We start from the raw sequence: 57,671 nt of genomic DNA, 5'->3' as shown, positions 1-57,671 counted from the left end.
GGTGATCTCATTAGCGCCTAACTTGTTTTTTGGGACTTCTATAGCGGTAAATATCTTGGTGCTTTCTAAAAGTAAAACTGATACTAAAACACAATTTATTGATGTAAGCGGAGAAGGTTTCTTTAAAAAAGAAACGAACAATAATGTACTATTAGATTCGCATATCGATGAGATTATCAAAATGTTTGATACCAAAGAAGAAGTAGCGCACGTAGCCACAACTATAGATAATACCAAAATAGCCCAAAACGATTATAACCTTTCGGTAAGCTCGTATGTAGAACCTAAAGATACGCGAGAGAAAATAGATATAAAGGTACTGAATAAAGAAGTTGAGCAAACCGTAAAAAAAATAGATAAGCTTCGTTCTGAGATTGATATTATTGTAAAAGAGATTGAAGGATGAGCAAAAACAACAGTAACGTTATAATATACAAAAATGATGATGGACTTGCTCAATTATCAGTTCATTTAGAAAATGAAGATGTTTGGTTAACCCAAAAACAACTTGTTGAGCTCTATCAAGCTGCAAAATCTACAGTGAGTGAGCATATTAAGAATATTTATGCCGATGAAGAATTAAGACCCGAAGCAACTGTTCGGAAAATCCGAACAGTTCAAATGGAAGGTGGCAGAGAAGTAGCTCGAAATTTAGAATACTATAATCTGGATATGATTATTGCTTTGGGGTATAGAATAAATTCCAAAATTGCAACACACTTTCGTATTTGGGCAACCCAACGCTTAAAGGAATATATTGTAAAAGGTTTTACAATGGACGATGAGCGTCTTAAGAATCTTGGCGGTGGAAACTATTGGAAAGAGTTATTAGACCGCATACGCGATATACGCTCAAGCGAAAAAGTAATGTACCGCCAGGTATTAGACTTGTATGCTACTGCAACAGACTACGACCCAAAAAGTGAAGAGAGCATTACTTTTTTTAAAATCGTACAAAATAAACTGCATTACGCCGCTCACGGCAATACCGCCAGCGAAGTTATTTTTTTAAGAGTAGATAGCAATAAACCCTTTGCCGGTTTAACCAATTTTAAAGGAGAACAACCTACACAGGCCGAAGCTATGGTCGCTAAAAACTTCTTAGAAGAAAAAGAGCTAAAAGTACTCAACAACTTAGTAGCCGCGTATTTTGATTTAGCGGAATTAAACGCTATTGAAGAAAAAGAAATGCGTATGGCAGATTATGTAAAAGAATTAGATAATATTTTAGCAACCACAGGGCGTAAAGTATTAAAAAATGCAGGTAAAATCTCTAATGCCAAAGCCAAAGAGAAAGCATCTCAAGAATACAAAAAGTACAAAGCCAAAAACCTAAGTACGGTAGAAAAAGATTATTTAAAAACCCTTGCTGCACTAGAAAAGAAAGCAAAAAAAGAAAGCCGTAAAAAATGAGTGAGTTAGATAAACTATTGGAAGGGGTTGAAGTTGAGTGGAAATCATTAGGTGAAGTTTGTGATTTCAAGAATGGCTTTGCTTTTAAAAGTCGTCTCTTTAAGGAAGATGGGTTACCAATTATTCGGATTACTAATATCGATGGAAGGAATATTGATTTGTCTGATGTTAAGTTTTTTAATGCGGAAGATTATAATACTAGTAATCTATCTAATTATATTATAGAAAAAGGCGATGTTTTAATAGCTATGTCAGGTGCGACTACAGGTAAAATAGGATATTATAATTTTATAGATCCTGCTTATCTTAATCAACGTGTAGGCAAATTTGAACCAAAAGAAATACTTAATACTCGTTACTTATATCATTACCTTCTTACTAAAGCGGAATTTATTTATATTTTGGCTGGTGGCGGTGCTCAACCTAATTTAAGTTCAAATAAACTTAAAGAAAAACTTGAAATCCCCATCCCTTGCCCCGATAACCCTAAAAAATCTTTAGAAATTCAACAAAAAATAGTTGATATTCTCGATACGTTTACTGAGCTTACAGCAGAGCTTACAGCAGAGCTTACCGCGCGTAAGCAGCAATTTAGCTATTATCGAGAACAGTTGTTGACTTTTGAGACAGGTAAAGAAACCAAGCAAATACCATTAGGTGAAATTTATGATTTTAAATATGGTACAGGAAATACAATTCCTAAATCTGGAGGAGATTATCCTGTATATGGTAGTAATGGTATTGTGGGGCGACACCAAGAGTTTAATAGTGAAGATGCTCCTGTAATTGGTCACATAGGAGCTTATGCTGGTATAGTTAACTGGGGAAAAGGCAAACATTTTGTTACTTATAATGGAGTGATATGCAAGCCCAAATCGAAGGATGTTTTGCCTAAATATGCTTACCATCTTTTATTACTTCAAAATTTTGGATCAAAAGCTAATAGTGGTTCACAACCATTCGTATCTTATAACATTTTAAAGGCCCCAGTAGTTTGTGTTCCCTCAAAAGAAGAACAAGAACGTATTGTTTCAATTTTAGATAAATTTGACACCCTTACCACTTCTATAAGTGAAGGTTTACCTAAAGAAATAGAATTGAGACAAAAACAATATGAGTATTACCGTGAAATGCTACTAAGCTTCCCAAAACCATAAGAACAATGAGTACTTATAAAACCATAGCAGAGTCAAAAAACTTTATTGTTTTAGATAAATATAAAAAGTTTTCAGAGCTTAACGAAGCACCAGTTAGCTATCAAACAGAAGCAGATTTAGAAAAAGAGCTTATACAAGACCTAAAAAATCAAGGTTACGAGCTACTTCCGCAGCTTAATCAGGAACGTATGCTGGCAAATGTTCGGGTGCAATTGCAAAACCTGAACGATATGCAATTTACGAACAGTGAATGGCAGCGTTTTTTAGTAGAATATTTAGATAAACCCAGCGATAATAGTACTGATAAAACAAGAAAGGTACACGACGATTATATCTATGATTTTGTATTTGACGATGGGCATATACAAAACATTTATTTAGTCGATAAACAGAATATGACGCGTAATAAGGTGCAAGTCATTTCACAATTTGAGCAAAAAGGCACACACGCCAATCGTTATGATGTCACGATTTTAGTCAATGGTTTACCCTTCGTACAAATTGAACTTAAAAAAAGAGGTATTGCCATTCGGGAAGCCTTTAACCAGGTACACCGTTATACTAAAGAAAGTTTTAATACTACAAATTCACTGTTTAAATACTTACAGCTATTTGTAATTTCTAACGGTACAGATACCCGGTATTTTGCAAATACCGTAGAGCGAAACAAAAATAGTTTCGACTTTACAATGAATTGGGCAAAATCTGATAATTCGCTTATCAAAGATTTAAAAGATTTTACGGCTACTTTTTTTGAGAAAAATACTTTACTCAATATTTTGCTTAATTATTCGGTGTTCGATATAAGTAATACCTTGCTCATAATGCGTCCTTATCAAATTGCTGCAACCGAAAGAATTTTATGGAAAATTAAAAGTAGCTATGAAGCTAAAAAATGGGCAACTACAGAAAGTGGCGGTTATGTTTGGCATACCACAGGCTCAGGTAAAACCTTAACCAGTTTTAAAGCGGCACGCCTTGCAACAGAATTAGATTTTATAGATAAAGTATTGTTTGTCGTAGATCGTAAAGATTTAGACTTTCAAACAATGAAGGAGTATCAACGCTTTTCTCCAGATAGTGTAAACGGTTCAGAAAATACTGCCGGATTAAAGAGAAATATAGAGAAAGACGATAATAAGATTATTGTCACCACCATTCAAAAATTGAATAATCTTATTAAAAGTGAAAATAATTTAGCCCTATACCAAAAGCAAGTCGTTTTTATATTTGATGAAGCGCATAGATCACAATTTGGGGAAGCTCAAAAAAACTTACAGAAGAAGTTTAAAAAGTACTATCAATTTGGATTTACAGGTACGCCAATATTCCCTGAAAACGCTTTAGGTGCAGATACAACGGCAGGCGTATTTGGTCGTGAATTACACTCCTACGTAATTACCGATGCGATTCGGGACGAAAAAGTATTAAAATTCAAGGTAGATTATAATGATGTTCGCCCTCAATTTAAAGGAATAGAAACAGAACAGGATTTAGATAAATTAAGTGCCAAAGAGAACAAAAAGGCATTATTACATCCTACAAGAATCAAAGAAATATCACAGTATATTTTAAACAATTTCAGGCAAAAAACCCATAGAACTAAAGGAGGCAATAGCGGTTTTAATGCAATGTTTGCGGTAAGTAGTATAGATGCAGCAAAGTCCTATTACGAAATGATAAATGAGTTGCAAAAAGATAGCGATAAGCCTTTAAAAATAGCAACCATTTTTTCTTTTGCAGCCAATGAAGAACAAAATGCAATAGGTGAGATTCAGGATGAGACCTTCGAGCCTGCTGCAATGGATATGAGTGCCAAAGAATTCTTAACCAAGGCTATTGGTGATTATAACCAAATGTTTAAAACAAGTTTTGGGGTAGATAGCAAAGAATTTCAAAATTATTATCGTGATTTAGCCAAAAGAGTAAAAAATCAGGATATCGACTTTTTAATTGTCGTAGGGATGTTCTTAACCGGTTTTGATGCTCCTACTTTAAACACCTTGTTTGTAGATAAAAACCTGCGTTATCACGGTTTAATGCAAGCCTTCTCACGTACCAATCGTATTTACGATGCAACAAAAACTTTTGGAAATATTGTAACCTTTAGAGATTTAGAAAAAGCTACGGTAGATGCGATTACGCTATTCGGTGATAGTAAGACAAAGAATGTTGTTTTAGAAAAAAGCTATAAAGAATATTTAGAAGGATTTGAAGATATTGCCACAGGAAAAGCACGTCGGGGTTATATAGAAATTGTAAATGAGCTAAACGAAAAGTTCCCGAATCCAGATCAAATAGAAAAAGAAAAAGATAAAAAAGAATTTTCTAAACTTTTTGGGGAATATTTAAGGGTTGAAAACATCTTACAGAATTACGATGAATTTACACACCTTAAAGAACTTCAAAAAATAGATAAGAATGATATACAAGCTATTGAAGAGTTTAAGGAGGATAATTTCTTAAGTGATGCAGATATTGAAAAAATGCAGGACCTTGAAGTGCTGGAAGAACGAACTGTACAAGACTATCGCTCTACCTATAACGATATTCGCGATTGGATAAGAAGAGAAAAACAAGGTAATGAAGCAGAAGAATCTACTATAGATTGGGACGATGTAGTATTTGAAATAGACTTGTTAAAATCACAAGAGATAAACTTAGATTATATTCTTGAATTAATATTTGAAAATAATAAGAAAACAAAAAGTAAGGCAGACTTAGTAGAAGAAATAAGACGCGTAATTCGTGCCAGTATTGGGAATAGAGCAAAAGAAAGCTTAGTGGTAGATTTTATTAATACTACAGACTTAGATGCTATAGAAGACAAATCCAGCATTATAGATGCCTTCTTTGAATTTGCTCAAAAGAAACAAAAGAAAGAAGCAGAAGCATTAATTGAAGAAGAAAGATTAAATGAAGAAGCCGCCAAGCGCTATATACTATCTTCTCTAAAACGCGAATATGCTAGTGAAAACGGTACAGAATTAAACTCTATATTACCTAAAATGAGCCCTTTAAACCCGCAATATTTAACCTTAAAACAAAAGATTTTTGATAAGATTTCATCCTTTGTAGAAAAGTTTAAAGGGGTAGGGGGTAAATTATGAGATAGTCCCAAACAGGAAACAGTTATACCGCTACAGAGCATCTCTGGACAGCTTGATATTTACACCCTCGATTATCTCGATTTCCAGCTATAAAGCAACGGAGAGTTTTTAACGAAAATCACTATCGGAGACTTGGATGGACATCCAAAGTTTCAACTATACTGAAAACAAGCTTCCTATCTGTAGAACAACCGCATATTTCGACCGCCGTTACGCTCTTTCAGTTCGAGCATCAATTTCTCCGAATCCCCCAGCGTAAACTTTGGCAGCACCACGACAAATGAAACATTCTGTCTATCCTTGACCATTTTCGGGAAATTCTTTGTGTACAGCATGTTCAGCGGTATTTTCTGATAGGAGGATTTTCGCCGTTTATTGCCGTGTACCTTAAAATTTTTCAAATAGTCCACTTCGAAATCGACACCGGAACGATTGCGAATTTCAATTAGCGCGTACACCTCGTTGCGGTCATATATTAAATCCCTCAACCGTAAAACAACACCCTTTTTCCGCTTCCGTTTAAGTGAGCCATTGTTTTGCTCGAGCTGGAAGAAGCTGAAGTTTTCAAAATATTTCATCCGGTACCGGAGCGAGTCGCCACCACTATCATACGATTCGCTACCAACGGTCTTTGAAACGCTATCAACTCTTGCATGTACCCGAGGCGGAAACTCATTGCCGATGCGATCCACATCCTTCACAAAGTAACTCAGGGTATCCAAAACCTTCCGGTAAGCGAGCCGATAGCTGTAGATGTCACCGGTCTCGGTAATAACGAGCAAATTGCTGTTCTTCCCTCTTACTCCCTGAACAATCCCTACGTGCTGTGGACTGTCCCTGTTGTAGCTGAAGGTGTAGTTCTCGGAGCCTGTCAGGGCCTGGCTTATTGTACCGGGAAAAAACAAGGCCACCGCATCCCTTTCATTGGTGAAGATGGTTTTCAGACTCTGAGCGTATATGCCGACATGGGCCATAGAGATTATGAGAGACCAAAATAGTTTCATAACGAAGGTTTTAATATGAGTTGGTACTGGTTGTAGATCGTAGCCCTTACATTACGGTTGTTCCGGCGGAAGACCTGTTTGATCCCACCTATCTGGGGAACGCCCGGAATATTGATATCCTGTATAATATCGTCCAGCACCTCCCCGGTCGCCTCGGCGCGGACGCTGTTCTTGATATAGATTCCCTCATTGCCGTCCATCAGATCGAATGCCTTGAGATCGACGGCATTGTTGTCGATATTGGTAATACGGATGAAGACCCGGTTCGCCTTGAAACTGACAAAACCATAGACCAGGGAGTTGCGGGATATCGAGTCTCCCTTGATGATGGCGTCCACTGCCAGTCGGAGCTCCAGACGTTCCCCGTTTCTGACCGTCTGCTCTCCGTTGACCTCGACCATAATTAGTGCATCCGTTTTATTCGTCTTGCTGTTCACGGCCTTACTTTTAGGCCGTTCCGGAGTATCGAAGAAGGCGTTATGTGATTTTGAGAAATCGGGCTTGGAAGACTTGTTCTTTTCCTGACCTTCACGGTTAGTGGGCGGACCGGACCCGGAATTGGTTTCCGCCCCATAGTCGATGCGACCGTTCCTGTAGATGCTATCGACGATCCGCTGCCTTTCCGTTTCCTGGAGCGACGTTCCGGAAGAGTCCAGAAGGGACTCGTCATAGATGCTCGGGGCATTGGACTCCCTGACTTCCTTGAGGTCGTTGACGGCATCCAATTTCGAATCGTATTCTTTTGTTTCCTCTTTTAGCTCCGGGACGTCCGGCTGCTTCAGGTCGGCTTCGACCTCATCCTCGTTTCCCATAAGAAAAACGGCATAGGCGATGATAAAGGTCGCAACGATACCGATAATGCCGATAAATATGATCTTGTTCCTGTCCATTTCCATACTTATTTGCCGTTGTTGATTTTCTTTAGGGATTTCTCGAAGAACCCAGTTATTAATAGTCCATGGGTATTGTTGGGGAAATTTCGGTCCACGGTCATCAGGTTACCGATGGTGATAAGTAGATAGCGGTCGACTGCCGAGCCCCTGTTGATCTCGAAAACGGTTTCCGTCCTGAAGGACATTCCGCCTTTTGCCAACGTCAGTCCGGTGTCCACGGAAATCACCTTTTGAACCAGGGAATATTGCAGCAGCCGGTTATAGACTCCGTCCGCTTTCTTCTGTCGGTATACGTTGTCGACGGTACTATCGCCGAGCCAAAGGGCCTTTTCAAGATTTCGTTGATAATTGCTCTCGTCTATCCCATAGAAATAGTTGTGGAACAGATCGAGATGCGCAAGTGCCTCGACCTCGATATTCTCTTTTTGGGACACCAGTTTTAAGGGGATTATAGATCCGTCGCCGTTCACAACGAACGCGCTGTTCAACATACGGTCGTTGAACCGCAGTACGGTCAGTATGGCAAACACGCTGGTCAATAGGCAAGTAACAGTTACCGTGAGTACGATAAAGCGGTTGGTCCGGAGAACGCTATAGATGTTTTTATACGGTGTCTTCATATTTGAGTGTTTAATACCGGTCATGGCGTGAACAGCCTAAAAGTGAAACTTGTCGCCCGTTTGTAGAGCTTGAACTTGAGCAAAAGGATGAACCCGATGCCCGCCAGTTCGATCACCGGGGCGAACAGCTCGCTCCCGAAGTCGGTCCCGAAAAGGCTCGGCCAAAAGTTGTCGTTGATCTCGTTATGCAGCTCATTGACGAAAACGTTGACCAGAAAAAAGGCCGGAACGATCATATACACCGCGGCGTAGAGCTTAAAGAAGCGATAGCCCAACTCCCTGAACTTTTCGAACACCGACATACTGATCACCAGGGGGAAGAATGCCTGCATGATGCCCAAGAGAAAATATCGTTCGGCCAGAAATAGGGGGTAAATGAACAGGTCGAGCACCCAAAGCACAAGGCTCAAGGCCCAGGCGAAGGCACGGATGCCCAAAAAGGGCGTGGCCAGCCACTCGTACAGCAGGCCCATTGCCTTGGCCGTGGCATCCAACAGCCCGAGATCTTCCTCTACCTCTATTTCCTGGATACCTAGGGGCAGAAGGATGGGGGCCGTGCCCCGGTACTGGGCTTCGATGGCCACCAGAATGGAATCGAAGGCGTCCAGCACCTCGGTGGAGAAAATGACCACTAGAACAACCGCGAAGTTCTTGATCAGCTCGGCAGGGGTCAGTCCCCAGGTGAGCCCTTGGCTCGAGGCCCCTCCCTCGTAGTACTTCTTGATGATGTTCACCAGAAAAAATAGAACGGCCAATGTCTTCATCCCAACTATGGTGTAGGATGCGAAATCACTCTCTTTGATGGTCCTGAAGACGGCATCCACATATTCCAATCCGATGGACAAAAACATAGTTGTGGGCTTTAGTAGTTGGTTTCCCTGTTGTTGATCTTGTCCTGCATTTCCCGAAAGGAAATGACCATGAGGTACCGCTTGTTCTTCAGGGTGATATCGGCTACCATTTTCTTGGAATCGTCCCGCTGGGCCTCGAGGATAGCCAAACGTTCGGCATCGTTCAATTTTAAAAAGTCGTTGGAAAGCACCTGTTCCATGAATTCGAGATTGCTCAGCGAGCCGTCGATGATGGTATTAAAGGCATCGGACACCGCTTCGACCTCGTCGGGACGGATATAGGGGGAATTCAGGATGCCCTTCAAGTCCCTTCGGACCATGTTGACCAGGGCCTTGTTGTTTTCGGTAATCTCCTTTACGGCCTCGTATTGTTTCACGGCGTTGTTGACCTTTTCTATGGTTTCCTTGGCCTGCTTTAGAAACTTGACCGTCTTTATCATTTCCGAGGTCTGTTTGGCGGACTCGAAAATCTGCTTGACCAATGAGATGAAGTTGGTATTGTCGTAGACCGGGATTCCCTGGGCCTGTGTTTGTCCGGTCGTCGCCATGAACATCAAGACGGGCACAACGATTGTTTTGATTACTGTTTTCATAGTGTTTCGTTTTAATTCGATGGATGTGGGTTTTAGTGCTTTTGGCCGATAAACTCCGTAATGGCCTTTTGCATATCGTGATGTTCGCGGTAAAGCCTCATAATGGTCTCGTTCTCCTCGCCATCGGTGAGGTAGGCCGCATAGACCTCGGATGGCACTTCCAGCCGGAAGATGTTGCTCTCCTTACCTATCTTGATAAAGATCTCGGTGTATTTCCGCTCGCCCCTCAGGTCGTTCTTAATGGATTTCAACTGGTTCAGGTCATGGCCGGAGAGGTTCAGGCGTTCAGCCAGCTCGGCGTAGCCCTTTTCGTTCCGAAGGCTATAGATGACTTGGGTGTTCTCGAGCACGCTGGCGGAGACCGAATTGTCGGGCAATTGGTTGATGGACTGCAGTATGATGCCGATCGCACCGTTCTGCTTGCGGATGGCCTGGTAATAGAACTCCACGCTTTCGAGGACGTTGTCGAACTTGAGCTGTTTGGCGAATTCGTCGAAGAGGATGATGCCCTTTTCGGCACGGTTGCGCCAGATGGTCCTTTGGATGGCCGATTTAATAAGTTTGAGCATCACCGAGAGCACTTCCTTGTTATCCTTTACCTCGTCCAGTTCGAACACGATCAAACGTTTGTCTTCTATCTTATAGGACTGGTCTTCCTTTACCTCGAACAGGAAGCTATAGAGTCCGTCCCCGACATATTCGGACATGATATGCAGAAAATTGGATATGTTGAAGTAGGCCGCATCGATACTGAGCCGGTCGAGCAGGTCCTGTTTGCTGTCCCTTACAAAATTGTAGAACCCTTCCAGGGAGTGGGTGCCATCCGGGAAACTCGTGTAGTAATGCCGCAGGATTTTTTTCAAAGCCACCTCCTGTGCCTTGGCGACCTTAAGACCCGAAGCGAAGAGCTCCAGAAGAAAGATTGTCAGGTCTTCCAACCGCTCCGGGCTTAGGTCATGTAGGTCGTTGATGTAGAACGGGTTGATGCCAAGGCTCTTTCCCTGCTCGTAACGCAGGGTGATATATTGATCGGGATATAGTTTTGCGAATTTCGTGTAGCTTCCTCCGAGATCGATGATGACCAGACGGACCCCGCTTTCGAAATATTGGCGTAGGATATTGTTGGCCAGAAAGGATTTGCCTTCCCCTGTCGGCGCGAAAATAGCAAAGTTCCTGGCCTTGATCCGTTTTTTCCGTTCGTCCCACACGTCCTTAAGGACAGGCGTATTGTGCCGTCGATCGTTAAAAATGATACCGCTGGCATCCGATTTGTAGTTCGTGTTATTGATCAGAAGGCATAGCGCATGTTTCAGATCGGTCACGTACAGATCGTCGTCGGAAAAATTCGGCGAGAAGCAGCAATAGCTGTTCAGCAGATAGTTCTTTCGTTCCTCACCCTTGGGATAGTAGGGTACGATATCCAGCTCCTTGAATTCGGTCTTGATACGGGAGGCAATGCGGCTTAGTCCGTCCTTGCGTTCGCTCCAAAAAACAACGTTGAGATGACCTCGGATAATCCTGGCATTATCGTCCCGATTGATCTGGTCGAGGATGGCGCTAATTTTTTCATGAACCACCTTGTTCTGGGTGCCGAAATTGGAGCTTTTGCTGAGTTCCTCCAATCTTTTTTCCAATAACCTGCGCCATTTGTGCTTGTCGTCAAGGAATATGATCTGGTTGACGATATGGTTCTCGTCGAGCTTGAGCCCCAGACCGTCGATAAACCCCTGATGGAAAACAAAGTCGTCGGAGGTGAATACATCGTCGGTCTTGCTGCTATGCACCTTTTCCCCGAAACACATTTCGTTGTTGACGGCGAGCACGTCAAAAAAATGGGATCCGATCTGGGCATGGTCCTTATTGAGTACGATATCCGTGTCGAAACCCTCATTGAACCCATTAAAAAAAGTGTCGGTGTGATTTAGGATTTCCAGTTGGTTCAGGGGAACAAAATCCATTTTCTGGCTGTTGTTCAGAAATCCTATGGAATCCTTGACCGCTCCGACAAAGCTCCTTAAAGTCTCGTTCAATTCTTCCGGCACCTTTGTAGAAATCCGTTTGAACGGATTGACATATTTCGCCCTGTTCATCCCCTTGCTCTTGGGCCAGATAAAAAATAAATGGGACCCATGGGATATGAACCGGCGACCTTTGAAATGGGAATGCGTCGCTTTTTCCAAGAAGGTAGAATTAGGGAGCTGTTCCGCGGTATAGGGAAGCTTCTGATAGATATCCTGTTTATGGACGACCGTTCCGGCAGGGAGTGACTTCAAGGCTTGGAACCAACTGCCGTGCAGGTCCTCAAAATCCTTTTCCGAAAGGGAATGGATTTCTGGTAGGTCTGCCCTGTAACATAATATCAGGTTGCCATTATTGGCAAAGATTATATTCTCTTGAATGTCCGCTATCGGATAATGTTGTGTCAGGTCAATCCTCATAGTGTAGGGTACTTGTTTTTTTGTTGGAAATGGCCGAAGGGAAAATTTTGGTAAAATGCAAAAGATGCGGACGGTGCGTCAGTTTTAGAAGGACGAAGTACATCATAAGATTGACCGTCACCGCCCCGATGAGCAACATGAGGCTGAAGGAAAATATGATGACCAGCAGCGACCCGATCACACCCATCATCTGCAGGGCGAACAATGAAACGGGAAGCCCGAAAATCAATGCCCGTCTGCGAATATTTCGATATACTTTATATCCTTTCATTAGACGACCAAGGTTATCAGGTAGGTGAAAATACCGACGACGGCCCCGGCGATGAGCACGAATACTAGTACGCGGGTAATCCCTTTTTTGAGGTCCGCGTTCTCGCCGAAGAAATGTCCCGCATTGAAAAGGAACCCGACCAGAAAGATGACGCCAAGGATAATCGGAAAGATTACCCGTATCGTATCGGAAATCTCGTTGACGGAATCCTCTATCCCGCCGATCTGGGCGTAGGTGGGTGCGGTTACCAGTAGTAACAACAAAAGCATCCTGATCTGTTTTTTCATGACTGTTAGTTTTTGATGCCCAAATCGGGCGGTGGATGAATTATTCGTTGTGGAATTTCTAAAGGAAGGGACGGAACTACGAGAATCGACTAAAAATTAACACCCTCGGGCGTTAAAATTTCGAGTATTCTAAGCTTTGGACGGAATTCGATGAAAATTGTGCAACACGCACTTAAAAGTTCAATCGATGAAAAGGTCCTATCTATATTTTTTCTTATGCGTTTTTGCATTTGGAGCTTACTGTGTATCCGGGCAGGACGACGGCGCCGGGCCAATTATCGTTATCGACCCGGGCCATGGAGGTATGGATTCGGGTACCGTCGGAATAAACGGTCGCAAGGAAAAGGAAGTGGTCCTGAAAATCGCTGCGGAAATACTTCGTCTGAACAGGGAGTTGTACCGAGATCGTTTGAAAATCTACAGCACCCGCTATATCGATACGCTGGTATCCTTGAAGGATAGGGCGAAACTTGCCAACGCCCTAAAAGCCTCGGTCTTAGTATCCATACATTTTAACTACGCCGACAGCAAGGATGTGCAGGGTTTTGAGGTCTACATTAAAAATAGTAATGAACCGTCCGCAAAGCTGGGCGGCCTGTTCGTAGAAGGTTTAAGCAAGAAATTAGGTCTTAAAAATCGGGGATCAATGGTCGGAAACTTTCATGTGCTTCGGGAAAGCGGATGCGAGGCTAGCGTCTTGCTGGAATTGGGATTTTTGTCAAACGAAGCTGAAGCCGGGCATATCGGTAAGGAGTCCAGCATCTCGGCATACGCGCTTTCGATTTTAGAGACTATGTTTAAATATTTGGGATATGATTGAGATTGCGAAGACTTTGGCGATACTTCTTAAGACACTGGTTACGGATTTATTCCAATTTTTATTGGATGTTTGGAGTAGAGTTAAATGAAGTTATGTTATTTTTCAAACTGATTCGGACAGACAGTGAAACAACACGGATATACCTTTGTACTTTGATTTTTGCTGTTGGATTTTATTGTGCCTCTACATCTCGAAAGGTCGTTCAATGCCTCAAAAAACGACTTTCAAAATACACCTATCATTGACTTTGTACCCTTAATATTGCACTGGAAATATACCGCAGGATGGCAATTAGAAATTAAGAATCTTTAACTTCAGTTTTGTTTTTATTTTATTATTCCATAATATTAGTTAATAATTGCTTAAAACTATAGCGAATACCTATGTAGTTTTTCGAAATTAGAGAGATTCATTATTAAAGAACATTTATGGATTCCAATTGTGCCAAGGTGTCGAAATTATGGACCAAAATCCAAAAGGGAAATAAAAAAGCTCTGAGCGACCTTTATGGAATGTACGCCGATGTTCTCTACCAGTTCGGAAAGTCATGCTCTTCTGACAGCGGCCTTGTTGAAGACGCCATTCACGATCTGTTCCTCGAACTTTATATCCGTAGAAAAAAACTTCCCGTTGCCCGGAACGTTAAAAATTATCTGTTTACAATACTGAAGAGGAAAATAGCAGCACTATCTAAAAATAGACCATTAGTTATCTCCTCCGAGGAAGACCCGAACGGTAAAATATTTCGAAACCAAGAGCTTTCGAAAGAAACCGAAATAATGGCTAATGAGGAAAAAGAAGAATTAGGCTTTCTTCTATCGAATGCTATCGACAAGCTGACCCCGAAACAAAAAAGAGGGGTTCTCATGCGGTTCTACCAAAATAGCACCTATGAAAAAATGGCCTTGGACCTTGGTGTATCAATAGGCACTGCACGCACCCTGATATACAGGTCTATGCAAAACATGAGGAGGAACCTGTCCTGATTGCGCCCATCTTCAACCTCATATTGCTTCACAAAAGTAAAATAATCGATTTTTTTTGTCTATAAAAAGCCATTCTACCATACTATATAGTAGAATGGTCCGGCAACAGATGTTTTTCGATTGCAATTTTTCCTCAATCGATTCTTATCTAGAAGCTGAATAAAACCCTTATTTTGAGCGATACTTTTGACGAGGATAGAAAAAATCGGTTGAACGATAGGATCCTTGCATCCGTTGATCGTTACGATAGCCGGAAGCGGGTGATAAGGATATCCTACATTTCATCGATTGCCGCTATTTTGATCATAGGTATATTTACCTACTCTTATTTTGACCAGGCGACTTCCCCATCGAATTTGCTTCAAAAGGCGGCGGCATCGAGCAACCTTGATACTTCCGGTAGCGAGGTCCGGTTAATACTTAATGATCAAGAGGAGATAGGTATTTCCGATAAAGAACCGGAGCTGGTATATTCCAGTAACGGTACCGCGATAAAGATCAATAACGAAAGAAGTCTAAATCAATCCACCGACCGTCCTGGCAGAACCAGCTACAACACGCTTGTTGTTCCCTTAGGTACAAAATCCCAACTTACCCTTTCGGACGGGAGCAAGGTCTGGATCAATTCCGGTTCGAAACTGACCTATCCGAGCCGTTTTGCAAAAGGGAAACGGGAGGTCGCTCTGGAAGGGGAGGCCATTTTCGAGGTCGCTCATAATACCGAGAGCCCTTTTCACGTATTGGCAGGCGGAAACGATATTAAGGTTTTGGGAACCGTTTTCAATGTGACCAGCTATAGGGACGATGATTACGTCAGCACGGCACTACAGAGCGGTAGCGTTGAGATTGGATACACCGATGAGAGCCGATTTTTCGACAGCGATAAATCCATTACCATAGTTCCCGGCACCTTGGCGTCCTACAATAAAAAGAAGCAGAAAATAAATGCAAAAAAAACGGATATCGCTCCCTATTTCTCTTGGAGGGACGGGGAGTTCATTTTTCAGAACGACGACCTACGCTATATCATGAAAAAGATATCCAGACATTACGGAGTTTCCATCACCATTACGGATGACACCTTGGCACGGCAGACGTTTTCCGGTAACTTGGATATCGATAACGACTTGGATACTGTCATGGAAATTATGAAAAGGACTTCCAATTTTGAAATTGAGAAAAAAGATAATAGAATAAATATCAACAAACCCAATAGAGAACGCCCATGACGAATAAATGAGGTATAAAAAAACCGGAAGATGCTCCAACATCCTCCGGCGGTTCCAACATTACGCTCACGTAATATTAAAAAACAAAATTATGAATAAAAAGGTAAACTACCTTCTATCTCCATTTCTAGGTCGAACGAACAATATTTTTCTGATTGGCATGCGAGTATCCATCTTACTTCTGTGCATTGGTTTGACCAGCGTTTTCGCCCATACTACAAATGCCCAAAATATCGATATCGACCTTAAGGATGTTCCCATAACAACTTTTTTCAAGGAAGTACAGGAGAAAAGCGATTATGTCATCATCTATAAAGATGAGGTTATAGCGAACACTAAAAATGTTAGCGTAAAGGCCAGCAATGCTACGCCAGAAGCGATATTGACCGATGTCCTGGGACCCCTCGGCCTAGGGTACGAAATTATGGAAAGACAGATCATCATCAACAAAAAAGGGCCAAGTATCGATGATAACGGGTCGAATACCATAAAGACCCCTTTACAAATGACAGTGAACGGCACCGTTACGGATTCAGAGGACGTGCCTTTACCGGGCGCCAATATAGTCGAGAAGGGAACCACAAACGGTGTTACTGCTGACTTTGACGGGAACTTTTCATTGAACGTTGCTGATGAAAACGCGACCTTAGTTGTATCGTATATAGGGTTTTCGACCAAGGAAGTGGATGTTAGTAACCAGAGTACAATCAATGTTTCCTTGGAGGAAAGCGCCGAAGGTTTGGACGAAGTGGTGGTGGTGGGATATGGAACACAAAAAAAGTTAAACCTTACAGGAGCAGTCAGCGCAGTTCAAAGTGAGGACCTACAAAATAGGCCAATAACTAGCGCCAGTCAGGCGCTTCAAGGAGTCCAGGGAGTGTACATAAACCAAGTTGGTGGACAGCCTGGGAATGACGCTGCAACAATCAGAGTAAGAGGTGTAGGGACATTGAACAACAATAATCCCTTGGTCTTGGTAAATGGAATAGAATTCCCCATAAACGATTTGAATCCGAAAGATATCGAGAGTATAACCGTACTTAAGGATGCAGCCTCTGCTGCAATTTATGGATCTCGTGCGGCAAATGGGGTGGTATTGGTAACAACTAAGCAAGGTTCCGAAAACTCGCAAATAACCTATAGCAATTCGATCGGAGTGCAAGAAGTGATTTCGTTGCCAAAGGTCGTAAAGGATCCTATACGTTGGTTTGAATTATACTCGCAAGCACAATTGAATTTCGGTACAAGCGAGGATGCATTGGTATTTCCCCAGTCATTGATCGATGAGTATAGGGCAGGCATGAAATCAGACCCTTTCACCTATCCAAATAATGATTGGTACGATATCATGTTCAATCTAGCCATTATTCAGGAACACAACCTGAGATTTACCGGAGGCAGCGAAAAGACCAGCTTTGCGCTTTCTTTGGGAGTACTTGACCAAAACGGGGTCTTGAGGGGAACCAATTCAAATCGATACAATGCCAATTTTACGATTAATTCAGAAATGAACGAGAGTATTTCGGTCGGAGGGACTTTCAATTTCTCTTATAAAAACCGTAATGAGCCGGTTGTCGGCATAGCCGAAACCATGGAAATGACCTTTAAGGCACAATCCTATCATCCTACCAAACTTGAGGACGGAAACTATGGGATGAACTTTTTCGATATTCCTGGGCACCGTAGGTTTCGTAATCCTTTGGCGCTTGCGGAGGAGGGCGATACCGACATTAAAAACCTAAAATTGTTTTTGAATACATTTGCCGAGGTAAAACTTCCTTTCGATATTGAATATAAGCTTAATGTTGCCTTGACCAGTGAGAACGAGCGACAAAAAATATTTACTCCTCAAATTACCTTGTACGATGCCAAAACCAAGGAACCGACAGAAATTCAAGCAGGAGGAAACCCTTACGTAACATTTGCAGGTCAACAGAGGGGTGTCGACCAAAGAGATGACGAATCCTTGAACTGGACCGTGTTTAATACCTTGAAATGGAACAAGTCGTTTGCAGATGATACCGACCTTTCCATTTTATTGGGAACCAGCTACGAAAATTTTGGCAATAGTTATTTTATGGCGGCCAATGAAGGCTACCTTGGCAACGATCTTTATGAATTAAACGCCGGAAGTACAAACCCCACCGTATCGGGTACCTCTACGGTATCAAGCTTGATTTCCTATTTTGGTCGTGCAAACTACGTCTGGAACGAAAAGTATCTTTTTGAGGCCAATTTCCGTTACGATGGCTCGTCTCGTTTCGCGGAGGGCAACAAATGGGGGTTCTTTCCTTCGGTTTCGGCAGGATGGCGAGTGAACGAAGAGGAATTCCTTAAGGATATCGATTGGTTAGGCCAACTGAAAATCAGGGGTTCATGGGGTCAGTTAGGCAATGAACGTATCGGTCTGTTCCGATATTTGGACCTAGTATCACCTGGACAGGATTATATTTTTGGAAATACCATAAACCCTGGTACTGCAGTTCTTGTGGATAACGATGATGAGATTACCTGGGAGACCACTACAATTTCGAATGTCGGTATCGACGCTACTTTTTTGGGTAGCAAGCTTACCACGAGTTTAGAATATTTTCAAAAAACTACCAAAGATGTTCTAAGGCCGGTAGGTATCCCCTCACAGGTCGGTGCACTTGGCGGGCCGATCAGGAATATAGGAACGATAGAGAATAATGGTATTGAGGTAGCCTTAGGGTATCGAAATTCTATTGGAGATTTTAGTTATGATGTATCCGGAAGTATGACCAAAATTACTAACAAGGTTGTAGACCTAGATGGGGAAATTATTTTGGAGGACTTTTCTTCTGATGGAAGAGGGCCTTTCAATATCACCCAAGAAGGTAAGCCGATCAACCAATTTTTGCTGTATCAATCGGATGGCTTCTTTCAATCACAAGAAGAAATCGATACCCATGCCTTTCAAGGGTCCGACACGCGGCCCGGCTATATACGGTTCAAGGATTTGGACAACAATGGTATAATTGACCTTAACGATAGGAAGGCCGAGGGCAATACGATACCTAAGTACACCTATTCCTTTAATATGAATTTTTCCTATAAAAATTGGTCCCTGAGCACCTTTTGGCAGGGGGTGGAAGAGGTCCAGACTTACAACAAGCACGTTTCAGGAGTTCCTTTTTGGTTCGGTACGTCTTTACCGACAGGATGGGCAAACGATTCATGGACACCGGAAAATCGAGATGCAAGCTTTCCCATTTTGACCAGATACCAAGATACTCAGGCCACCTTGTTCAGGCCCAGCGATTTTTGGCTGCTTGATGCCTCATATCTCCGCTTAAAAAACATTCAACTGACCTACGAATTTAAACCCGAAATACTCGAAAAATTGGGTATGGCCAAACTATCCATATTCTGCAATGCTCAGAACTTAATAACGTTTACACCATTGGAAAATTTCGATCCAGAAACGGATTTGATTGGTAATAATTTTTTCGACTATCCGTCTACCAAGATATACACCTTTGGTCTTAATGTATCATTTTAAATTAAATACCATGAAAAGAATTATATATACCTTCATAGCAACCTCCGGTATTATTTTTTCCGTAGGCTGCTCCAAGGACCTATTGCACAAAGAGCCAGCGGACCAAAGTAGCGTTGAGACTTTCTGGACCTCTGAAGACAAAGCCACAGCGGCTCTCACAGGATGCTATGAGACATTGGTCGGGCCATATATGGGTGAGGGTTCCTGGCTACTGAAACTTGAGGATATTACACCCAATTCATTTGAAATCGATGATGGAAGTGGGGCGTCGTCGATTGCACGCGGAGATAACAACCCCACTCTTCCCCTAATCAATTCTCGTTATAGAACTGCATATGAGGGTGTAGGAAGAACAAATACGTTTTTGGCAAATATAGATCAAGTTCCGATGGACAACGAGCTAAAAATACGGTACAAGGCAGAGGCAAAATTTTTAAGGGCACTATACTACCATAACTTAATCGAATATTACGGGGGCGTGCCGTTAATATTGGAGTCTCCCGACAATAATACACAGGGCGAGCTGCCGCGTAACACGAAGGCCGAAGTACTTGAAGTCATCAACGCCGATCTGGACGATGCCGTTGTAGATTTACCGGTTTTCTATTCCAATACCGATTCTGGCAGAGCGACCAAAGGTGCCGCTTTAGCGCTACGGGCAAGATCGGCCCTTTACAATGAAAAATGGGCCGAAGCCCTTGCCGCCGCACAAGCGGTCGTCGATTTGAACGAATACAGTCTTTTTCCTGATTACCGTGGACTGTTCCTTTTGGAGAACGAAAGAAACAACGAGGTAATTTTCGATGTCGAATTTCAATTTCCCGAAATAACGAACCGTTATAATGAGCTGTTTCAGCAAGGTAATGTATTTAAGGATTTGGTAGATGCCTATCTAGTTGCCGATGGGCAAACTATATTCGACTCCAACCTCTATGACCCGGAAAACCCTTTCGCTAATAGAGACCCGAGATTGTCCCAAACTTTGATAACTATTGGTTCAATGCTAAATGGAGAGTTAGTAACGGGTGATGAGCTTTTTGCCGACCTCACCGGATATGCGTTTAAAAAATACACGTATTTGTTGGATGACGTAGTAAGCTCGACCCCTAAGCCGGGTCAATCCGAAATAAATCCGATATTGTTCAGGTATGCTGAAATTTTGTTGACCATAGCCGAGGCCGAGAACGAACTTAACGGCCCTACGACTAGGGCCTATGACGCCATCAACCAAGTCAGAAGTAGGGAGTCGGTAGATATGCCAGATGTATCGCCAGGTCTGGATAAGGAAGAATTTCGCAAAGTGGTCCGATTGGAAAGAAGAATCGAGTTTGCGGGAGAAGGACTATACTATCAGGATATAATTAGATGGCGAACGGCGGAGGATGTCATGAATCAAGATGGTCTGGATCAAGATGGTAATGTGATAGAAAATCGGAATTTTAATCCCGCCAAGGATTATTTGTGGCCCATACCCGACAGAGATATCCTGCTGAACCCCAACTTGGAGCAGAATCCCGGTTATTAGTTAATATAAATATCGATACCTGATTTTTTGGCCTTTATAAATTAAAAATTTTCAAAAATATATATGAGAATGTTCAAGCAACTATTGCGAGCAAAATTGACCTTGGCCTTTCTAGTTTTACCGTTATCAGCTTTTTCACAGGATAGGACGAATAAACCCAATGTCATCGTTATTTTGACTGATGACCAGGGCTCGATCGACCTCAACTCCTATGGTGCCAAAGACCTATACACCCCAAATATGGACCGACTTGCAAAGGAAGGGGTACGGTTTACCCAGTTCTATGCAGCGGCACCGGTATGCTCCCCATCCCGGGCGGCACTTCTGACCGGAAAGACCAATCTGCGCGCAGGACTTCCGAACAATGTTCCTATTCCCGAACGTGCTGAAGAAAGCGGACAGTACGGTTTGCCTACGGAAGAAATCACAATGGCAGAGATGCTCAAAGAAAACAATTATTATACCGCTTTGATTGGAAAGTGGCATCTAGGTCATCGAAAACAAAATCTTCCCAACGCCCAGGGTTTCGATTATTTTTTTGGCCATCAACGAGGCTGCATTGACAACTACTCCCATTTTTTCTTCTGGGACGGACCCAACAGACACGATCTTTATAGAAACTCCGATGAAGTATATTACGCCGGGGAACATTTTATGGATTTGATGACCGGAGAGGTGAAACAGGTAATCGATAAAAAGAAAGATGAACCCTTCTTTATTTATTGGGCTTTTAATTCACCTCACTACCCCTATCAAGGTACACCGAAATGGTTGGATCACTACAGGGACTTACCGACGCCAAGGAAAGAATACGCCGCTTTCGTGTCCAAAACAGACGAAGCGATCGGGAGCGTGCTCGACCATCTGGACCGAAAGGGACTTACGGATGAAACCATAGTGATTTTTCAATCCGACCACGGACATTCCCTTGAAGAAAGGGCATTTTGGGGTGGGGGAAATTCTGGCCCATATCGAGGAAGCAAATTCAGTATGTTCGAGGGAGGGATCCGTGTCCCAGCCATCATCCGCTATCCCCAAAAAATACCTGCAAATCAAATACGAAATCAGCTCGTCACCCAAATGGATTGGTTTCCTACTGTCGCAGACCTTACGGGATCTGATGTCACAGAAAAAGTCGATGGTAAAAACCTTATGCCGATTATTTTGGATGAAAAGACCAAATCCAGACATGATGTGGTATATTGGCAGCTAGGGGACTACGATGACCGCACTGCTCAATGGGCGGTGCGTAAAGGCCCGTGGAAGTTGATTGGCAACGTTCGGGAACCACAGGGTAAGGATCAACAAAAAGAAGGCCTGCCAAAATTATTCCTAACAAATTTGGACAACGATATATCTGAACAGAACAATCTTGGAGCTTCTAATCCGAAAAAGCTGAATGAGCTTTTGGAGCTGCATGAGGCATGGCTAAAATCCGTGCGTTCTGAGAAAGGTAAATGATTAGTTAATGCTAAGACAAACGGCTTTGGAATCTGATTGAGAATGATTATTAGATTAATTGTGATAAATTTGAGTTGAGTTAGTTTTTTTGCAGTAGGGACGGAAGTTAGCTTTTGTCCCTACTATTTTCATTGTAGCTAATTTTGACCTTTTATGCAAGGTAGCATAGCTAATTTCTAATAGTCCATTCTTACTTGGAATTAGTTGCATAAACTTCCATGAAGTTTTAGGGTTACGACTAAACACGGATAGAATTAGAATCATAATAAAAAGCTTGACAAAAGATATCTATCAAAAGGCAAGAATCTAAAAGAAACGAGACAAGCGATGAAAATTAATTGGATTAGAAGTCCCAAGAAGATAGTAAAAGAATCCATATTCCTAATAGTTATGTTTTGCGGGGTATTATCCTTTGCACAAAATGATAAAACCTCAGACAAACCCAATATTATCCTCTTTTTGGTGGATGACATGGGGTTGATGGACACTTCGGTTCCTTTTATTGCTAACAAAAGTGGTGAACCTGTCAAATATCCTTTAAACGATTACTATCGAACACCAAATATGGAAAAATTGGCGGCACAAGGAATACGATTCACGAATTTTTATGCGCATTCCGTCTGCTCGCCTACTCGGGTGTCCATAATGACCGGACAAAATTCGGCCCGCCATCGAACGACCAATTGGATTAAATCTGAAAATAATAACAAAACCCCATATGGCCCGCCTAATTGGAACTGGACAGGTCTAGACAAAGAATCTGTGACGCTTCCTGGTTTGTTGAAACTAAAAGGATATAGAACAATACATGTGGGTAAGGCTCATTTCGCACCTTTTGAGTATGAAGGAGCGGACCCGCTTAATCTCGGTTTTGATATCAATATTGCAGGTAGCTCCATAGGCCAGCCTGGAAGCTATTATGGTGTAGATGGTTTCGGTAATCTTGGCGGAAACGAAAGCAGAGCTGTTCCGGGATTGAAAAAATACTGGGGCAAAGAGGTATTTCTTACAGAAGCATTAACACAGGAAGCCAATGAAGCCATAACACAGGCCGCAAAGGATGGTAAGCCTTTTTACCTCTACATGTCCCATTATGCGGTTCATACTCCTTTTCAATCCGATTCCCGTTTTGCAGATCATTACCAAAATTCTGGTAAAGACAGACGGGCTCAAGCTTATGCAACTTTAATTGAGGGAATCGATAAATCACTCGGAGATATAGTGAGACACGTTCGAAAACTGGGATTAGGCGAAAATACTATAATAATGTTTATGGGTGATAATGGTTCCGACGCCCCACTAAAGAATCCAGACGGTTATGGAAGTTCTGCTCCGCTAAAAGGAAAGAAGGGAAAGCATTGGGAGGGTGGGATGCGAGTTCCGTTCATTGCTGCATGGGTTAAACCGAACAAAGGATCTGCCTTGCAAAAGGCATTGCCAATACCTGGAGGTACAGTTCAGAAGCAAATGGGAACCGTAATAGACCTTTTTCCCACACTTATCAATATTGCTGAAGTATCCGCTCCAGATGGATATGCGTTGGATGGATTTGATTTAAATAAACAGTTAAGAGGTAATAAAAATAAATCTCGAAAGGAATCTTTTCTTAATCATTTTCCCCATGAGCATCGTACCGATTATTTCACAAGCTTGGTGAAAGATGGTTGTAAAGTGGTCTATCATTATCAAATAAATGGGAACCCACGTTATGAACTGTTCAATTTAAATCAAGACCCTTTTGAGACTACTAATCTAGCCAACACCAAACCTGCCGTATTAAAAGAAATGATTGCCAATCTTATCAATCAATTAAAGGATAAAAACGCTTTATATCCGGAAAAGAATGGATCGGCTCTGGAGGTAATAATGCCTTGAGGTTAAGGGTTTAGAATGATGCGCGGATATATTTTTGTCTTTTTTCGCTATTATGGGTTAAGGTTGTTGAAAAATTCAATTTCGGATTAGACAACAAACTATTGTTAAGAATGATCAAAAATTATTATCTTCCAATTTCAGCTCACAATATAGCTATGTGTACTATATGTTGATGGCCTGTTAATGTACTCTATGGTGATTGGTTTTAATAATTTCTCTTGAATTATTTTAAAATATCACTTACCTACGTCGACATCATTAATTAAATAAGGATATAGGGAATAAATCATTTTTAATAATTCATAGGTTTTAAATTAATCTAGCGGATAAAATCAATACTGATAGGGTTCTGCATCGATTCAGCCCAGTACCCAGCAAATTTTATAACTGACGTAAACAATTCGTATGAACCAACAGATACTCTATCCTCTTTCGATATTGCTATTACTTTTTACGCAATTCATCACGGCCCAAAATCAACTGATCACCGGCATGGTAACGGATGAAAATGGAACCGCTTTGCCCGGGGCAAATATTGTGGAGAAAGGAACCACAAACGGGGTGACAGCTGATTTTGACGGTAACTTTACCATTGAGGTCTCAACGTCGGATGCGGTCTTACAGATATCCTATGTCGGCTTTCTTACCAAAGAAATTACCGTTGGCAATCAATCCGAAATCAATGTCACTCTCAAAGAAGACGCGGCCCAATTAGATGAAGTTGTAGTCGTGGCCTACGGTACGGTTAAAAAATCGGATCTAACCGGCTCGGTATCCTCAATCAAAACCGAGGAAATTCAGGCCACACCGACGGTACGTCTTGATGATGCCCTAAGAGGAAAGGTCGCTGGGTTGCAGGTGACGCCTACTTCCTCGCAACCCGGGGCGGCAGCTTCTATACGAATTCGAGGCACTAATTCCCTCACAGGAAACAGCAGTCCATTGTTTGTAATTGATGGCCTGATTGGTGCAGGGAACTCTGCGGACATCAATGTCAATGATATTGAATCTGTAGAGGTTCTGAAAGATGCTTCGGCAACTGCACTTTATGGCTCGAGAGGATCCGCAGGCGTTGTTTTAATCACCACTAAAAGAGGAAAAGCGGGCAAGGCTAAATTGAGCTATGACACCTATACCACTTTTCAGTCCCCTGCCCGGTTGCTCGATGTTTTAAATGCCGCCGAATTTGGTGCTTGGCAAAATGAAGTGCAGGGTACCGATGCTTTTCCGAATCCGGAATTACTCGGGGAGGGAACCAACTGGCAAGAAGAGGTCTATAGAAGGGGCGCGCCTATGGTCAGTCATACATTATCAGCCTCTGGCGGTAGCGAGAATGCTCGATATTTCGTGTCTGGCAACTATTTTAATCAAGACGGTATATTCCGGGGCGGGAACCTAGAAAGATATCAGCTTAGATTGAACGGTGATTATCAACTAAACGACATTGTCAAAATTGGCAATTCAGTTACCATTTCACGTACTACCGAAGTACCAAGAAGCAGCAACATCATTAATATTGCCGGCTATTTTCCGACATTACCGATTTTCGATGAGAACGGAGAGTATACCATCCAAACGGTGAGTAGCGAGCTAAGTGCGGAAAATCCTGTGGGCGGCCCGGCCAAGAACATTAACCTTAATACCGGGACCAGAATATTGGGAACTGTTTATGCGGAACTGGAACCGATAAAAAATCTTATCTATAAAGTGAATTTCGGGACCGATATCGCACTGGACAAAAGTGAAAATTATGCTCCTTCTACATTGTTCGAGCAGACAAATGATGGTGGTACCGCATCGATTCGAAATAGGGAATTTCTCAGTGTTCTATTGGAACAGACCTTAACCTACAGAAAAGAATTTGGAAACCATAGTTTGGACGGGCTCTTGGGCTATACCCGACAGCAGGAATTCGATTCTGGTAGCAGGGTCGACGTTCGTGGGTTTACAACCGACTTTTTCGAGTACAATAATATTGATGCAGGTTCCGATCGTTCTGATTCGCGTTCGGATGCTAGTAAATTCGGCGTTGAATCTTATCTGTTCCGCGTGAATTATGCCTATATGCGCAAATATCGCTTAACCTTGAACGGTAGGATAGATGGCTCGTCCAATTTCGCGGAAGGCAGTAAATGGGGTGCTTTCCCATCGGTTGCTGTGGCTTGGAACGCGGGCAGAGAAGCATTTGTAGAAAAGCTCAATGTATTTAATGATTTGAAATTAAGAGCCAGTTACGGTAGATTGGGAAATCCCGCATCGGGCGGAACATCTCTAGCCAGATTGGGTGCCGGGTTCACCTATATATTTGGAAACAGTGGTAATATTGTCAATGGCATAGGACTAAACCGATTGGGCAACGATGAGCTTGAGTTCGAAACTACCGACCAACTAGACCTTGGAATTGATGCCTCCTTTTTCAAGAACAGATTGCAGGTCACTTTGGATTATTATCGAAAAAAGACAGAAAATTTGTTTGCCGACCAAGAAATACTTTGGTTGATCGGAGTTCCCAATGCTAGTATCCCAACAAATTTTGGAACAATCGAAAATCAAGGCTTCGAGCTGGCAGTGAATTCAATTAATATTGATAAAAACGAATTTTCTTGGGAAACCAGTTTCAACATTTCTACCAACAAGAATGAGGTTTTATCCATTCCCGATGAAGATGGAGAGCGCGAGATCAATCGCTTCGGAGGGGTTATCAATGCGCCTTCCGCATTGATAAAGGAAGGAGAGCCCATTGGTGTTTTCTACGGATATAAACGTCAAGGTATTTGGAACTCTCAAGACGAGATCGATGCAGCGGGAATAACAGATGGTCAAGGGGTCTTTCCGGGAGGTAAACGCTACCTGGATATCAGTGGTCCCGATGGTGTGCCTGATGGAATTATAGATGAAAACGACCGAACAATAATCGGCAGTCCCCACCCCGATTTTTATGGAGGGATGAGTAACACGCTAACTTACAAAGGGTTCGAGTTTTCAATGTATTGGGCGTTTGTTCTTGGCAATGATATTTTCAACGAAACAGACTCTAGAATCAATACGGCTTTCGACAATAACGTGCGGAAAAAATTCGTTGATCGCTGGACGCCGTCCAATACAGATACCGATGTCCCCTCAGTTAGAGGGGTATTTAGATCAGAGATTGTTTCGGAGAGCGGGGTCGTAGAAGACGGCTCTTTTCTTAGACTAAGAAATCTTGGCTTGGGTTATAATATTCCCACTGAAAACATTTCCGGTATTCAGGCGGCAAAGGTCTATGTGAACGGTACAAATCTTTTACTCTTCGATAAATACAGCGGATACGATCCGGAAGTCAATCGAGGGGATAGCAATACACGTCGCGGTTACGACCAGGCACAGGACCCTGCTGTACGTTCCTTTACGATTGGACTGAACCTAACATTTTAATCACAAAATTGCACAGAGATGAAGAAACCAATTCTAATGATAGCAATGGCTGCAATAGCAATGGTATCTTGTGAAGACATCATTACCGAAGAACCTATAGATTTTTTAGTGCCGGGTAGCTTCCCTGCCAACGAAAGAGATGCTATTGCGGCAACGACCGCCGCCTATACCCGGTTGGACGGTAGCATTATTTCCTTTTATTATGGTTTTACGCCAAGCGATATAGCCTACCAAGGGCAACATAATATGAGACCTATATCATGGTTTATCAACCTTACGTCAGAAGATGGCGATGCCACGGCCTTATGGCAAGAAAATTATGAAGGTGTTTCCTTGGCAAATACAGTGATAAGCTTCGTTCCAGATATCGAAATGAACGATAAAGCATTACGGGAGCGACTAGTTGGTGAGGCTAAATTTTTAAGGGCGTATTACTATTTTGAACTAGTTCGTGTGTACGGTGGAGTTCCGATATTAACAGATGTAGTAACGGATACGGAAAAGCTGGAAGGCATCACGAGAAACACACCTGATGAAGTTTACCAATTCATCGAGCAAGACCTAACGGATGCAATCGAAGTACTGCCGGAGCAATATGTAGGAGGAGACCTGGGTAGAGCCACAAAATGGGCGGCAACTGCGCTGTTATCACGTGTACATCTGACAAGGGGCGAATGGCAATCGGCCAACACAAGGGCCCAAGAAGTGATCGCTTCGGGAATGTTCGGCTTAGTAGCAGATTACAATAGTCTATGGAGCCAAAACGCTGAGTATGTCCTCATGCCGAATGATGAGGGGGCCCTAGTGAATGAAAATGTGTTCGATATTCAATTTCAACAAGACGAACGTAACGACTTCAAACAAAGTTGGGTAGCCTCAAGAGATACGGAAATAGGAGGTGTGAATACAGTAGGGGGCGGTTGGGAAAACATGCTGCCGACAACGGATTATTTAAACATGTTTGAGGAAGGTGATTTGAGAAAGGATATCAGTTATGTGACCGAACTTAACGGGAATGTACTCGAATCGCCAAGAACTCCCGGTGCCGGACCTATTACTGGCAAATATCTTAATGCCGATGGAGATCCGCCAAAAGGCAACAACGGCAGCCAGAATACCTACGTTATACGTTATTCCGATGTTCTGTTAATGCGCGCAGAAGCGGAAAACGAATTGAACGGGCCTGCAAATGCCTACCCCTTTATCAACGAAGTCCGCAAACGTGCGGGTCTTCCACCATTGTCCGGGCTTAGTCAAGCATCGTTCAGGGAAGCCCTAAGAAAAGAAAGGGCCACGGAATTAGGCTTTGAGGGCATTAGAAAATACGATCTGCTGCGATGGGGGATTTTTGTAGAAACGATTCGTAACGTGGAAGATCCGCATATGGAGGTTCCTGCCGCCAATATTCAGGAACATCATGTGTTGCTTCCAGTCCCGAAAAGAGAAATCGAGATTTCAGAAGGGAGTCTCACTCAAAATCCTGGATATTGATTGTCAAATAAATGAAATTTGCCTAGAATTACTATAGTTTAGGATGCTGTGATTTTATATCTCATTGAAAATTTCAAGTTTTTACGCAAGGATAGAATTATAAAGTTAAGGCCAAGAATTGTAGCTTCCATTCTTGTAATGGCTTGTCTTTTACTGACAACATCCTGCCTTGAGAAAAAGGACTCCAATATATATCAGGATATACCTTTGTTCTCTTTGTCCGATGTATCCCAAACAGGTATCGACTTTAGAAACGACCTGAGAGAAACCCTTTACATGAACGGTCTGTTCTATGAGTATTATTATAACGGAGGGGGGGTTGCCGCGGGAGACTTCAACAATGATGGATTCGAGGATATTTACCTTATCTCCAACCTTGAGTCCAATCGGCTCTACATAAATCAAGGGAAACTAAATTTTAAGGACGTTACTAAAACAGCCGGGGTTGGAGGAGCTTCTGTTTTTGCGACCGGGGTAACAACTGTTGATATTAATTCCGATGGGCTTTTGGACATATATGTTTGCAGTTCGGGAAAGTTTAAAGACCCCGACAAGCGACGTAACGAACTGTATGTCAATATCGGAACGGGCAAAGATGGCATACCACGATTCCAGGAAAGTGCTGCGCAATATAATTTAGACATAGCCGAATTCTCTACACAGGCGAGTTTTTTTGATTATGACCGCGATGGAGACTTAGATATGTTTTTGATAAATCACGACGTGGACACATACGGGGACGACAAGCTCGAAAAATATCTGAACACGCAAGGTGAACTCAGTGGAGAGCGCTTATATCGCAATAATGATGGAAATTATGTTGACGTTACCGAGGAGACTGGAATTATAAATAACAGACTGGGCTACGGGCTAGGACTCGCTGTTGGCGATGTGAACAACGACACTTGGCCAGATGTGTATGTTAGCCATGATTTTTCTGGGAAGGACCATCTTTATTTGAACAACCAAGATGGCACTTTCTCTGAAATAGTAAATGAGGCGATGGGGCACATTTCCTTTTTTTCTATGGGAAATGATATAGCAGATTATAACAATGACGGTTGGTTGGATGTGATGAGCGTCGATATGGTTTCCGAGGACAATTATGGCATCAAGACTAGCATGAGCGGCATGAACGTACAACGATTTTATGACCATGTGGATTTGGGTCTGCACCATCAATACATGTTTAATACACTGCAAACCAATAATGGCACGATCAACGGAAAAGGTCCTTTTTTTTCGGAAACCGCTCAAATTGCGGGAATCTCTAGTACAGACTGGAGCTGGGGTCCGCTATTCTTCGATATGGACAACGATGGCCTTCAGGATTTATTCGTGAGCAACGGAATCAAACGGGATTTCAGGAACAATGATTTTATCGAGTATCATAAAGAGGTAAGAAATGAGCTGTCAAAGAAAAAAACCATAGACAAAGAAGCCTATATTAATAATATGATGACCAAAATGCCAACAAGAAAAAAGAGCAATTATTTTTTCTTGAATCAGGGCGATCTTACATTTTCTAAAATTAACGAACGACTTGGTCTGGATTCTTTAAAAACGAGTGCAAATGGTGCGGCTTTTGCCGATCTTGACAATGATGGGGATATAGACATAGTCGTTAATAATATGGACGATTATGCCCAGATATATGAAAACAATAGCAACCGTATCAACAAGGATAATTTTCTGAAAATTCGATTAAAAGGGCCTATTGGCAACACATTAGGTATAGGTGCTCGGGTCAAAATAATCATGGACGATGCGGTGCAAATGAGGGAGCAATATCTGACGCGTGGATTTCAATCTGCCATTTCGCCTACAATTCATTTCGGATTAGGTAGCGCGCAAGACATCCAAATGTTGCAGGTTTTATGGCCGGATGGTTCTTCCCAGGAAATTAACACGGTACAACCAAATCAAACTTTGGTCCTAGAATACGGTAATGCAACCAAAACGGATTCGCATCAATCAGATGACATCCCTCTTTTTGAAGATATTACCGACAAAATTTTGAGCCATGTTCATGTAGAAAATAAATTCAACGACTTTGAACGGGAGAGCCTCCTACCTCACAAAATGTCAGAACAAGGTCCGGCGGTAGCTGTCGGAGATGTCAACAATGACGGTTTGGACGATTTTTTTGTCGGTGGTTCCATGGGATTTGCAGGCACTTTGTACTTGCAAAATAATGACGGGACCTTTACTTCCCATGGACAAATTGGTCTAGAGCGTGAATCGCAGTATGAAGATGTAGGTGCTGCTTTTTTTGATGCCGATCGAGATGGTGACCTAGACCTTTACATCGTTAGCGGAGGTAACGAATTAAAGACGGACTCGGAATATTATCAAGACAGAATATATATAAATAAGGAGGGAGTTTTCACGCGTTCAGTTCAATCCCTGCCGAAATTTACCGCTAGCGGTTCTAGGGTAAAGCCCTTTGACTTTGATTCAGATGGTGATTTGGATTTGTTTATCGGAGGGCGACAAACGCCAGGTAAATACCCACAACCTGCAGATAGTTACTTGCTCGAAAATAGAAGTAGGGAGGATTTTGTTTCGTTCGTTGATGTAACGGAAAAAAAGGCTCCCCATTTACAAAAAGTTGGCATGGTCACCGATGCGGTCTGGACGGATATAAATCAAGATAAATTGATAGATCTCATCTTAGTAGGCGAATGGATGCCTATCACAGTCATGATAAATCAAGGCGGGTATTTTGAAGACAAGACAAGCTCATTTGGGTTTGCCGAGGAGACCGGTTGGTGGTATAGCATCGCAGCATCCGACTTTGATAAAGATGGAGACATAGACCTAATGGGCGGAAATCTCGGACTTAATTACAAATACAAGGCGACCCAAGAAGAACCATTTGAAATTTACGCTGAGGATTTCGACAGTTCGGGTGATTTGGATATCGTCCTCGGATATTATAACGGTGGTGACCTTTTTCCGTTGAGGGGTAGGCAATGTACTTCAGAGCAAATGCCGTTTATCAAGAAGAAATTTGAAAGCTACGATGCATTTGGCAAGGCGACCCTTAAAGAGGTTTATGGTGAGAGAAGTCTGGAAAAAGCACTGCATTACGCCGCCAGAACATTTGCCTCTACCTACTATCTAAATGAGGGTGACGGCATTTTTAAAAAAACACCTCTGCCTATGGAAGCACAATTGTCATCGGTAAACAGTATCCTGTTAGATGACTTTGATGAGGACGGAAGCCCAGATATTATTATGGCAGGAAATTTATATGGATCGGAAGTTGAAACCCCGAGAAACGATGCGAGCTACGGTCTTTATTTGAAAGTGGTTAAGAAAGGTAAAAGTTTCAAGGCAGTACCGATGAGAACTAGTGGTATTGTGTTAAAAGGAGAGGTGAAGCATTTATGTCAACTTAATAGTACGAACAATTCGAAAATCGTCATGGTAATTAAAAATGACGGTGAGATACAGTTTTTACGTTTCCGCTCCACCCATAGTGAAATCGCTAAGTTATAAAGTCTATTCTGTTTAGCTTTTTATACAAAGCCTCATTCATACACTGCTTGGGTGAAAATCACCGTTTAATGGGAGGGATACTATAAATTAAAGCGGTACTTTAAAGTGTGCATAACATTAAAAATATTCCGATAACGAATTATTCTTTCTTGACCATAGACTCTTGAAAAGAAGATCCATCCAACTTAAAACCACGGACCCATGATAAGACCGAACATGAATTTAAGAGGAATGCTGGTGTGGAGCCTACTGCTGAGTATAATGGCTGTTTCAGGCTGTAAAGAAAAAGGGTCGGTTTCGCAGAGTAAGAAACCGAACGTTGTCTTCATCCTGGCCGATGATTTAGGATTGCACGACCTGAGCGTTACCGGAAGCGAGTATTATGAAACTCCGAATATCGACAGAATCGCCAATGAAGGCACCATATTTACCCAGGGCTATGCCGCCAGCAGGGTATGCAGTCCTTCCCGCGCGAGTATCATGCTGGGGCAGTTTACGGCACGGCACGGCATTACCGACTGGATAGGGGCGGCATCGGGAACGGATTGGCGCGACCGCGGTCGGAACGACAAATTGCTTCCGGCGGAGTATGTCCACAATTTGCCCTCGCAGGATACGACCTTGGCGGAGGCCATGCAGGCCAACGGATATCGCACCTTTTTTGCAGGGAAGTGGCATTTGGGAGGAGAGGGTTCTTGGCCTAAAGACCATGGCTTCGATATCAACAAGGGCGGTTGGGACGTTGGGAGTCCAATAGGAGGCTATTTCTCGCCATGGGAGAACCCGAACCTGAATAACAGGGAACAAGGGGAGAACCTCTCGATGCGACTCGCCAAGGAGACCGTGGATTTCATCAAAAAGAACAAGGACAGCACTTTTTTCGCCTATCTTTCGTTCTATGCGGTACACGGCCCGATCCAAACTACGGAAAAGAAGTGGGGTGAATATCGGAACAAGGCCGAAGAAATGGGTATCAAGGACCAAGGTTACGAAATGGAACGGGTCTTGCCCATACGAATCGTACAGGACAATCCTATTTACGCGGGACTCGTTGCCCAAATGGACGATGCCGTCGGGCTCGTCCTTGACGGTCTTAAAGAACAGGGGCTGGACGAAAACACTATTGTAATATTCACTTCCGACAATGGCGGGGTAGCTTCCGGGGATGCTTTTTCGACCACCAACCTTCCCCTTCGTGGCGGCAAGGGCTATCAATGGGAAGGAGGGATCAGGGAGCCATTCTTTATAAAAGTACCTGGATTGATGAACGGAACTTCGATAGACTATCCCGTGACCGGGGCCGATCTTTATCCCACAGTGCTCGATTTGACCGATATCCCGCTAAAACCCGAACAACATGTCGATGGCGTAAGCCTTAAACCACTGTTCGAAGGAGAAGGTTTGGAAAACAGGGCCCTGTTCTGGCACTATCCACATTACGGCAACCAAGGAGGAAATCCCTCGTCCATAATTCGGGAAGGCAAGTGGAAATTGATCCATTATTATGAAGATGATAAGAGGGAGCTCTATAATTTGGAAGTCGATCCCAAAGAAGAAAAGGATATATCTGACGCTAATCCGGCCGTAACCGAGCGGTTGGGTGATAAATTGCAGGCTTTTCTTCAAGAGAACAACGCCCGTTTTCCGCGGAAAGACACCAAGTATAATCCCGAGCTGGCAAAAAGGCTGCATCGAGAGAAAATCGAAATTCTCATGCCCAGGCTCGAAGCCGAACGATTGAAATTTTTGTCCGAGGATTTCGAGCCGAACGCCACTTGGTGGGAGAGTAAGCTCACTACGGATTGATTTAACAACAGAGACCTCTGGGTAAAGAAATAGCTCAGTATTACGTTATTCAATTCAATAAAAGGCTTGATTGTCCTGTTTTGGAGTATTTTAATGGTTCAAAAATATCAAAAGAGATTCAAAATCCGATAACCGTAGGGGAATCATGTCCTATTGCAATTTTAGGTAGCCTACTCCATGATTCTGCTTCGGAAAGATAAAGTCCATTGCTCCCGAGAATTCCATTTCTCTTATTAAAGTAAGCTCATGATTTTAACCTCCTCCCGGAATCTTTTGAATTCTCAATCGAACCCAACGTTTTTGTGGACTAATGCACTTCCTTTGTCAATTATGTATTTCTAGTAGGCGAAAGTTGTGTATTCTTATTTGTCGATTTCTCAGCTGTGTTATTTACCGATAACAGTAGTTCGCAATGTTCAATTACTTAGTATAAAGCGTTTTAGATTAGACATGTATTCGGGCCCACACCAACGGATGCTCACTAGCGGCATGATGCTTGCTGGCGATCGAAGGGTACAGTGACCAGTTCGGTTTTCGATTTAGCCAGGTTCCCTTTCGGTTCATTCCGGCCGACCTCACTTTTTCGGACAGGCCGGGCGGCAACAACAGGTAATCCTTCTGTTTGATATTGACGCCCATACGATAGGCACCCAATCGAAAATAGCCGCCGCCCCTACCTTTGTCCGTGTCGGTCTTAAATCGGTCGTGCCGAGCGATATCGCTCAATTCCGTTTCCCGGAGCAAAGGAGAGAGACAGTCGCTGTAGGATACATCGTTCAGGGCACCGCATATCAGAATATTCTTCTTGCCCTCTGTCAACATTTCACGGTATCGTGCGGCCACCCATTCCGCCTGTTCTTTACGCTGTCGGCTGTCGCTTGAAAAATGGTTGGACAGGATATGGACACGTTCCCCGCGAGGCATCGCGATTTCATATTCCTGACAGTCCAGATCGAACAAGTTAAAGCCCTCCGAATCCCGTTCGTTCAGATAACTCCTAAGGCTACACATCCTAAAACCGTTCTTGAGCATGACTCCCATGCCCAGTCCCCTTTGGTCGTTGGTCTCGAACACCATGACCTCCTCGTAGGGCGAAATCTTGAGCAGGGGCAAAAATTCCGCGTTGAACTCCAGTAGCGATGACCGGTCCTCCACTTCCTGCAGTACCAGGATATCCGGGTCGGTCTCCGCGATTACATAAGCCTTGCTAAAGATCGCCTTCTCGTGCAATGGCCTGTTCATAAGCTTTACCCAACCTTCCCAATCGCTTAGGAAGGAGGCTTTTGTCTCGCTTAAAATTCCCTGCTTCTTGAAAAAAAGGTCTCCCCCCTTGTTTTTCAACAGGGCATAGGGCAAATTCTGCGTGCTGTCGAAGCCGAGCAAAAAGGTCAGTTCATGGATTCGTTCGTTATCGCCCTGACTTTTTGGTTGCTTCCGTAACAAACTGTCCAGCTGGGCGACCCAGTCCCCTGAATTTTTCGAATGGGTCTCCTGCAGAAGTTCGGTGTGACGGTGGAAAAGGTTCTGAATATTGAAGGTTGCGATTTTCATAGGTCTGAGTATTTAAATTGTAATATCTTGGATGAAAGAGCCGGTTACTGTCTTTTGTCCTTTGCGTCCTTTTTAAAGGCGATCAGGTTGAACATTTCCCGCATCCGGCTCCGTACCCTTTTCCCGTACCGCTCCTCGAGCTCGTCGGCATTGAGGTTGGTCGTTCCATGGGTCTTGGTCCGGGCCCTCAAGAAGAGTTCATGCCGCGAGAGCAGGATTTCGCCGATTACGTTGCAATCCTTCCCGAAGTGCCTTCCGATGGGCTCCACCCCGATATCGTCGAAGCAATAGAGCCCGTTGTTCCCGTAATCTTCGATGATCTTGTAGCCGATGTTGTTGAAGCCGAAGGTGACGTTCCGCGCCGGGATGATCTCATAGGGCCTGATATGGGGGACGATATGCCTGATCAGCTTCATGATCGTGGTCTTCCCGCACCCGACGGGGCCGGTCAGCAGAATGCCCTTTTCCGGATCGATCCCGAGCTTTTCACAGGTTTCTGTGTCCTTGATCATATAAACGCTCAACCGGTAAACGATATCGAGGTTTTCCTCCCAGATATGGAACTTTTTGCCGAACAGCAGTTTGCCCTTTGCGTTCAGGTATCGGAGGATTTTGGAGAAATCATAGTCAACCCGGGTCCCGTCGAGTTCCCCAAGGGAATAGACCTTGCCGCCTTCGTTGATCTTAGAGGGGTTCATCATAGTCCTTTTGGTTTTGGGTCATGAGATGGTCCCCGTTTTTGGCGACTGTTTTCATGGCCGCCGTTTTTTTTATTTCATCCGCCTTCAACATCCAGTTCCCGGCGATTGCCCTCCAGTCCGCTATGGGCGCCTTGCCGACCTTCCAGCCGACCCCTTGGTAATGGTTGTAGAATTTTTTGGCATCCAGTGACGGCCAATTTTTCCGTTTAAAAAAATCGATTACCTCAATTTCATTTTTCGGCTTTCTTTCTTCAGAGAGTTTATATTGTTTGTTTTGTTTAGTATATAAGGTAGGTGGTACGTTTTTGGGACAGTAGCGTTGCATAAGTGTACCGGTAGGTCCCGTTACTGTACTATCGGTAGTACGGAAATGGTACAACCTGACCATGGTTTTTCGGGCCGGGCTTTGGGTCGGCAGGTACTCGATATATTCCCATTCGGAAAGCTCCTTGATCAACCGGTGGTAGGTGGAGCGGGAACCTATTTTTGCCATTTTCATAATCTCGGTCCGATTGGCGTAGAACACCTCGGCGAAACGGTGTAGGTTCCAGTAGAAGAACAGTGCCATGTACAGGCTGACATGTCCGGGGCGCAGACGGTCGTCGGCGTAACATCGATGGAAGGCGGCGTTCAGGTGCTTGATATAGTTCATGCCGTTCGCTTTATCCGCACCTTGTTGGACGCTAATATGTCATCGATCTCGAGGGAATCGTAGAACAGGAGCCCTTCCACCTTATAGCAGGGGATGATCTTTTTGTTTCTCAGGTTCTGCAAGGTCCCATGGCTGATGCCCAGCCGTTCCATGACCTCACCGGAACGGATCCAGGTCTTGGGACGGGGGTGGGTATGTTCGACCATCAGGTGCTCGAACTCCGACAGGAGTTGTGACTTGAATTCCATAAGGTCCTCGGTCGTTACTACGGATGCGCCCATATCTATCGATTTTGATGCAAACAAGGTTCGCGGTTACAGGGCAAATATGGGCCAAGAGCATGGAACGATCTATCCACTGGATAACGAAAGGATAGTTTTTCGGGCGGACGGATATTGGCACGGCAAAACCGTACATTCCCGATTACGGCAAGGGGAATATTCCCATAAGATGAAAGAACATCGGGAGGATACTACGGGATATATCCGTCACGTGTCTCGAGTTCGGACAACAGGGCATCCGTTAGCCTGTTCAGGTATTTTGCCCGGTCGGTCTTCCGTTGGGCGATCTGTTTGAAAAGTCCGTAGGGATCCTTAATGGCCAGGTTGAAGGTCTCGGAGAAGAATTCCACGAAAGCCTTGATCTCAAAATCCCCGTGGTTTATGAATCCCGCCAGCTTCAAGGCGTAGATAAGTTCTATGGCGGCGGTGGCGGGCATGGTGAATCTGTACTCGGTGGCGTTGGTTTCCGACCTGGATTCGTTCGGTACTCGGTACAATTCGGAGACAAGGTCGTTCAGAAAATTTCCGTACAGTTCCTGTCCCATTACCCTTGCCCACAGTCCATCGTGGGAAGTATTGAACAGTGAATCCCTGTAATAGGGTCCGGAGAGGCTGATGGGTGCGGCATTGAGAAACTTTCTTGTGAAGAATCTTTCGTCCCTATCGTTGCCCCCGCTGTCCATGTAGAACCGAAAATCCAGATTATCCTCCAAAAAGGAATTGATACGGTCGATCTCGGCCTTGATGTATTCCGACCTGGCCTGTTCGTCCCATTTGGGGACGTTCATTTCGAATGAGCGTACCTCCGTGTAATAGATCAGTCGGCTCAACGGACCACTTTTAACGTTTTTAAAAAAGTCGATCTCCGTGCTTGCGTTCTTGAATCCATGCTCCGCCACTGCCCCCCTCATCATATCCAGGAAATCTTGGCAAACCTTGATTCCGGCCACGGCCTCCTGCATCGTTCCGGCAGCCTTTTTCTTCGCTTCCCTCAACGTGTCCTCAAAATCTTCCAATAACTTTTGATAGACCATCCCTTTAAAAGTTCAAGGTCCCGGTAACAATGGCGAACCGGGTTTTCCCTAAAATACTGTTTGCATCCGACCCTGAAAAACCGGCCAAATCCCTTTCAATAAAAAAGGATTCAGTTTTATGGATCGGTAGGAACAATTGTGGAAATCTGTGTTCGAATTGCTCGGTTTTTCAATAAAGAGGTAATTGACAGACCATTGATTTCCATCTCATTTTAAGACGGAATGCGATAGGCAAAGGATCGGGTCATCCCTGATTGGTAGCATTTTACCCAATTTTTTAGGAAATCCCATCTAGTGGACAGTACCTTATTAAGCCTAATCGGCAGCAAACCAACGACCCATGTTCCGACAACGATATCCCTTACAAAGACAATTCGACGCCTCCGACTGTGGCGCCTCGTCCCTGTCCATGGTGATGATGCAGCACGGGGTGTATCGTGATATGGCCGAAATACGGGAACGGGTCGGTCAGACCAAGAACGGGGTGTCCATTCTGGAATTGGAGAAAGCGGCGGAGAGCTACCACATCAACACCTTGCCGGTATCGATCACCTTCGATGACCTGAAGGAAAAGGCCCCTTTTCCCCTAATAGCACATTGGCGCCAGGAGCATTTCGTCGTCGTAAACCGGGTAGGTAGTAGGCACGTACATATTAGCGACCCGGCATCCGGTAACTCGCGACTGTCCCACGAAAGGTTCATAAAAGGCTGGATGACGGGGGCCTCTACGGGTACCGCGATACTTTTCGAGCCTACCATGGATTTCTATTCCCTGGACAGCAACGGGCCCGCCAAAGGGAACCTTGGCATTCTTTGGAACTATATCGCCCCGTACCGGGCGCATGTTCGGCAGCTATTGATCGGACTGTTGATGGTCGCCTTGATCAACATCGCCATGCCTTTTTTGACCCAAAGACTAGTAGATTACGGGGTCCTGGCAAAGGATGTGGGTTTTGTTTACACCGTTTTGATCGCCCAGCTATTTTTCTTCGCTTGCACCATTTTGATCAGCTCGGTCCGCAACTGGATTACCCTGCACGTGGTCAGCCGGGTAAATTACAGAATGGTAACGGATTATCTTTATAAACTCTTTCAGATGCCGCTTTCATTCTTTGCGGGAAAAAGGAGCGGCGACCTCTTGCAACGTGTGTTCGACCATGAGACCATCGACTCGTTCCTCGGAAACAATACCGCCAACACCCTGTTCGCGATGTTCAACCTGATGGTCTTCGGCCTTATCCTGGCCTATTTCGACACGACTATTTTTATGTTCTTTTTCTTTGGGACGCTGGCCTATTTTTTATGGATACTCCTGTTCGTCAGGAAGCGGAAGAAAATCGACAACGCGGTTTTCGACAACGATATCAGGAACACCGATATTCTGCTGGAACTCTTCGACAATATCGAGGACATCGTGATCAATGGTTCCCAAAGGAGAAGGAGGAGGATATGGCAAAGGTTCCAGCGTCAAATTTTCCGTACCAACATCCAACGCCTGTCCATCGAGGAATACCTAAACAACGGGTCACGGTTTATCAATGAATCCAAGAACATAATTATCATGGTCATCGGGGCCATGGCAGTGGTCAGGGACGAACTTTCGTTAGGTACGCTCCTGGCCGTCCAGTATATTCTCGCCCAGACCCAGGGCCCTCTAAGGGAACTGTTCGATTTTGTCCTAAAGTACCAGGAAGCGCAACTGGCGTACGCCAGGTTGAGGGAGGTGCACGCTACCGCCCCTAAAACCTACCGGCAGGAGATCGAGTATATATCCGCCGCACCCTCGATCCGATTTAAAAATGTAAGCTTCTCGTACGACCATGGTTCGCGGTTCCGGCTAGAAGGTCTTAACCTTTACATCCCGCCCAATAAGACCACCGCCATAGTAGGTACCAGTGGGACAGGGAAGACCACCATCCTAAAACTGCTATTGAAATACGCTCCGCCCGATACGGGGGAGATCCTTATCGACAATATTTCTTTGGGGGCACTGAACGAGGACTATTGGAGGAACAAGGTGGCAGTGGTCATGCAGGAAGGAAATGTTTTCTACGACACCCTTTTGAACAACCTTACGGAATCCGATTCTGAGCGACCGGTCGACAATGCCAGACTATTGAAAAGCCTAAGACTATCGAACCTCGGGGATATGGTCAATTCCCTGCCGAATGGCATCCATACCAAGGTCGGTAAGAACGGCATACAGCTGAGCGGGGGCGAGAAGCAAAGATTACTTATTGCCAGGGCCATCTATAAGGATGCCCCTATCGTAATTCTTGACGAGGCGACAAGTGCCCTGGACTCAGAAAACGAAAGGCAGATCATCGCCAACCTCAAGGACTTTCTCGGGGACAGAACGGCAATAACGATTGCCCATCGACTTTCAACGATAAGGAACGCCGACAATATCGTTGTCATCGGTCCGACGGGAGTCCTGGAACAAGGGCGGCACGACCAGCTTTTGGCCTCCAAGGGACACTATTACCGATTGATCGGCAACCAGTTGTAATATGGACTTTGATAGCAAGGATTTTATAGGAAGGCCTCCCGGTAGGCTTGCAAGGATCGGGATCCAAATTGTCGCAGGCATTCTGTGTATCGTTCTCGTTGCCTCCCTGATCGTGGAGTACCGGGACGTTATGCAGGCACGCATCGAGGTCATGCCGGTTCTTCCCCCAATTGTCCTGAAAACAAAACGCACCGGCCAGATCGCTGAGTTCCTGGTCGGGCAGGGCGATTCGGTCTATCCCGGCCGGATATTGGCCGAGTTCGACACCCCCGCCGAATACGGAGACCTGAAGGCGATCAAGGAGGCGGTTTCCAAACAGACCGTCCCGGAAGAACTGGGGTTCGCCAGGCCGGTATCGATCGGCTCCCTACAGCGGGCGTACAGCGAATACCTTGGGGCGTACAACGACATAAAGACAATAGAGAATTTTTATGGCAACACCATTGCAAACCTTATGGAGGATAGTATCAGGATATCCCAAAGTGATGCCTTTTCGAATATTTTCAAACGGATGCGGACGGCAGAACATACGAACGTTTTGGTAGCGCGGAACCACTCAAGGATGCAGATCCTATTTGAGAAGGGGGTGATATCAAGATCCGAACTGGAAAGATCACAGTTGGAATACAACCGGAGCCTTCAAGAGGTAAACCGCTTACGTTCCGATTACACTACGGATGCCTATCGGACCAACGAGAAGTTCAAGGGCCGTTTTACGGAGATGGAAATTTCATCGATAAAGGTGCTGTCGGAAATAGCGTTATGGGAGGAGAAGAATCTTGTTGTCAGTCCCGTTTACGGCAAGGTGTCCTTCTTTGACGTTCGGTCGCCTTACCAATGGGTCGATGATGGGGAGGATATCTTCCAGGTCCTACCGGATCAGGAATCACCCCTTATCGGAATACTGAAGGTCCCGATCCGCAATGCCGGGAATGTCCGGGAAGGCCAAAAGGTCATGATCAAGCTTCATAGCTTCCCTTTCGAGGAGTGGGGGATTCTGGAAGGTGTCATTACGGAAATATCGGCGTCCCCCAAACGGGCGGACGGACCCTACTATCCTGCATATGTACGAATAGATTCCAAAGTGAATGCCCTCAAAAATAGGATGAGCGGGAAAGGAACCTTATCGGGGCGTTGCGAGATTGTCCTTGAAGAGAATACCCTCTTTAAAAAGCTGTTCATGGGCCTGCGCAAAAACCTCAATGATCTTTGAATTATGAAAAGGACTCAGGTGTGCATTTTTGTGATACTATTTATCTCCTTGCAGCTCATGGGGCAGGCCGATACGCTAAGGAGCAGGTCTTTGGCCAGTATCATGGAACTGATATATGTTCAGAAGGATAGTGCCGATGCCATAGCCCTATCTAACTATTTGACCGAAATGGCGCGGCTTGCAAAAGATTCCTCTTCGGTCTCATGGGCCCATTATGGGAACTACCTTTTTAGGAGCCCTCCCGAGAACCTCCCCTACCTTGATTCTCTTGTATATTCGACGAAAGGCCTGAACAACGATGAGGAACTTTTCGCACTGACCACAAATGCAAATTACTATTTCATTGAGGCACAGGACTACAATAAGGCCCTGAGCTATGACCTCGAGGCCCGATGGATCAGCCTGAAGACGAATAACGAATATTACATCAGGATGACCACCGCCTCCCTGGCGTCGATCAAATTCATGACCGGTGAATTCTCGGAGTCCTTGGCACTGCTCCACAGGTATCGCAAGATGCGACCGGAAGATAGTCTGGCGCTATATTTTAACATAGCCAACTGTCATTTTCGATTGAAGAACAGCGATTCATTGTCCTACTACAGCGCTCTTGGAATACGGGAATCACTAAAAAAACAGGATACCTTCAACTACGACTCCTTTTTACGCCTGAACGGGGTCTCCCACTATTTGCGGGGGAATCTGAGGAGATCGTTGGACAGCCTGAAAAAGGCCAGGGACTTGGCCATCGATACGATAAACCTTGGCAGTTCCTTTTATTATACCGCCCTTGCGCACGAAGCGATCGGGAACCCGGACAGTACCTTGCTCTATTTCGGTAAAATCGCTTCCCTGGACCGGGAGCCCGAACTATATTTTCCGGAAATAAAGAATGTCTGGTTCAGGCTCTACAAGGATGCCTTGAATGACGGCGACGGGGAAAAACAGTTGACCTATATCGAAAAGTTCATGGATGCCGATAGTATCCTGGAATCGAAATCAAAAGGACTACTTTCCATGGTGGACAAAAATTACGATCTGCCCCTGTTCGAGGAAAGACGGGCCCAGCTTCTTGCCGCCCGGGCCACGAAAAGAAACCTGACCTATCTTGTCATTGCCCTGTCCGTTCTGTTGATTTTTTCGGTCGTGTTCTTCTTGGGACGCTACTTCCACCATAAAAAACGTTTAAAGGAAGCGATCGGAAATCCGGAAACCTACCTAAGGGCGATGGACGGGAACAAAAAATCGAGGCAAAAAAGAAACGACCTCCCTGTTGAACTGACACAGCAACTGGACAGTTTTCTTAGGGAATTCGAAAATGCGAAGCATTTCCTTGATCCTACACTGTCGCTGCAGAAGCTATCCGCCGCCGCGGAGACCAACACTACTTACCTTTCAGGCTACTTAAATACCAACCATGGAGGTTATAGTGATTATATAAACAGTCGGCGCGTACATTTTGCATTCGCCGATATGCCCGGAAATCCTAAGATATCGATATACACCCTCGAGCATATTGCCAAACTCTATGGATTCACCTCATTGAGGGCCTTCAATAGGGCTTTTGAAAAGTTTTTAAAGATCAAACCGAGGGATTACCTTGACCAGATCAAACGTAGGAGAAGGGGAAGCCAATAACTGCCATTTTATAAAATGGCACATGAATTTAAAAAATGGCCGAATCCAAATACATGTTTTTTAATACCTTACACTATAAATTAGTATTAACTTAAAACCTAGCGTTATGAAAAATGCAAGTAAGATTTCGGCGTTGAAGAACAAAGAACTGAAGAACAAGGAAGAATTGAGGGGAGGACATCCCCCGATAGATCGTCCCAGGAGACCCACGGGCGGGTTAAGGCCTCCGTTCGGCAAAAAGATGTAAGGAACGGGTTTATTGGCCCCGGAAACGGGGCTTAATCTTATCGCTACCACTATGAAGGTATTCGCAATTCTAGCTGTTTTATCGATTTGTTCATGTCCGGCCCAAAAGTCCGTATCCGGGACAGGCCAAAACAATCCTATGCTGCCCTATGAAATGGCGATCATGTCGGACGGGAACAGAACCTACCAGGACCACTTTAGGAATATGGAGACCATGTCGGATTCCCTTTTGTCGGACTGGGTACAGGCCCAAAGCCGGCAAACCAAGAAGGATCTTTGGTCCCTTCCCGAAAAGTCAAAATGGACCTCCATTTTGGAGGATATCGGAAACAGGTACGAGAGTGCACCGTATATGTTCAGAAATAGTGAGGATGGGAGTGCTTTTTACCTTAAATATGCCATTGACGGGGATGTGACTTCGCTCTATTCCTACGACCGTAAGGATGGAACCGAAAAACTGTTGATCTCGACGGACAGCCTTGGCCGGAAGAACGGCACTTCCTACTACATCAGCTATTATCTTCCTTCATGGGACGGGAGGTACTTGGGGGTAGAGTTCAACGATTATTCCGGACTGACCGGTCTGTTGCTCCTTTTGGATGCGGAGACCGGGGAATTGCTGCACCAACCATTTACGAATTCCTCCCCATCGGGCTTTGGCGGGATCAGCTGGCTTCCGGACAGTTCCGGTTTCCTCTACACCAGGTTCCCGGTTATAGATAGCGATGTTGACGGTTACAAACAGAATGCCGAAAGCTACCTGTACCTGATAGGCAGTGAAGGGCTCGGAGTTCCCGTGCTTAGCTCGGAACTGGTCGATGCCGACGATCCGAAGGCCTATCCATCGATTATAGCCACTTCGAGCCATGAGAGCCATCCCATCGGATTGATGATGACAAGTGACGATTACTGGGATGCCTATATTGCCGATTGGGAAACGCTTAAAGCGGGTACACCGGAATGGAGGCCGCTTTACCGCAAATCGGACAAGGTATTGTCGTCCAATTTTAAACAGGTCGAGGGTACCTTCTATTTCATCTCCGGCACATCCAAGAGTTTTAACCTTTCAAAAGAGGATCTGACCAAACGCGGCTGGAACCCTAAATTGGTCAGGGAATCTCCTGAAGGGGAGACCATATCCGATTTTGCCGTCAACTCCAACGGACTTTACTTTAGCACCCTAAAGAACGGGGTAAAGGCGAAACTGTACCATCTAAAAGAGCCCGGAAATCCGGTGGAGCTGAAGATGCCCCAGGAATCGGGAGAAATCCACTTGGAGATACTCTCACCGAAAGCGGACATCCTTTGGGCCTACTCCGCGGGATGGGTATCCGATCTAAAACGGTACCGATTGGAACCCGACGGTTCTTTTGCACTTGATAATTTCGGCGCCAAGAATGTGTATACCGAGTTCGACGATCTACGGGTAACGGAAACGGAATATATGTCCAAAGACGGGGTCATGGTCCCCATATCGATTATCACGAATCCGGAGTACCGAGGTGCCCGGCCCACGATCATGACGACCTATGGCGCCTTTGGCGAGAAAATATCCCCTAGTTTCAGTCCGCTGTACCTCCCATGGGTGGCCAATGGGGGAACCTTGGTCTATCCACACATCAGGGGAGGCGGGGAAAAAGGGGTGGACTGGTACGAAGCGGGCAAAAAGGCCACCAAAAGCAACAGTTGGAAGGACATTATCGCCGCTGCGGAATTCCTGATAAAAAAGGACTACGCCAGCGCGGACGGGATTGTCCTGATGTCACCGAGCGGGGGAGGTGTCGCGGGCGGTATGGCCATTAACGGGGCTCCGGAACTTTTTAGCGGTTTTATCGGCGAAATGCCCATCCTGAATCCGTCCCGACTGGAGCAGGGCAATTTTTCCAACAACTACCATCTCGAATTCGGGAGCGCACAGGATTCCACCGAAAGGAGCGACCTATATGCCATGGATCCTTTGTTGAACCTGGATCTGGACACAAAACTTCCGAACGCACTCATCATATCGGCAGGTAACGACGACCGCGTGGACGGGTTCCAAATGTTCAAGTACCTGGCCACGCTGCAGAAATTCGATGCCGCCGAAAGTGCCTACCTCTATAACGACCCTTATGCCGGCCATTCAGAGATTGCCGATATCTACAATGTTTATGGGATGGTTTTTGGGTTTGCTGAGCATATTACCAAGTGAAAATAGGCAACAATTTTGTATTTTTATAGGTGCGATTTTAGTGGATGCTTATAATTGGACTTTACTGGAAGAGATTTTGATAAATTTGAGTAAGGAAAATCAACTTCTAATACATACATATGAAAATAAATATTGATAAACAGATAAAGTCATTAAAGGATGTAATCGAAATTTATGCAGACCAACTTGAAAACCTACACGAACATTCTAAAAATCCAGCAGAGAGCAAGGAAAGTATAAAAAAAGAACTAGAAGCGTTTAAAACTTTATCTGAATTTCTTGTAAATTCAAAGGAACGTAGGAGCGAAATCATATCACTTAGAAGCCGTCTCAACGCGCTAATAGAAATATGCAAATGATTTTGGGTTACACAAGTAATTCATTGTCTGATTAATTTGAATTCAGCAAAATTTAATGCGGGTTGTCGTGTAGCGATTGCCTTATTTATTTCCCCATAAACGTCACCATATCCTTTATTCAATTTAATTAAATCGTTCAAATATTTTTGATCATAGCCTTGAAAATTTGTTTTAACACTTCTGAGCTTATTTTCGGCTTCTAAATTGTTGTAAATTACTCCTCTGTCAATTAGCAAGCGGTATAAAGAATTACTTGCTGCTGTAAGTATTTCTATTTTCTTATTAGGGTCAATAAAGTATGATTCTAGAAGTAATAAAATTGCTGAAATAAGAGAAAGTAGTTCCGGAATAGTTATTCCTAAGAAATTAACTCTCTATCAAAGTGTCCTCATTAAAAATTTTAAATCCAATAATCAGTGTTAAAGCTGCTACTATAAATTTTAGACCGTTAGAGAGATAGTTCCTAAATTTTGATTCAAATTTTAATTTGTTCATTTTTTTTTCGACTGAATCATCTCGCGAAATTATTGAATTAATAGTATTTTGATAATCTTGCTGAATAGCCATTGTGTCTACATATTTTTTAGATAATAATCAGATCTGTAATTAATATTTGATTCTTCTCCTTCGGACATGAGAGAAGGTGGACTGAAAATTTTGAACCTAGTATCCCATTGGCTTTCAGTATCGTAAATTTTAATACCAAATATTCCTATTGATGTTTCAAATTCAGGAATAACGAACGATATTGTAAATTCAGCGGAGGTTTTTATTTTGAGATTGATAGGGTTTTTTCGATTTTCTTTGCACTCAACAATTTTGCCCCACTCAGGCGGGTACCGTAGACAGTATTCTTTGATAATTATTTCACCACCAATGTTTGTTATTGTTATAGGTAAAATTGTATGCGATTCTAGCTCATTGATGCAGTACTGAAATTCTTCGTCTGCATTTTCTCGCAATTGTAAATCTTTTGGTAGTATTACGTCCATAATAAATATATGTTGCTGTTAAACAGATAATTGATATTTCTAAATTACGAAATATTAAACAATTTTGGTAAACGTAATTTTTTGATATTATTACTAGCAACAAAATGGTCGCTGATTGGGCCAAGAATCTTAATTTATGTCTAAGTCTCGGCCACCACTTTACTTGACAGACAGTCCTACAATAGCCTTATTCAAATTTGGTAGTTCGGTGTTTATTTTGGTAAATTCGAGCACGAGCAGTAATTTTCTAATATGTGCTATACAACAACGCTTGACAAAAAATACGACGAGGTAGAGGCCAGAATCCGAAGAAAGTTCGCGAATCCCGAAGTGTACGAACCATATTATTATCAATCGGCTTTTACCCACCATAACCTGTACATCGTTCCACAGCAGGAAAATGATAAAATCGTTCCCGCTATATGGGGCCTGGTCCCTTCTTGGGCCATGAGCCGGGATATAAATAGCTTTCTAAAGAAAAATTATACCAACAACGCCCGGTCGGAAAGTATCTTCGAGAAACGCTCCTTCAAGGAGTTTCCCTTGACCAATAGGTGCCTGATCGCGGCTTCGGGATTCTTCGAGCCCCATCATCACAAGGGGGTTGCCTATCCCTACTTCTGCCACTACAAGAATGATGGTATTTTTTTCTTTGCTGGCCTGTACTCCGAAATGGATAATGGCCTATATAGCACCACTATCCTGACCGTTGAGGCCAACGACTTTTTTGCCGAAGTACACAATAAAAAAAGAAGGATGCCCTTGGTCCTTGATAAGGATTTCGAAGAGGAATGGCTCCAACCGGATTTGCAGGAGCCGCACGTAAAGGAACTAATGAAATCAGGTTTCACGAATAAGGAATTTGAAGCCTACAGCGTGACCAGAGATATGTATAAAAAGGGTATCGACCATAATACACCCCGGGCAATCGAACGAGTGAATTATCCCGAAATTAATGAGCAGGGCACCTTGTTCTAATTTTATCGAGTGCAATAAAATGGAAGAGACATCAAGTTTGAGCACTAGCTCTCTCTGCCCAAACTGCGCCTTCAACTATCCGCGTTTTGTAGCCGTTACTGTGCCACGCTTTCTGCTTTGGTCAGACACCAAAAAAATGCTGGTCTATAAACCCACTAAAAGTTGAGTTAGCAATATGTGGTATTGGATTAATTCCATAATTTTGGATTAAATCCTATTGCTATGATAATTTACCGCAATTATGACCTAAAGACAATCCGAAAACTTTTAAAGGAAATCGGTAGGCATCGCTATGAACAGGCCCTTGAAAATATGAAAGTGACCCAGAAACCTCTCGGAATGAAGGGATGGTACCTGGAGGCCAGCCAATATTACCTAAAACTTTGCTATCGTTACCCAAGCAGGTATGTTCTAATGCTGATGGATGTAGATAGGTACGAGAACGTGCCCCGACACGGCTGGGAAAGGATTAAGGTAGAGTAACGATGAACTGGGAAAAATGGAAATAAGATGCCTAGGCTGGATTATAGTATTTCGAACCAGCTCATCGAAATAGGTTTCTATGAAATCGCCCGAACGATGTTATATTATGGAAGCGACCTTCTCCGTAATTTCATCCAAAGCGGCATTCTCAAAATCCTTTAGATATACCTCCGTAGTTTTCACGGAACTATGGCCCAAGCCTTCGCTTATCAGGGCTGTGGAAATTCCGGTGTACTTCGCTATTGTGGCCCAAGAATGTCGGATGGAGTAGGTTGTTAGCTCCGTTGTAATACCTGCATCCTCCGCCATGAGCTTTAGGCGTTCGTTCATTCTTCGACGTTGGGATTTGTACTTTTGAAATTGTTCGGTGCTACCATCATTATAGTTGGGGAAAAGATATTCATTCGGTTTTTTTCGTTCAATGTAATATTGCATTATTTTCTGAAGGTCATTTGGAATAGATATGGAAAACGGCTCACCGGTCTTGCTTCGGCCATAGGATAACCTACCATCCTTAAAATCCTTTGTTTTTATCTTGACCAAATCGATAAAATTCATTCCCCTGCAGTAGAACATTATAAAAAGATAATTATATGCATGCCACATCACCGTACCCTCAGGATATTTCAATGCTTTGATTTTCCGGAGTTCCTCTTTTAACAATGCCCTTTTCTTGGTACGTTTGGTTCTCGGGACTTTATAGTGCTGGAACACATTCTTTAGAGGGGTAAACCGATCTTCCGAAATTGCACTGTTGTAAATTGAACGGACAGCCCGAAGATAGATGCTGATGGTGTTTTTGGAATTCCCCTTGCTCAGGTGATACGCCTCGAAGTCCTTTAGAAAACTTACGGTAATATCAAATAACATGATATCATTTCCGTCATTGAACGAAACAATGGCATTAATTCCGCCACGGAGCCATTTAGCCGTATTCGGAAGATTTGCGGCCCGTTTCCTCTGTATCAATCTTTGGCCCCACGTTTCCAGGGAAATTTCATTTTCAACTTTCTTTTTAAGCTCCGAATTTGGATTTTCGTCCCAAGCTTTTTCTATATATTCCCTCAATCGTTTGACATCCAAATGCTCGACACTATCCCCCAATTCATCCACGACACTTTTCGCTTGATAGAATTTCCCATTTAGCCGTCTGTTTTCATCATCACAGTTCAAATTCCTATTCTCATAAGCCGATTTGCGCAATTGGTGATATTTATCGTCCCATCCGGATTTTGAGGTACGCACGCCCATATAAATCAAACCAACCTTATGGTGGATAATTTTTAGGACTACGGGGTAGAGTCCCGATTTCCGGCTTTTTGACCGAGTGCGAGTGTCGAGAATTAGTCTTATCTTGGCCATTAGCTCAATTTTGGATGTAAGATAGCGATTCCATTTGATTTCTACTCTCGATTTACTCTCGAAAATAGTTGAGGCTAATTGAATTCAAATGAATACATAAAATATTAAAATATTGATAAACAGTAAAATAGAAAGTGTAAAATATCAAAATAGGCTGTGATAAACAGTATACGGGAAGCCTGTCACGCAGGGGGTCGCGGGTTCGAGTCCCGTCCAGACCGCTTAAGCCTCGATTTTTCGAGGCTTTTTTATTTATAAGTATTTGATATTCAATGTTATAAAAATGGTAATGTTAAATAAAAGTTAATCAGCGTGCTGCAATCGTGCTGCATTTTTGCCTCTTTTTTACTTCTTTACAGCATTTTACAATACCCTACAATTGATATTTGCATTCATTGTTAAATGAAATAAAATCAATTTATCTTCTTACTTTTCTTTTTCTAAATTGAAATATAGTGAGAATTCAATACTGCTCCGATCTGCACTTAGAGTTTGCCAAAAACAAAAGATGGCTAGCGAATAACTCTTTAATACCTTCAGGGGAGATTCTCATTGTTGCTGGTGATACCTATTATCTAGGAAATGATTTTGAACATCTTGATTTTTTTAAATGGGCATCTGACCATTACAATCAAACCTATGTTATAGCCGGTAATCATGAATACTATGGCGGATATGATTTGGCTTTGCATAAAGAGCCTTTTAAATGGGAGTTGCAGCCTAACGTGTTCTTTCTAAATAATCATTCTGTACGTATAGACGACCTAACGCTACTTTTTTCTACATTTTGGAGCCATGTACATGCTGAAAATAGAAATTCGGTATCTAGAGGGGTCAATGACTTCTATAAAATAAGAATGGGTGATAGACGGCTGAGCGTCGATGATTTCAATCAGCTTCATGCGGAGGCTTTTGATTTTTTGAATCAAAGCCTCGAAAATCATAGCGGTAAAACGGTTGTGGTTACCCATCATTTACCAACGCCATTGTGTAATTCCCCAGAATTCAAGGGCAGTTTGCTTAACGATGCCTTTATTGTTGATAAAACCGATTATATAACAAAATCAAATATTGATTACTGGATTTACGGCCATGTGCATAGGAACCTTGGCAACGGTATCAAACTAGGAGGTACTACCATGCTTAGCAACCAATTGGGATATCTTGATTTGAATGAGCATCTAGATTTTTCGAGGGATTGCTTTGTTGAAATTGTATAATGGTTGAAAAAACAACTTAAGCCCACTTTTCAATTTGACTATTTATATCTTTTTGCCATTCCTTTACATTGGTATTATAGGCTAATGAAATAACACTACATTCCTCTACTCCCAATTTGTCATCATGAGCATTTAAGTGATCATAATAATGACCATAACTTAAGCTGTTATTTACGCCAGGGTATACTAAGGCAACTTTCTTGGCCTTATAATATTTCATATAAGCGAACATTTGCCGTAAATCTTCTGGCGATGGATTATAGTTCTTGATATTCTTCCATTTTGTATCCAGAACAACACAGTTTTCTTTACCCTTGTTCAATACAATATCTGGTTTCATTCTTGAATTATACCCAGCGGTAGGCTTCCAAAAATTCTTTGTGTTCTGTGCAGCTATGGTCGTTTCTATTTTTTTATGTCTTCTCAAACTGGCATAGACAAATTGTTCCCATAATAAGTTCATATCAAACATTAGGGCTAATATATGATTGGAGCCCCTACTTACATCCGGGTGATAATTCAATAATAACAAACGGGCTATTTGAATCGCTTTTTCGTAACCCTGTGTTTTACGGTTCAAAACTACCTTATTAAAAGTTGCTTCGGAGACCTTTATATCGGGCATTTCTGGAAAATCTAATTCTAAAGACTTGAGACTGCCTTGTATACTTTCATTGGTGTTTATATGAACTAATAGTTTTAAGGCTTTGTACAGAATACAATGCAGTTGATGATTGGTTTCATAGGTCGTATATTGAATGTAAAACCGCTCTTGATGCACCAAGTTTTGATTTATATGCTTACTAAATTTGAGGTTGCCTTTTAGACTCGTACTATTGCCTTCGGATTTTCTATATTTTTTGACAAGTCCTTGTCGAAGTAAGTATTTTAACTCACTCACAAAGAGTTCAAAATATAAATCAAGAATTGAATTCGTTTTTAATTTGAGACTGCCAGATGTAGGTGCTTTCAATTGGAATAGACCAACGGCATGCAACATATCTATTAAAACCTTCCGCCAGCTCTCTTCAGATGCGGTGATACTTCTGTCAATCTTTGGCAAGATTTCAATTAAAGTGTCTCCTACTTTTAATACCCCAACGTATTCACAAAACTTTACGCCATTATGAACCAAAGAATAATAGGGCACACCAGACTCTCCATAAAATTGGTGCAATGATTTTAACTGAGTTTCAGATAGCCTTTTTTCTCCTCTATCTATTCTTAGAATCTCATGTTCAAATACAATGATGTGGTTGTTCTTGTTCAATTTTCTATCCTAAAAGTTGCAGTAGCGCTTTTTTAAATTCCTCATTGCTCATTTTTTTAGCATCTTTTATTCTATATACTTTTCGCTCTACTAATGAACCTAATTCGTAATCTTCAAAAGGTGCAAAAAATTTTTCATCATTATCACCTTGGACTGATTCTACAAATCCAGAACCCATAACCAACCCAATTTTACCGTAATCCCCAAAAAAGTATTCTTGCAATAAAGGAATAACCTTATTGGCAAAAACTGCTTTGAGGCCTTTCAAGTATTTTATTTTAAGAAAGTAACTATGTCCTATAGCATGGTCTTTATCCAACAACTTTTCAATACGATTGTTGATGGTTTGCAGAAGTCTAACCAAATCAATATCATCTATATTTCCATCATCAGCACTTCCGTATTCTCTAATACATTCTGGTAATGGCGGCATTTCTGTAAAACTGAACCTTCTTCTTAGCGCTGAATCTAAGGCTTCCACACTTCTATCAGCAGTATTCATAGTACCTATGATATACAGGTTTGGCGGCACCCCAAAATATTCCTTACTATAGGGTAATTGTGCCAGTAATGCTTCATCGGCACCAAGTCTTTTATCTTTTTCTATTAGTGTTATCAATTCGCCAAATATAGCTGAAACGTTACCCCTGTTGATTTCATCTATAATCAGCACAATAGGTTTGCCGGTATTGCCTTTATATATATTTTTATCTAATTCTTTAACTGCCTCTCTTTTTTCTTCTGGCGAGTACTTTCGTTCTATGTTGTTTAAATTATTCTCAAAATGATTTTCTTTCTGAATGGCATTAAGAACCGACCAGTAAGCAGTTGAGTTACTACCGCCTATAATCGCTCTAAATGAATCATTTATATTAGAGATTTCATCTAAATTGGTAATTGCCTTTTGCAATTTCGAAAGCCTGGTTTTGGATACGGTATATGTTCTTAATCCCTCTAAATGTTTAATTTGAATATTACCTTGTGAAGAAATACTATCAACATATACTTTACCGCCATTTTTAATTTCAAGTTCAACCTCGCTTTCAGAAGCTAATCTCTCTTCTAATTTCTGAATGAAATTATCGTATGCCAAAGAGAAATCTAAAACCTTATCAGTTTCTGTATCATTATTATCTAGTGCAAAATTGAATGAAGCTTCAATACAAGCTTTTTTAAAGATGCCTTCTATTACTGTATAGATAACAGGGTCTCCATCTTTTTCGGGTTCTATAGGTTTTATACCTTCTATAAAATCTTCATAAGACATACTTTGATGAAAGGTGGAAAAGATTATTTGAGCTTCCATTATCTTTTCATCATACATTCTCTTAATCGCCTTTCTGTCTAAACCTTGAATCGTCTCCCCACATATTTCTAAGGCAAGATTTACCGTATTATAAGTTTTACCAGTTCCAGGAGGACCATAAAGTATTTGGTTTAGTGGAATTTTTTTAGATGGAATTTTTATATCCATAGAACTAATGTTCATAGCTTTTAAATTGGGATTAAATATTTGATCTATATGGTCGGAATCTGTTACTTCAACAATAGTTTCCCAGTAACCACCTGTAAAGGGCAACTTGAACGAATTAAAATCTGTTTTCCATTCCACATCAAGTTTTTGTCCGTCATTATAATTTTTTAAAACTGTACCTACATTAAAGATTTCTAGAATATTATTTCTTTTGTGGGTGCTTTTAAGAGCTATTTGACTACCTACAGGAATTGCATTTACAAATTCAGTAAACTTATCCTTATAACCATTCACCCAAATACCCTCTTTAACAAATCTTTCAGTTTGACTTTTGGGTTTTTCATCACTCCAAAATGATCCACCTAGATAATATTTCACCTGTGGATTATCATAAGCAAAAACAGAATAAATAAAATCCTGTGTAAGAATGTTATCATCATCTTCCTTAAAAGAATGAGGTGTTAATCTATTTTGGTGGATTTGAATAAGCTCATCATCCTTGACAAGAACCTTCTTTACAGCTCGATTGATTTCATTATTGACCAAAATTTGCTGTACAACATGCCCAGCCTTTGGAAACTCTAATTCAAATTCTTCACAGAACTTTTTAAGTACACTATATTTAAACAAGGAATGTTTAGTAGGATATTTGAAAGCCAATAGTAAACTTATAGCCCTTGCGTCCTGATAATGTGATTTATCATTTCTCCCCGAAGACTCATTATTACTATTAAGTAGGCGGTCCATGACAGAGATATAAGCTGGTATGCGTTGCTGAAGATCCTGTTTTTCGTCTAGCAGATCTTTTAAGGCCTCTATTACGGTATCCTTATCGATGTTGGCAAATTCTTTAAGCATATTTATGGGCAGGAAATGACTTCCCGCCCATAAATTTTCATTTCCAGGGAAAGAAGTTTCCAACATTGAGATAAAATTAGTTGATTCTAAATCCCAATGATTTTGAAAGTTTTGTATTGCTTCCCACTTATAAATTTCGCTGTAGTCTTCTAAGCTTGTAATTATGCTTTTATATTTTTTAATAAATGGTTGTAAAGCTTCTTCTAAATCTATATAATTATCATTCTTTCCAGAAAAGTATGCATTTAAAAATTTTGAATAGTTTTCATGACCTAAGATAGCAATAGGTCTTCCCTTACCATGTTTTCTGTCATAATCATAGAATACCCTATTTTTTATGCGTTCTTTTTTGCCGTTTTTAAACTTGATATAAGAAATCATTTCCTTATAATTGTTCTTGTTAACTGAGAACAAATCTTTATCGAAAAATTCATTTATCTCATTTAATTTAGCGGTTACAGAATCAATTGTTCTACCGTAATACGGTTGATAATTAACTGTAGCATTTTCCAGTAACCACCTAGCAAATTCCTTTTTAACGGTTAAGCTTTCTGCATCTTCATTTTTAGGAACAACATCAAACCCATTGCGCTCAAAAGCATTGAAACAATCTGTACCAAGGCCGCCTTTAAAGTATCTCTCTATTTTTCTACCAATTGCGTGATAATTGGCATAAGCCATAACGGCCTTTGGCGGATATCTTTTGCCTTCATATACTAAGTCATATGTTGAAGATGGACCAAAGCCATTAGGCATACCTTTTTGATTAAAATCTGCTATCCCTTTAAGTATATGTTCCTCTGTAACTTGCTCGAAATCCATTAATATTAGTATTTAATTCTCAAGCAAATGGTTATTTTGTAACCAAAACTCTTGTAAATCAGTTTTTAAATTGTCTATTCTAACTTTAGTTTCTTTACTCCAGTTAGGCGGGTAACTATTTATTCTAGAAGACCTTAAATCTTTGTTGGATTGGACATTGATATTTAAAAATTTATCTGTTAAAACAAGTGTATGATTCGAATGAAAACGCTCCCATGTAAATTCTCCCTCTGAATTCATTAGCGTATAGCCACATTTTTCAAAAGCTTTAAAAATTTCTTGATCTTCAAAGTGTATTTTTTTATCAAAAGTAGATAAGCAAAGATTGGCAGTATAAGCAATTTTATGAGCACTTCTTTCTTGTGTTCTTCTCTTATTAGCTCCCTTATTATAGAACTGTTTAATGAATTTTTTTAAAAAAATGTGTTTACTCACGATATAATACTTAATTGACTTTTGAAAATTTTTATGATTGAAATATTTTTTATGCTATAATATTTAATTCTTTAAGGATATCCTTTTTAAGCTTACTAAAGGGTCTTCGATTAAAATGATCTTCGATTAAATGAACACCGAAGACGATTCTATAAACATCTTCATATGAAAGTCCTAGTTTATGATAAGTTATAAAAAGCTCCTTGAAGTATCGTTGCGAGAATCTGTATCTAATATCAAACAAATCCCTCAACTCTTCAGAATGGCCAGACATTACTTCGGATAACCTAAATAGCTCAGACGTTTTTTTAATTTTTCCTAAATCACTCAACTGACTTGTTTTAATACCAATTTCAACTTCTAAATTTGATTTTCCCCCAAGAATGGATGAAACATCATGAGGGATAAACCTATAAGTATATTCATCAATATAATTGTCAATATATGGGTGCATATAACTACTTAGTGTAAATTCTTTTCTTCCCTTCAAAGAAGAATTACAAATAGTGCAGCTAGGGATCAAGTTATAAATAGACAATCCTAATAGTGGATTTTTAGCCTGGTCAAAAAAATGGTCAAACTGTGGGCGTGTTATTTTCTGATTGGCTTTTGTTCCTTTTGCTACTGTAATGGTATACATTCGATTACAATATAGACAAGTACGAATACCAAGATTTTTTGCCAAATCATAAGCATCATAAAGCGTTACACTTTTCTTTCTGAAACCTTTATAATCAAAAATATTCCTAATCTTTCCCTGCATAATTTTACTGGTGGAATATGAGTTAAGCCTTTTAAATCGGGTATTTAATTTTTTAAGAATCTCAGGCGTCCCAGTAATAATTTCGTACAGATTATCTTCAATAAATTTTTTCAACTCCTCATTTATTGTAGAAGAATGAATATTTTCTATCAAGTAATCTTTATATAGAGAATTAAAGTGAATAGAAATGACTTTAGGTTTAGATGCTAAATCAAAGTGAATCATACTCGTTGCCCGTCTGATTTTTAAATTTTTGTTTGAGACTTTCGATTTGCTGAGTTAGAATTTCCTTTGAAAAATCAACTTCCATTTTCTCAGAATACATTTCTGAGAGCTTTTGCTGAACGATAGGCTCATCAATAATTTGT

Annotated in this window: 44 protein-coding genes (2 of these 44 running past the window's edge); 24 read left to right on the top strand and 20 right to left on the bottom strand. The window is 42.4% G+C overall.

What is annotated here, in order from left to right; genetic code table 11:
• The 4 genes in view from RQM65_RS06870 to RQM65_RS06855 are tightly spaced (at most 5 nt apart) and all read left to right on the top strand, a layout consistent with a single transcriptional unit that may run on beyond the window.
• Positions 1-406, top strand: the final stretch of a protein-coding gene (locus RQM65_RS06870) for a type I restriction-modification system subunit M (RefSeq protein ID WP_314013669.1). 1,142 nt of this gene lie to the left of the window's left edge; 406 of the gene's 1,548 nt are visible here — the last part of the coding sequence; the start codon falls outside the window, past its left edge; the stop codon is at positions 404-406.
• The gene (locus RQM65_RS06865) at positions 403-1,413 is read left to right on the top strand and encodes a virulence RhuM family protein (RefSeq protein ID WP_314013668.1); all 1,011 of its coding nucleotides are present in this window, start codon (positions 403-405) and stop codon (positions 1,411-1,413) included. The genes RQM65_RS06870 and RQM65_RS06865 overlap by 4 nt, the downstream gene beginning before the upstream one ends.
• Positions 1,410-2,570, top strand: coding sequence for a restriction endonuclease subunit S (locus RQM65_RS06860; RefSeq protein ID WP_314013666.1), 1,161 nt, complete (start codon positions 1,410-1,412; stop codon positions 2,568-2,570). Before RQM65_RS06865 ends, RQM65_RS06860 begins: the two co-directional genes overlap by 4 nt.
• Positions 2,571-2,575: 5 nt before the next feature.
• Positions 2,576-5,680 (top strand): type I restriction endonuclease subunit R, encoded by a 3,105-nt coding sequence (locus tag RQM65_RS06855; RefSeq protein ID WP_314013665.1) that lies wholly within the window; start codon positions 2,576-2,578, stop codon positions 5,678-5,680.
• A gap of 176 nt (positions 5,681-5,856) precedes the next feature.
• On the opposite strand, the gene RQM65_RS06850 is transcribed toward RQM65_RS06855, so the two are convergent.
• Genes RQM65_RS06850 through RQM65_RS06815 form a run of 8 tightly spaced genes read right to left on the bottom strand, consistent with a single transcriptional unit; the run spans position 5,857 to position 12,637 of the window.
• Positions 5,857-6,684 carry a DUF4138 domain-containing protein gene (locus tag RQM65_RS06850; protein ID WP_314013664.1) on the bottom strand — a complete coding sequence of 276 codons (828 nt, stop codon included), beginning with the start codon at positions 6,682-6,684 and terminating at the stop codon, positions 5,857-5,859.
• On the bottom strand, positions 6,681-7,574 hold the full coding sequence (traM, locus tag RQM65_RS06845) for a conjugative transposon protein TraM (RefSeq protein ID WP_314013663.1): 894 nt from the start codon (positions 7,572-7,574) through the stop codon (positions 6,681-6,683). Before traM ends, RQM65_RS06850 begins: the two co-directional genes overlap by 4 nt.
• An 8-nt stretch (positions 7,575-7,582) precedes the next feature.
• Complete coding sequence (locus tag RQM65_RS06840) at positions 7,583-8,197, bottom strand: conjugal transfer protein TraK (RefSeq protein WP_314013662.1); 615 nt, start codon at positions 8,195-8,197, stop codon at positions 7,583-7,585.
• A 20-nt stretch (positions 8,198-8,217) separates the two neighbouring features.
• Positions 8,218-9,048 carry a hypothetical protein gene (locus RQM65_RS06835; RefSeq protein ID WP_314013660.1) on the bottom strand — a complete coding sequence of 277 codons (831 nt, stop codon included), beginning with the start codon at positions 9,046-9,048 and terminating at the stop codon, positions 8,218-8,220.
• An 11-nt stretch (positions 9,049-9,059) separates the two neighbouring features.
• Positions 9,060-9,641: a TrbJ/VirB5 family protein gene (locus RQM65_RS06830; protein ID WP_314013658.1), complete on the bottom strand. Its 582-nt coding sequence runs from the start codon at positions 9,639-9,641 to the stop codon at positions 9,060-9,062.
• A 32-nt stretch (positions 9,642-9,673) separates the two neighbouring features.
• On the bottom strand, positions 9,674-12,079 hold the full coding sequence (locus tag RQM65_RS06825; RefSeq protein ID WP_314013657.1) for a TraG family conjugative transposon ATPase: 2,406 nt from the start codon (positions 12,077-12,079) through the stop codon (positions 9,674-9,676).
• Positions 12,069-12,350, bottom strand: coding sequence for a hypothetical protein (locus tag RQM65_RS06820; protein ID WP_314013656.1), 282 nt, complete (start codon positions 12,348-12,350; stop codon positions 12,069-12,071). Before RQM65_RS06820 ends, RQM65_RS06825 begins: the two co-directional genes overlap by 11 nt.
• Complete coding sequence (locus RQM65_RS06815; RefSeq protein ID WP_314013655.1) at positions 12,350-12,637, bottom strand: hypothetical protein; 288 nt, start codon at positions 12,635-12,637, stop codon at positions 12,350-12,352. Before RQM65_RS06815 ends, RQM65_RS06820 begins: the two co-directional genes overlap by 1 nt.
• Before the next feature lie 187 nt (positions 12,638-12,824).
• On the opposite strand from RQM65_RS06815, the gene RQM65_RS06810 reads away from it, so the two are divergent.
• From RQM65_RS06810 to RQM65_RS06760, 11 genes are all read left to right on the top strand, one after another.
• Positions 12,825-13,457: an N-acetylmuramoyl-L-alanine amidase family protein gene (locus RQM65_RS06810; protein WP_314013654.1), complete on the top strand. Its 633-nt coding sequence runs from the start codon at positions 12,825-12,827 to the stop codon at positions 13,455-13,457.
• A gap of 428 nt (positions 13,458-13,885) precedes the next feature.
• Positions 13,886-14,443 carry an RNA polymerase sigma factor gene (locus RQM65_RS06805; protein WP_314013652.1) on the top strand — a complete coding sequence of 186 codons (558 nt, stop codon included), beginning with the start codon at positions 13,886-13,888 and terminating at the stop codon, positions 14,441-14,443.
• A 173-nt stretch (positions 14,444-14,616) separates the two neighbouring features.
• Entirely contained in the window at positions 14,617-15,672 is a 1,056-nt protein-coding gene (locus RQM65_RS06800) for a FecR family protein (protein WP_314013650.1), read from the top strand.
• 91 nt (positions 15,673-15,763) lie between these two features.
• The gene (locus tag RQM65_RS06795; protein ID WP_314013649.1) at positions 15,764-19,195 is read left to right on the top strand and encodes a TonB-dependent receptor; all 3,432 of its coding nucleotides are present in this window, start codon (positions 15,764-15,766) and stop codon (positions 19,193-19,195) included.
• Positions 19,196-19,205: 10 nt separating this feature from the next.
• The gene (locus tag RQM65_RS06790) at positions 19,206-20,720 is read left to right on the top strand and encodes a RagB/SusD family nutrient uptake outer membrane protein (protein ID WP_314013648.1); all 1,515 of its coding nucleotides are present in this window, start codon (positions 19,206-19,208) and stop codon (positions 20,718-20,720) included.
• A gap of 69 nt (positions 20,721-20,789) precedes the next feature.
• Positions 20,790-22,181, top strand: a complete 1,392-nt coding sequence (locus RQM65_RS06785) for a sulfatase family protein (RefSeq protein WP_314013646.1) — start codon at positions 20,790-20,792, stop codon at positions 22,179-22,181.
• A 327-nt stretch (positions 22,182-22,508) separates the two neighbouring features.
• Positions 22,509-24,056: a sulfatase gene (locus RQM65_RS06780; RefSeq protein WP_314013644.1), complete on the top strand. Its 1,548-nt coding sequence runs from the start codon at positions 22,509-22,511 to the stop codon at positions 24,054-24,056.
• A gap of 405 nt (positions 24,057-24,461) precedes the next feature.
• A complete protein-coding gene (locus tag RQM65_RS06775) occupies positions 24,462-27,470 on the top strand; it encodes a SusC/RagA family TonB-linked outer membrane protein (RefSeq protein ID WP_314013642.1) in 3,009 nt (1,002 codons plus the stop codon).
• 18 nt (positions 27,471-27,488) lie between these two features.
• Positions 27,489-28,961: a RagB/SusD family nutrient uptake outer membrane protein gene (locus RQM65_RS06770; protein ID WP_314013640.1), complete on the top strand. Its 1,473-nt coding sequence runs from the start codon at positions 27,489-27,491 to the stop codon at positions 28,959-28,961.
• Between the two features lie 276 nt (positions 28,962-29,237).
• The gene (locus RQM65_RS06765; protein WP_314013639.1) at positions 29,238-32,465 is read left to right on the top strand and encodes a VCBS repeat-containing protein; all 3,228 of its coding nucleotides are present in this window, start codon (positions 29,238-29,240) and stop codon (positions 32,463-32,465) included.
• A 201-nt stretch (positions 32,466-32,666) separates the two neighbouring features.
• A complete protein-coding gene (locus RQM65_RS06760) occupies positions 32,667-34,271 on the top strand; it encodes a sulfatase (RefSeq protein ID WP_314013638.1) in 1,605 nt (534 codons plus the stop codon).
• Positions 34,272-34,715: 444 nt separating this feature from the next.
• On the opposite strand, the gene RQM65_RS06755 is transcribed toward RQM65_RS06760, so the two are convergent.
• The 5 genes from RQM65_RS06755 to RQM65_RS06735 all read right to left on the bottom strand — a co-directional run bounded on the left by RQM65_RS06755 (position 34,716) and on the right by RQM65_RS06735 (position 38,490).
• The gene (locus RQM65_RS06755) at positions 34,716-35,822 is read right to left on the bottom strand and encodes an endonuclease/exonuclease/phosphatase family protein (RefSeq protein WP_314013636.1); all 1,107 of its coding nucleotides are present in this window, start codon (positions 35,820-35,822) and stop codon (positions 34,716-34,718) included.
• Positions 35,823-35,866: 44 nt separating this feature from the next.
• Complete coding sequence (locus tag RQM65_RS06750; RefSeq protein ID WP_314013635.1) at positions 35,867-36,523, bottom strand: P-loop NTPase family protein; 657 nt, start codon at positions 36,521-36,523, stop codon at positions 35,867-35,869.
• Positions 36,507-37,175 carry a hypothetical protein gene (locus RQM65_RS06745; RefSeq protein WP_314013634.1) on the bottom strand — a complete coding sequence of 223 codons (669 nt, stop codon included), beginning with the start codon at positions 37,173-37,175 and terminating at the stop codon, positions 36,507-36,509. The genes RQM65_RS06750 and RQM65_RS06745 overlap by 17 nt, the downstream gene beginning before the upstream one ends.
• The gene (locus RQM65_RS06740; protein WP_314013633.1) at positions 37,172-37,456 is read right to left on the bottom strand and encodes a helix-turn-helix domain-containing protein; all 285 of its coding nucleotides are present in this window, start codon (positions 37,454-37,456) and stop codon (positions 37,172-37,174) included. The genes RQM65_RS06745 and RQM65_RS06740 overlap by 4 nt, the downstream gene beginning before the upstream one ends.
• Before the next feature lie 191 nt (positions 37,457-37,647).
• The gene (locus tag RQM65_RS06735; protein WP_314013632.1) at positions 37,648-38,490 is read right to left on the bottom strand and encodes an RteC domain-containing protein; all 843 of its coding nucleotides are present in this window, start codon (positions 38,488-38,490) and stop codon (positions 37,648-37,650) included.
• A 340-nt stretch (positions 38,491-38,830) separates the two neighbouring features.
• On the opposite strand from RQM65_RS06735, the gene RQM65_RS06730 reads away from it, so the two are divergent.
• The 6 genes from RQM65_RS06730 (at position 38,831) to RQM65_RS06705 (ending at position 46,646) form a co-directional block, all read left to right on the top strand.
• Entirely contained in the window at positions 38,831-40,999 is a 2,169-nt protein-coding gene (locus RQM65_RS06730) for a peptidase domain-containing ABC transporter (protein WP_314013630.1), read from the top strand.
• 1 nt (position 41,000) lies between these two features.
• Positions 41,001-42,212 carry an HlyD family secretion protein gene (locus RQM65_RS06725; protein WP_314013628.1) on the top strand — a complete coding sequence of 404 codons (1,212 nt, stop codon included), beginning with the start codon at positions 41,001-41,003 and terminating at the stop codon, positions 42,210-42,212.
• 3 nt (positions 42,213-42,215) lie between these two features.
• Positions 42,216-43,850, top strand: coding sequence for a hypothetical protein (locus RQM65_RS06720; protein WP_314013626.1), 1,635 nt, complete (start codon positions 42,216-42,218; stop codon positions 43,848-43,850).
• Positions 43,851-43,956: 106 nt separating this feature from the next.
• Positions 43,957-44,097 (top strand): hypothetical protein, encoded by a 141-nt coding sequence (locus RQM65_RS06715; RefSeq protein WP_314013625.1) that lies wholly within the window; start codon positions 43,957-43,959, stop codon positions 44,095-44,097.
• 138 nt (positions 44,098-44,235) lie between these two features.
• A complete protein-coding gene (locus tag RQM65_RS06710; RefSeq protein ID WP_314013623.1) occupies positions 44,236-46,287 on the top strand; it encodes a prolyl oligopeptidase family serine peptidase in 2,052 nt (683 codons plus the stop codon).
• A 119-nt stretch (positions 46,288-46,406) separates the two neighbouring features.
• Positions 46,407-46,646 (top strand): hypothetical protein, encoded by a 240-nt coding sequence (locus RQM65_RS06705; protein ID WP_314013622.1) that lies wholly within the window; start codon positions 46,407-46,409, stop codon positions 46,644-46,646.
• Positions 46,647-47,218: 572 nt separating this feature from the next.
• Here RQM65_RS06705 and RQM65_RS06700 read toward each other — a convergent pair.
• Complete coding sequence (locus RQM65_RS06700) at positions 47,219-47,638, bottom strand: hypothetical protein (protein ID WP_314013620.1); 420 nt, start codon at positions 47,636-47,638, stop codon at positions 47,219-47,221.
• A 252-nt stretch (positions 47,639-47,890) separates the two neighbouring features.
• On the opposite strand from RQM65_RS06700, the gene RQM65_RS06695 reads away from it, so the two are divergent.
• Positions 47,891-48,616: an SOS response-associated peptidase gene (locus tag RQM65_RS06695; RefSeq protein WP_314013619.1), complete on the top strand. Its 726-nt coding sequence runs from the start codon at positions 47,891-47,893 to the stop codon at positions 48,614-48,616.
• Between the two features lie 222 nt (positions 48,617-48,838).
• Positions 48,839-49,099: a hypothetical protein gene (locus tag RQM65_RS06690; RefSeq protein WP_314013618.1), complete on the top strand. Its 261-nt coding sequence runs from the start codon at positions 48,839-48,841 to the stop codon at positions 49,097-49,099.
• A gap of 99 nt (positions 49,100-49,198) precedes the next feature.
• Here the strand turns inward: RQM65_RS06690 and RQM65_RS06685 are convergent, their stop codons facing one another.
• Positions 49,199-50,461 (bottom strand): tyrosine-type recombinase/integrase, encoded by a 1,263-nt coding sequence (locus RQM65_RS06685; protein ID WP_314013617.1) that lies wholly within the window; start codon positions 50,459-50,461, stop codon positions 49,199-49,201.
• Positions 50,462-50,916: 455 nt separating this feature from the next.
• Here RQM65_RS06685 and RQM65_RS06680 point away from each other — a divergent pair, with 455 nt between their 5' ends.
• Positions 50,917-51,681, top strand: coding sequence for a metallophosphoesterase (locus RQM65_RS06680; protein ID WP_314013616.1), 765 nt, complete (start codon positions 50,917-50,919; stop codon positions 51,679-51,681).
• A 16-nt stretch (positions 51,682-51,697) separates the two neighbouring features.
• On the opposite strand, the gene RQM65_RS06675 is transcribed toward RQM65_RS06680, so the two are convergent.
• The 5 genes in view from RQM65_RS06675 to RQM65_RS06655 are tightly spaced (at most 49 nt apart) and all read right to left on the bottom strand, a layout consistent with a single transcriptional unit that may run on beyond the window.
• On the bottom strand, positions 51,698-52,951 hold the full coding sequence (locus RQM65_RS06675; protein ID WP_314013614.1) for an McrC family protein: 1,254 nt from the start codon (positions 52,949-52,951) through the stop codon (positions 51,698-51,700).
• A gap of 4 nt (positions 52,952-52,955) precedes the next feature.
• Complete coding sequence (locus tag RQM65_RS06670) at positions 52,956-56,105, bottom strand: McrB family protein (protein ID WP_314013612.1); 3,150 nt, start codon at positions 56,103-56,105, stop codon at positions 52,956-52,958.
• A 12-nt stretch (positions 56,106-56,117) separates the two neighbouring features.
• Positions 56,118-56,540 carry a hypothetical protein gene (locus RQM65_RS06665; protein WP_314013610.1) on the bottom strand — a complete coding sequence of 141 codons (423 nt, stop codon included), beginning with the start codon at positions 56,538-56,540 and terminating at the stop codon, positions 56,118-56,120.
• Between the two features lie 49 nt (positions 56,541-56,589).
• Positions 56,590-57,528 (bottom strand): hypothetical protein, encoded by a 939-nt coding sequence (locus tag RQM65_RS06660; RefSeq protein ID WP_314013608.1) that lies wholly within the window; start codon positions 57,526-57,528, stop codon positions 56,590-56,592.
• Positions 57,515-57,671, bottom strand: partial view of an AAA family ATPase gene (locus RQM65_RS06655; RefSeq protein WP_314013606.1) — the 3' end only. The gene runs 1,850 nt beyond the window's last position; the window shows 157 of its 2,007 coding nt (coding positions 1,851-2,007); its start codon lies beyond the right edge, outside the window — the gene reads right to left on this strand; the stop codon is at positions 57,515-57,517. Before RQM65_RS06655 ends, RQM65_RS06660 begins: the two co-directional genes overlap by 14 nt.

The sequence above is a fragment of the Pricia mediterranea genome (assembly GCF_032248455.1).
GTDB lineage: Bacteria > Bacteroidota > Bacteroidia > Flavobacteriales > Flavobacteriaceae > Pricia > Pricia mediterranea.
This window is presented reverse-complemented; position numbering and strand designations above follow the sequence as displayed.

Bases quoted from the DNA above. Each gene is read 5' to 3' on its own strand.
- RQM65_RS06830 (WP_314013658.1), bottom strand. From the start codon at position 9,641: ATGAAAACAGTAATCAAAACAATCGTTGTGCCCGTCTTGATGTTCATG.
- RQM65_RS06660 (WP_314013608.1), bottom strand. From the start codon at position 57,528: ATGATTCACTTTGATTTAGCATCTAAACCTAAAGTCATTTCTATTCAC.
- RQM65_RS06865 (WP_314013668.1), top strand. From the start codon at position 403: ATGAGCAAAAACAACAGTAACGTTATAATATACAAAAATGATGATGGA.
- RQM65_RS06835 (WP_314013660.1), bottom strand. From the start codon at position 9,048: ATGTTTTTGTCCATCGGATTGGAATATGTGGATGCCGTCTTCAGGACC.
- RQM65_RS06775 (WP_314013642.1), top strand. From the start codon at position 24,462: ATGAACCAACAGATACTCTATCCTCTTTCGATATTGCTATTACTTTTT.
- RQM65_RS06735 (WP_314013632.1), bottom strand. From the start codon at position 38,490: ATGGTCTATCAAAAGTTATTGGAAGATTTTGAGGACACGTTGAGGGAA.
- RQM65_RS06685 (WP_314013617.1), bottom strand. From the start codon at position 50,461: ATGGCCAAGATAAGACTAATTCTCGACACTCGCACTCGGTCAAAAAGC.
- RQM65_RS06820 (WP_314013656.1), bottom strand. From the start codon at position 12,350: ATGAAAGGATATAAAGTATATCGAAATATTCGCAGACGGGCATTGATT.
- RQM65_RS06840 (WP_314013662.1), bottom strand. From the start codon at position 8,197: ATGAAGACACCGTATAAAAACATCTATAGCGTTCTCCGGACCAACCGC.
- RQM65_RS06785 (WP_314013646.1), top strand. From the start codon at position 20,790: ATGTTCAAGCAACTATTGCGAGCAAAATTGACCTTGGCCTTTCTAGTT.
- RQM65_RS06810 (WP_314013654.1), top strand. From the start codon at position 12,825: ATGAAAAGGTCCTATCTATATTTTTTCTTATGCGTTTTTGCATTTGGA.
- RQM65_RS06715 (WP_314013625.1), top strand. From the start codon at position 43,957: ATGAAAAATGCAAGTAAGATTTCGGCGTTGAAGAACAAAGAACTGAAG.
- RQM65_RS06705 (WP_314013622.1), top strand. From the start codon at position 46,407: ATGAAAATAAATATTGATAAACAGATAAAGTCATTAAAGGATGTAATC.
- RQM65_RS06760 (WP_314013638.1), top strand. From the start codon at position 32,667: ATGATAAGACCGAACATGAATTTAAGAGGAATGCTGGTGTGGAGCCTA.
- RQM65_RS06780 (WP_314013644.1), top strand. From the start codon at position 22,509: ATGAAAATTAATTGGATTAGAAGTCCCAAGAAGATAGTAAAAGAATCC.
- RQM65_RS06860 (WP_314013666.1), top strand. From the start codon at position 1,410: ATGAGTGAGTTAGATAAACTATTGGAAGGGGTTGAAGTTGAGTGGAAA.
- RQM65_RS06730 (WP_314013630.1), top strand. From the start codon at position 38,831: ATGTTCCGACAACGATATCCCTTACAAAGACAATTCGACGCCTCCGAC.
- RQM65_RS06790 (WP_314013648.1), top strand. From the start codon at position 19,206: ATGAAAAGAATTATATATACCTTCATAGCAACCTCCGGTATTATTTTT.
- RQM65_RS06690 (WP_314013618.1), top strand. From the start codon at position 48,839: ATGATAATTTACCGCAATTATGACCTAAAGACAATCCGAAAACTTTTA.
- RQM65_RS06850 (WP_314013664.1), bottom strand. From the start codon at position 6,684: ATGAAACTATTTTGGTCTCTCATAATCTCTATGGCCCATGTCGGCATA.
- RQM65_RS06765 (WP_314013639.1), top strand. From the start codon at position 29,238: ATGAACGGTCTGTTCTATGAGTATTATTATAACGGAGGGGGGGTTGCC.
- RQM65_RS06825 (WP_314013657.1), bottom strand. From the start codon at position 12,079: ATGAGGATTGACCTGACACAACATTATCCGATAGCGGACATTCAAGAG.
- RQM65_RS06720 (WP_314013626.1), top strand. From the start codon at position 42,216: ATGAAAAGGACTCAGGTGTGCATTTTTGTGATACTATTTATCTCCTTG.
- RQM65_RS06755 (WP_314013636.1), bottom strand. From the start codon at position 35,822: ATGAAAATCGCAACCTTCAATATTCAGAACCTTTTCCACCGTCACACC.
- RQM65_RS06815 (WP_314013655.1), bottom strand. From the start codon at position 12,637: ATGAAAAAACAGATCAGGATGCTTTTGTTGTTACTACTGGTAACCGCA.
- RQM65_RS06695 (WP_314013619.1), top strand. From the start codon at position 47,891: ATGTGCTATACAACAACGCTTGACAAAAAATACGACGAGGTAGAGGCC.
- RQM65_RS06710 (WP_314013623.1), top strand. From the start codon at position 44,236: ATGCTGCCCTATGAAATGGCGATCATGTCGGACGGGAACAGAACCTAC.
- RQM65_RS06670 (WP_314013612.1), bottom strand. From the start codon at position 56,105: ATGGATTTCGAGCAAGTTACAGAGGAACATATACTTAAAGGGATAGCA.
- RQM65_RS06770 (WP_314013640.1), top strand. From the start codon at position 27,489: ATGAAGAAACCAATTCTAATGATAGCAATGGCTGCAATAGCAATGGTA.
- RQM65_RS06745 (WP_314013634.1), bottom strand. From the start codon at position 37,175: ATGAACTATATCAAGCACCTGAACGCCGCCTTCCATCGATGTTACGCC.
- traM (WP_314013663.1), bottom strand. From the start codon at position 7,574: ATGGACAGGAACAAGATCATATTTATCGGCATTATCGGTATCGTTGCG.
- RQM65_RS06740 (WP_314013633.1), bottom strand. From the start codon at position 37,456: ATGGGCGCATCCGTAGTAACGACCGAGGACCTTATGGAATTCAAGTCA.
- RQM65_RS06725 (WP_314013628.1), top strand. From the start codon at position 41,001: ATGGACTTTGATAGCAAGGATTTTATAGGAAGGCCTCCCGGTAGGCTT.
- RQM65_RS06805 (WP_314013652.1), top strand. From the start codon at position 13,886: ATGGATTCCAATTGTGCCAAGGTGTCGAAATTATGGACCAAAATCCAA.
- RQM65_RS06795 (WP_314013649.1), top strand. From the start codon at position 15,764: ATGAATAAAAAGGTAAACTACCTTCTATCTCCATTTCTAGGTCGAACG.
- RQM65_RS06855 (WP_314013665.1), top strand. From the start codon at position 2,576: ATGAGTACTTATAAAACCATAGCAGAGTCAAAAAACTTTATTGTTTTA.
- RQM65_RS06750 (WP_314013635.1), bottom strand. From the start codon at position 36,523: ATGATGAACCCCTCTAAGATCAACGAAGGCGGCAAGGTCTATTCCCTT.
- RQM65_RS06700 (WP_314013620.1), bottom strand. From the start codon at position 47,638: ATGGACGTAATACTACCAAAAGATTTACAATTGCGAGAAAATGCAGAC.